This is a genomic window from Paenarthrobacter sp. NPDC058040 (assembly GCF_042885775.1).
In the GTDB taxonomy this organism is placed as follows: domain Bacteria; phylum Actinomycetota; class Actinomycetes; order Actinomycetales; family Micrococcaceae; genus Arthrobacter.
Map to the genome: position 1 here is coordinate 1 of NZ_JBHVRN010000025.1, position 40,602 is coordinate 40,602.

Here is a 40,602-nt window from a genome sequence, read left to right on the forward strand (position 1 = left end):
CCCCATCCCTCAAGGATCCCCGCCCCACCCATCCCGGAGCTTTTTCAATGAGGCAACGTATCCGGCTACGCGGAGGTTTTTTGTGAGTCAACGCGCACACTTGCGGCTCAACACCACGTTGCCTAGGCTAAAACAATAAGCTTGCTTACTAATATTCAGCGTGACAGCCCGTGTTCCACACCTAGTCAACAGGAGGACCACCATGACCGACCAGTACACCTTCCGAAACCCGGTCACTGCCTACGAGCACATCTCGCCGCCCAAGCAGCACCAGCCCGAACCTGGCCTGGACGCTGAACTGACGCCCAAAGCGGATCTGGGCGAGGAAACCTACCGGGGCACCGGCCGGCTGGAGGGCCGTAAAGCGATCATCACCGGGGCCGACTCCGGTATCGGCGCAGCGACGGCGATCGCGTTCGCCCGGGAAGGGGCCGACGTCGTCCTTTCCTACTTGCCCGAAGAAGAAGAGGACGCCGCCCGCATCGCCGGCATCATCGAAGCCGCGGGCCGCAAAGCCGTCAAGGTCCCCGGCGACCTCAAGGACTCCGATGCCTGCCGAACTGTGGTTGAAAGCGCGGTGACCGAGTTGGGCGGGATCGACATCCTGGTCAACAACGCCGGAAAGCAGGTGGCGCAGGAAGACCTCGCGGAAATCACCGACGAGCAGTTCGACCACACCATCAAGACCAACGTTTATGCAATGTTCTGGCTGACCAAGGCAGCCCTGCCGCGCATGCCGGAGGGTTCCACCATCATCAACACCACCTCCATCCAGGCGTACAACCCCTCGCCAACCCTCGTGGACTACGCAACCACCAAAGCCAGCATCAACAACTTCACCAAGGGCTTGGCCCAGCAACTTGCACCCAAGGGCATCCGGGTCAACGCCGTGGCCCCGGGCCCTATCTGGACTCCCCTCCAGGTCAGCAGCGGCCAACCCAAGGAAGCGCTGCCCGAGTTTGGCAAGGACACACCCTTGGGCCGCGCAGGGCAACCCGCGGAACTCGCCCCGGCGTACGTTTTCCTCGCCTCGCCCGAGTCCAGCTACGTGGTTGGCGAAACGCTGAACGTGAACGGCGGCAGCCCCACGCCTTAACCAACCGCATACGACGGCGGCGCTCTCCACGGTGGGGAGCGCCGCCGTCGTACTTTCAACTTAAAGGCCGGCCCGTTATGGCGCCCCTGCGAGCAGTGGCGGTAGCTTTGGAATACTCTTCCCCCAAGCGGCGGAGGTACCGCTGATGCAAGGCTTATCCACGTCACTGGTTGTGATCGCCTTGCTTGCTGTTGCCGCGCCACTGGCCGTCCGTTCACTGGATCGGGTGGTGAAGGTTCCCTTGGTGGTGTTCGAGATCGTACTCGGCATCCTCCTGGGTCCCAGCGTGCTGGGCTGGGTCCAGTCCGTCCAGTTCACCGATACCTTGGCCGACTTTGGCCTGGCCATGCTGTTTTTCGTCGCGGGCAACGAAATCGACTTCGCCCTGATCCGGGGCCGGCCGGCCTCGCGGGCCGGCCTGGGATGGCTGATCTCCCTGGCAGCCGGTGTCGGGGCAGGCCTGTTGTTGGGACCCAGCGTGGAAGCCGCGGTGATTATCGGCATCGCGCTCTGCTCAACCGCATTGGGCACCTTGTTGCCGATCCTTCGCGACGCCGGTGAGTCGCGCACGCCCATGGGGATCGCAGTGACCGCGCTCGGAGCAATTGGCGAGTTCGGCCCCCTGGTGGCAATTTCTCTGTTCTTCAGCGGAAAGCAGCTGGGTCCGGCCACGGCCGTGCTGTTGGGATTCGTCCTCCTGACAGGACTGGCAGTCTTCCTGGCAGCCCGGTCCCGCCACAAGTTCCTGCACGCCCAAGTGACCCGGACCCTGCACACCAGCAGCCAGTTCGCCGTGCGATCGATCATGTTCATCCTCACCGTCCTGGTAGTGCTGAGCATGATCCTTGGACTGGACATGCTGCTGGGCGCTTTCGCGGCCGGAATCCTCTGGAAGGTGGTGATCGCCCGCGCGTCGGAACAGGACCGCTCAGTCATCGAAGCCAAAGTGGACGCCATTGCCTTCGGGTTCCTGGTGCCAATCTTCTTCATCGATACCGGGATTGACTTCGATCTGGGAGCCCTCGCTTCCAGCCCCCTGACGCTGGCACTGGTTCCACTGTTCCTGGCGTTGCTGCTGCTGGTGCGGGGAATCCCTTCGATCCTCGCAGCTCCCCCGGGCTCAACGTTCGCGGAAAAACGTGCCGTGGCACTGTTTGGCGCAACGGGGCTGCCGATCATCGTGGCCGTTACGGGCATCGGTCAGGACGCTGGAATCATTTCGAACGGCATAGCGTCAGCCTTGGTCGGCGCGGGCATGCTTTCCGTGCTGCTGTTTCCGATGCTGGCGCTGCGGCAGCGGGAACGGAAGGCGGTGCGGGCCCGGGAAGCGGGGTGAGCCTTTGGGCCGCTCAGGGCTGGTAAAACGGGTGGACGCTTTGGCGGGTGGGTTCCGGCGTGGGGGGCACGGGCTTCATCCGGAGCAAACGGATGGCTTGGATGAGGAGGGCCACGTGGATGAAGAATGCGAACAGCGCCGGCATCCTTCCGGAGCTCATGACGGCATCCACGGAGTTGAGCACAGCAAACACGAGCGCCAACGAGGACACCACCAAGCCGACAATAAGTGGCGCGATCGATGTCCCCTTTCGAGCAAGGATGTTCCAGATTCCGCAACCGACCACGGATGCGAAGAAAATGACGTTGAGTACCAGGGCACCGACCTCAACCATCATGTCAACGTCCGTGAGTGTCGCCAGAAGGTGCCAATCCCTCGTATACATGCGGGTCAGGGCGAAACCGTTAATAGCTCCCATCACCAACAGACCGATTCCCAGGCTCCTCCGCCCCTTGCGGTACTTGTCGGCATCAAAGTCGGACGTCGCCCGGGGCAATTCATTCGGGCTCGGAATGTGGAGGCTCATGCATGGTTCCTTGGAGATCGCAGGGAGTACCCTGTGCGCCCCCAACGAGAACTATCTAGGACCTTCGGGCGAGCGTCAAGGGGCGCCCGCTATCGCCGCCGGGCGAAGGACTTGTCACGTTTCCACACCTTCCGTATTGACTGAAAATTCAGTCAGGATCTATAGCGAAGGCATTACATCGACGTGATGTAGTTCACGAAAGGCTCTGACATGTTCAGCACGCGCTTCCGCAAAGACGCGGATCCCGTCGGTGCCGTGTCCTCGCACAAGGACAGCTTCGGCCGCATCGAATCAGTCGGCATCGAGTACATTCCCGACGAACAACGCACCTCCCGCCCGCGCAACCTCTTCTCCGTCTTCTTCGGCGGAAACTTTGCTTTCTCGGTTATCGTCTTCGGTTGGCTACCCATCACCTTCGGACTCGATTTCGTCGGTGCCGCCACGGCCAGTCTCACGGGACTCGTTATCGGCACGATCCTCATCGCACCCATGGCCCTCCTCGCTCCCCGCACGGGCACCAACAACACTGTTTCCAGCGCCGCACACTTCGGCACAAGGGGAAGACTGATCGGTTCCGGACTGACACTCCTCTTCGCCCTGGCCTATGCGGCAATCGCTGTCTGGACCTCCGGTGACGCCCTGATGGCAGCTGCGGAACGGCTCCTGGGCATACCCTTGGACAGCACCACGCTTGCCATTGGCTACGCGGTTATCTCCATCGAGATCGTGCTCGTGGCCCTTTTCGGCCACGGGACGGTGGTCACCATGCAGAAGTTCGTAGCGCCCGTGGTCGGAATCCTTCTCATCGCAGGAGTCGTGGCGTTCGCTCCCACGTTCAGCCCTTCCACCGTGCACGCGGACTACCTTCTGGGCGATTTCTGGCCTACCTGGATTCTGTCCGTCGTGATCTCCATTGGTGGTCCGCTGTCCTATGCGCCCACGTTGGGTGACTACAGCCGGCGCATCTCCCGCAAAAAACACTCCGACCGTGCAGTCCTGGCCGCGACCTGCTCTGGGGTGTTCCTGGGCCTCTTTGTCACCGCACTCTTCGGCGCCTTCACCGCTTCCGCCATTCCCGAGCTGGGCGGATCGTACGTCGCGGACCTCGTCCGTGCTTCACCGGCGTGGTATCTGCTGCCCATACTCGTTATCGCCCTGGCTGGTGGGCTCGGCCAGGGAGTCCTTAACCTCTACGCAAGCGGCCTCGACCTGGAAGCCCTCTTCCCGCGGCTCCGCAGGATCCACACCACGCTCATCACTTCGGCAGTCGCCGTCGGACTTCTCTACCTCGGAGTCTTCGTGTTCAACGCCGTCGACTCCATCACGGCGATGACGCTGGTACTCAACGGCCTCGCAGGTCCATGGGTGGCCATCAACGTCCTCGGCTTCCTCGTTGCCCGCCGGGGCAAATACAGTCCGGGAGACCTCCAGTTATTCCGGGCGGACGGTCCCACAGGACATTACTGGTTCAGCAGGGGCTGGAACCTGAGGGCTGTCATTCCCTGGGCCGTCGGCTCGACGTTCGGTCTCCTCGCCACGGACACCTCCCTCTACACCGGTCCCCTCTCCCACTTGGCTGGCGGCGTGGACCTGAGTTTCGTGGGATCCACAGTGATCGGATCGCTCGGATATCTGGCGGCCCTACGACTCTGGCCGGAACCGCATGCTGTCCAGGCCGGCCCGGCAACGGAGCGGGGTGAGCACGTATTACTGTCAAACCATGACTGACAAACTAGCCAAGATCCTTACCGCCGCCACCACCTGCATCGCCAGGAACGGTGTTCGGGGACTGCGGGTCAACGATGTGGCGAAGGAAGCCGGTGTTTCGTCCGGACTGCTGTACTACCACTTCACGGACAGGGCCGGCCTGCTCGCCGCCACCCTCGAGCACATCAACAAACAGGTCAGCAAGGACGACGTTCCTTCCGCAAGAAAGAGCCAGGATGGCGGAAAGCACCTCCGGCATCTCCTCCTCGACGAAATCAAGGACGATGCCGACGTCCGCAGGAACTCGGTGGCGTGGAACGAGCTCAGGGCCTGCTCAATCTTCGAGCCGGAACTGACCGAACCGCTCTCCCGCACCACTTCCGCGTGGAACCGCGAAATCGCGACGGCCATCCAGGCCGTTCAAGCAGGCATCAGCGATCAGGAAGCAGCCACGACGGCGGAGATCCTCACCAGCCTGGTGGAGGGGATCTCAGGACGTTGGCTGAGCGGTTTCATCACCACGGAGCACGCACGTTCCCTGGTAGCCGGCGCGATCGATTCGCTGACCGCCACGGCTCCCCTGCAAAAGGCTTCCGGACGGGACCTTGGCTAGTGAACAACTTCAAGAAATTACCGGGTTCCACAAGAATCCCCCGAGACAAGGACCCCTAGGTCCAGTCAGGACAATCCATCATGGACATCATCAGCAACACCACGCCGCCCTGGTCGCCCGCACGGAGCCGCGAAACCACCCGCCAACCCCTCCGCGTAGCACTTGTCCAGCACCGCTGGCGGGACGACGCCGCAGAACTCCGGTCAGTGTTGACCGAAGCCATCGGCAGGGCCGCCGAAGCAGGGGCCGCGTCGGTCTTCCTGCCGGAACTGACCGTCTCCAAATACCCCGCCAACGTACGTGCGGGAACAAACCCTGCACAGGACGCAGAGGACTTGCTCAACGGCCCCACCTTCGAATTCGCGGCCAGCGCCGCCCGCGCCCACGGCGTCACAGTCCACGCCTCGCTCTACGAACGGGCCGACGGCGACGACGGACTGGGCTTCAACACCGCCATCCTTGTCTCGCCCGATGGTGAACTGCTCGCCCGCACCCGCAAGACACACATCCCCATCAGTGCCGGGTACTACGAGGACACGTATTTCCGGGCCGGCCCCGCGGAAGACGCCTACCCGGTGTACCGTCCAGCGGAACTGGACCACGCCGTCGTCGGACTTCCCACCTGCTGGGACGAATGGTTCCCTGAAGTCGCCCGGCTCTATTCGCTGGCCGGGGCGGAGATCCTGGTGTACCCCACCGCGATCGGTTCCGAGCCGACGTTCCCGGACTTTGACCACCAACCGCTGTGGCAACACGTCATCACCGGACACGGAATCACGAACGGCACCTTCATGGTGGTCCCCAACCGCACAGGCGACGAGGGCGACATCACCTTCTACGGTTCCTCGTTCATTTCAGACCCCTACGGCCGCGTCCTGGTCCAGGCCCCTCGGGACAAGGAGGCCGTGCTGGTCGCCGACCTCGACCTGGACCAGCGCAAGGACTGGCTGGACCTGTTCCCCTTCCTGACCACCCGCCGCCCGGACACCTATGCCGAACTCACCAGGGAGGTGGACATCGAACGCCCGTACGGCGCGGTGTCCGCGCTGCAGAATGCGGCACGGCCATGACGTGGCTCATGCCGAGCGAGACCGCTCCGCAGGAACGGGTCTGGATGGCCTTCCCTCCGGAACGCTCCTCGATCGGGCACTCGGACCAGGAAACCCACGAGGCACGGACTGCATGGGCCGCTGTGGCCCACGCAGTTCTCAGGTTCGAGCCGGTCACCATGATGGTCGATCCGCCGGACATGGAGGCCGCCCGCCGGTATCTGTCGCCTCACATCGAGTTGGTGCCCGCACCCCTTGATGACGCGTGGATGCGGGACATCGGGCCGACTTTCGTAATTGACGACGACGGCCGGCTGGGTGGCGTCGATTGGGTCTTCAACGGGTGGGGCCAGCAGGATTGGGCCACGTGGGGCAAGGACTCGGCCATCGGCGCCGAAGTGGTGCGCTTGGCTGGCGCCCAAATGGTGGAAACCCCGTTGGTCAACGAAGGCGGCGGAATCCAGGTGGACGGGCTCGGCACGGTTTTGGTCACCGAAACGGTGCAGCTGGACAAGTACCGGAATCCGTACCTCACCAAACCGGACGTCGAGGCGGAACTGCGGCGCACCATCGGCGCCACGCACGTCATCTGGCTCCCGCGTGGGCTGACCCGCGATTCGGAGGCTTTGGGAACCCGAGGCCACGTGGACATTATCGCGACCATTCCCTCGCCCGGCGTGCTGCTGGTCCATTCCCAGCGCAATCCCGACCACCCGGACTTCCACATCACGGCGGACATCATTTCGCTGCTGGCCAGTACGCACGACGCCGTCGGCCGTTCCTGGGACATCGTTGAAGTGCCCGCACCCGAAACACTGCGCGACGCGGAGGGTTGGGTGGACTACAGCTATATCAACCACCTGGTGGTCAACGGCGGCGTTATTGCCTGCAGTTTCGACGATCCCGCCGACGCCCAGGCCCGGCGGATCCTGGAGCAGGCGTATCCCGGCCGCGAGGTAGTCATGGTGGACGCCCGTGCCATCTTTGCCCGGGGCGGGGGAATTCACTGCATCACCCAGCACCAACCCGCCGTTTAGCCGGCGTCGGGAAGGGCTCGACGGCGGCACCTCCTTTGGTGCCGCCGTTTCAGTCCCCTGCGGCGAAGGCCGCGACAAGGAGTCCGAGTGGTGGCGGCGCCTCGCCGTGCGGTAACGCTTCGACCAACAGCTGCGCGTACCGGACCTTGTTGCCGCTGCGTCCGCCAAAGAACCTCCTCAGTTGAGCCGTCACCGGGCGGTCCCGCAAGGAGGGCTGCCGTTGCAGGAGCCGGAACGAGGCGAGCTCTCCTTGCTCATCAATAACCTGCAGGACGTTGTCCGTCCCCAGGGCGCGGATGAGCTCGTCCTCGAGGTCCTCATGGCAAACAAAGAAACCCAGTTCAGCCAACGTTCCCGGTCCGATCCCGGCACGGCTGAGGGCCCTGGTGATGCCCGGCGACTCCCCCGCATCACACAAACCCAACAAGCGATGATCGGCGCCGTTCGGCCCGTAACGGTCCAGGAAATGGATGATGCTCGTGGCGCCACCCATGGGGACCACGGTCACTCCTTCAGCAACGAGGTTGTGCCCGAGGCGGGCGGCAAGCACCTCCACGGCCACTTTGTCGCTCTCCCCTTCGACGAACACCGTTGTTGTCTGCATAAAGCAAGTATGTAGGACTAGACTCCTGGCACAGGACGGATTGGCGAGGTGCAGCAGCTCTGGTGACGATCCACCCTGTCAGAGGGCGGGACCTGCCACGACTGCGGTGTTCCGCCCTGCCGCTTTGGCCTCGTACAGCGCGGCATCGGCGGCATCGATCATGGCCGGCAGTCCGGGTCCGGAGGTGGAGTTGCAGGCGATTCCATAACTGGCAGTCGGCACGGTCGCCGTCCCGGGGGAACGGGACGAATCGGCAAGCTTCCGGCTGATCTCCGCAGTGATGCCGTGAGCACGCAGAGGGTCGGCCCCGGCCACCAGGAGGATGAACTCTTCGCCGCCGTAGCGGCCAACAAGATCGGTGCCGCGCACGGAGGCGGTGGCGGCTTGTGCAAAGGCCTGTAGGGCCGCATCACCAGCCGAGTGGCCATACGTGTCATTGATGGACTTGAAGTGGTCCAGGTCCGCCAGGATCACCGTGCAGACGGAGTCAGTGTCCCCGAGCCTTTGCAATTCCTTCTCCGCCAACTCCAGGAAAGCCTGCCGGTTCAAGAGACCCGTCAGCCCGTCGCGGCTCGCCTTCTCGGACAGCGACCTGATCAGCTGCCGGTTGCTGAGTTCATTCATGCTGAAGGAGACAATGATCAGCAGCCATATCAGAAGCAGGCATGTCAGTGCGGGACTGAAGTAGGCCAGGAAAACTTCACCCTGCGGCCCGTCTACGGAATAGACGACTCCCCGGGCGAGGAAATACAGCACCAAGGCCCCTGCGGCGAACAACGTTGGCCGCTGTGCCCGGGAACCGTTCCGCCCCAAAAGGGCCAGCTCCTTTGCCGCCAAGGCCATGCCCGTGGCCATCATCACCAGATAAGCCAAGCCACCGGACCAGGCATTCTGGGTGGGATTCTCGAGGGCGGATGCCACCGCCGTGACAGTCGGCCCGGCGGCCAACTGCCACCAATGCACGCTCAGGAGCCGGAGGGAACGGGCTCCGGCCCACAGACAGAAGGCTCCTCCCACTAACAGGGCGTTGCCGAAAGGGTTGGCCAAGGCCTGGTGATCCAAGCCGGTGAAGAAGAAGGATCCATTCCCTGCCAACCAGAAAGCCAACGCCAAGGACCACCAGCCTGTGTAGGCCGAACCTGACCTGCGGTATGAACTGTAGAAAAGGCAACAAAGCGTGAGCGTCACTACCACCAACGCCACTTTCAGACTGCCCGCATCAAACACTGTTTTCCCCTCGCCGGACAACCAGCGTAAGGCAGGCACCCCCCGCCAGCCGGCAACCCACCCACCAGCCGCGTCGGGTGCTGCAATGCAAAGAGAAAACCCCTCCCAACCAGCGTGTTCACTGGCATGGAGGGGTTTGGTGGAGCCCCCTGCCGGATTCGAACCGGCGACCCCCTGTTTACAAGACAGGTGCTCTGGCCAACTGAGCTAAGGAGGCGTGCGAAGAACGCTAGTCAAGGTTAGCCCAGACCGTCCTCCACAAGGAAATTCGTGGAACCAGGACCGGCCCGGAACAAACAACAACGGCCGGCCGCCTTCGAAGAGAAGGCGACCGGCCGTCGTCGTACTTACCGGAAATCAGCCCTTGGCGGTGATCGCGGTCTGGATCTCTGCGTTCAGGTCGGTTGAACCATCCCACTGCTTGCCGTCGATGAAGACGGTGGGGGTACCGGTGATCCCGATCGCCGCCGCTTCCTGCGTGGCCACCTTCACATAAGGCCGGTATTGCTTGCTGTCGATGCACGAGTCGATGTTGGCCGCACCCACCTCTGTGGCCATGGACTTGAGGTCCTTGTCCGAGATGCCTGCGCTGCCTTCGGCGGGCTGGCGCTCGAAGAGGAGGTTGAAGAAGTCCGCGTATTTCTCGGGCGAGGAGTTCACCACGCAGGCTGCCGCGTTCGCTGCGCGCGAGGAGTAGTTGGTGGTGGACTGCTGGTCCAGGAAACCGAGTGGACGGTATTCCAGGGAGATCTTGCCCTCGTTGCGGAGGCTGGTCAGCGAGTCACCGTAGGTGGTCTCGAAACGCTTGCAGATGGGGCAGATGAAGTCGATGTAGGCCACCACCTTCACAGGCTTGCCGGCCTCGGCCTCGGCACCGGGCGCCGTCACGGTGGCGGGTTTGGAAGCGGCGGGGGAAGGAACGTCGGCAACGTTGACGGTTGCCGCTGCGGACTTCACAACCTCGCTGTTTGCCAGAAGTGTTACGCCGCCGTGCACGTTGCCGTTGGCGGGGGTTGGGCCGCTGTCAGCGACGGGGGCGCTGTTCTGGATGTTCTGCACCACCACGAGGGCGATAATCACAAGAATCGCCACCACGGCAACCACGATGCCCCAGAGGACCAGCATCTTGTTGCGCTTGTCCTTTTTCAGCTGTTCTTCGCGGATCTTGCGCGCTTGTTCCCTGGCCTGGGCAGTGCGCTCGGCCTTTGACAGGCGTGGTTCGTTTGCGGGGCTCATCAGTTCCTCGTGGTTATTCGGCGTTGTGGGCAACGGGGTCAGTTTACGGGAGCAAACCTGAAGATTTGCCGTCTGCGCAGCGACCCGGTTGTTGAACGATCAAGTGCCGGCGATGATTCCGCCGGTAGGCTGGGAGGTGAGTCACAGCAACCCCAGGGAGCAGTAATGCAGGATTTGGCAAGCGAAAAACTCACGACGGAAGAGGGCATCAGGGCCTCGCCCACCAAGAAGCCGACGGCGGGCAAGTTCGATTTCATGGTTGTGTCCAACCGACTGCCGGTCGACAGGTGCGACGACGGCGGATGGCGCCGTTCGCCCGGCGGCCTGGTGACCGCCCTCGCACCTATGATGACCAAGTCCGACGGCGCGTGGGTGGGTTGGCATGGCGCTCCGGACGAGACGGTGCGTCCTTTCAGCCACGAAGCCATGGACCTTGTCCCGGTCCAGCTCAGCAGCCACGAAGTGGAGCTTTACTACGAAGGCTTCTCCAACGCCACCATTTGGCCGCTTTACCACGATGTGATCGCCCCGCCGGAGTTCCACAGGACGTGGTGGGATTCGTACCGCCAGGTGAACAAGAAGTTCGCCGACGCCGTCATCCGCCACGCCTCCGACGGCGCCACGGTGTGGGTCCAGGACTACCAACTGCAGTTGGTGCCGCGGATGCTGCGCACGGCCCGACCGGACCTGAAGATCGGCTTCTTCAATCACATTCCGTTCCCTCCGCCGGAGATTTTCGCGCAGCTTCCTTGGCGCCGCGAGATCATCGACGGGCTCCTGGGCGCTGACCTCCTCGGCTTCCAGCGGCCCAGCGATGCGGGCAACTTCATGCGCTCAGCACGGCGTTTCCTGGGCGCAAGCGTCAAGCAGCAACAGGTCCATGTGAAGGGTCCTGACGGCGAGGTGACCCACATTGCCCGGGCACAGGCTTTCCCAATTTCCATCGACGTCGACCAGATCCGGGAGCTGGCAGGTCGCCCGGACATCATTGAGCGCTCCAGGCAGATCCGCAAGGACCTCGGCAACCCCAAGACCATCCTCCTGGGCGTGGACCGGCTCGACTACACTAAGGGCATCGGCCACCGCCTCAAGGCTTTCGAGGAACTGCTCGCCGATGGCCGCATCAAGGTCGAAGACGCCACGCTGATCCAGGTCGCCAGCCCCAGCCGCGAGCGCGTTGAGCAGTACCGGCTGCTCCGCGAAGAGATCGAAGGTACGGTCGGCCGCATCAACGGCACTTACGACACCATCCAGAACACTGCAGTGCGCTACCTGCACCACAGCTACCCGGTGGAGGAGATGGTGGCGCTGTACCTTGCGGCCGACGTCATGCTTGTCACTGCGCTGCGGGACGGCATGAACCTGGTGGCCAAGGAGTATGTAACGGCACGTTCCAAGGATGACGGCGCACTGGTTTTGAGCGAGTTCGCCGGCGCTGCTGACCAGTTGAAGCAAGCGCTCCTGATCAATCCGCACGACATCGACGGCCTCAAATCGTCCATCCTCCGAGCGATCAACCTGGAACCGAAGGAAGCACGGCGCCGCATGAAGCTGATGCGCAAGCAGATCCTGGACCACGACGTTGACCACTGGTCGGCCGAATTCCTTGAGTCCCTCAAAGAGAAGGTAGTTCGCGATGACAGCTGAGCAAACGCCCCTGACACTCTCCCCGGAACTCCTGGACGCGATCCGCCGGATCGCCGGCACGGAACAGCTCCTGGTAGCCCTCGACTTCGACGGCACGCTCTCTCCCATCGTGGACCGCGCCGGGGACGCCCGCCCCCTCCCACGGTCCGCTGCTGCTTTGGAGGACCTCGCGCGACTGCCTCGCACGACGACGGCACTCATCTCGGGGCGCGCACTGGACAGTTTGCGATTGGTCGCCTCTCCCCCGGCCAACACGCTGCTGATCGGCAGCCATGGGGCTGAGGTTTGGTTGGGCGAAGGTTCTTTGGGCCTGGAACTGGACGACGAGCAGCGCGCACGTTTGGCTTCCGTGCGCGAGGTCCTGGCCGGAATAGTGAACGTCGCTCCGGGAACCCTGTTGGAGGACAAACCCGCAGGCGTGGTGCTCCACACGAGGCTTGCCGACGATGACGTGGCGGAAGACGCCGTCGAGGCCGCCCGGATGGAACTGCAGGACCGTCCGGGTGTGTATCTCAAAACCGGCAAGCGGGTGTTGGAGACGTCCGTTGTCCACGCTTCCAAGGGCGAAGCCGTGGAGTTCCTGCGCCAGGCGACAGGAGCCACGGCCATCCTGTTCGCAGGCGACGATGTGACCGACGAGGACGCACTCGGGCGGCTTCTGGGAGATGACGTGGGCATCAAGGTTGGATTGGACTTCACGCAGGCCGCGTTCCGGGTCGAAGCACCGGTGCACGTAGCGGAACTGCTGGAAGCCCTTCTGCGGGAGCGTCGCCGCGTCACCGCCGAAGCGTAGGTGTGACGAGAACAACATGTGATGTTCGCAACAATTCGACAGCGGGTCGAAGTCTCTGCCATACTCTTGCTTGTGACGTGACGCACATTATCGTGCGGCGCCGCGTATGACTCCTCGGCCTTGGCCGGGGAGTTTCAACTGAACAAAAAGAACCATTCACTACGGATCGTCCGGCACGTACCTGCCGGTGAAGGGATTGATAACTGTGGCTACAGTTACTTTTGATAACGCTACGCGTCTGTACCCGGGCACAGATAAGCCCGCCGTCGATAAGCTCAACATCGACATCGCCGATGGCGAATTCCTGGTCCTCGTTGGACCCTCCGGTTGCGGTAAGTCCACCTCCCTGCGCATGCTCGCAGGTCTCGAGGACGTGAACGCTGGCCGCATCCTGATCGGTGACCGCGACGTGACGGACGTTCCGCCGAAGGACCGCGACATCGCAATGGTCTTCCAGAACTACGCCCTGTACCCGCACATGACCGTTGCGGACAACATGGGCTTCGCCCTCAAGATCGCCGGCGTTTCCAAGGAAGAGCGCGCAGAGCGGGTCCGCGAAGCCGCCAAGCTCCTGGACCTCGAGCAGTACCTGGACCGCAAGCCGAAGGCTCTCTCCGGTGGTCAGCGCCAGCGTGTTGCCATGGGCCGTGCAATCGTCCGTAACCCGCAGGTCTTCCTCATGGACGAGCCGCTCTCCAACCTCGACGCCAAGCTCCGCGTGCAGACCCGTACGCAGATCGCATCCCTGACCCGCCGCCTCGGCGTCACCACGGTTTACGTGACGCACGACCAGGTTGAGGCCATGACCATGGGTGACCGCGTTGCAGTCCTCAAGGACGGCCTCCTCCAGCAGGTTGACACCCCGCGCAACCTCTACGACCGCCCGCAGAACGTCTTCGTTGCAGGCTTCATCGGCTCCCCCGCCATGAACCTTCTGGAACTGCCGGTTGTTGACGGCGGCGTCCAGTTCGGTGGCACCGTCTACCCCGTCAAGCACGACGTCCTTGAGGACGCCACGGGCAAGACCGTCACCGTTGGCTCCCGTCCGGAAGACCTCGAGACCGTTGGCCAGGGCGAAGGCCTCCAGGTTGAGGTGGACGTCGTCGAAGAACTCGGCGCCGACGCCTACGTCTACGGCCACACCACCCTCGATGGCAAGAGCCACGACATCGTCGCACGCGTCGATGGCCGCCGTCCCCCGATGAAGGGCGAGTCCATCTACGTTCGTCCGCAGTCCGGCCACGTGCACCTCTTCGACACCAAGACCGGCCTCCGCCTGGGCGACTAATCGCATAATGCAGTGCTGAGAGCGGCCCGACCCTCAACGGTCGGGCCGCTCTCTCGTTAACCCATCTCCGGCGAAAGAACGGCATGAACACGACGGACAACCTGATCCCCTTGCCCCAGCACGTCACGCCTCTGGACGGCCAGCCGTTCACTCTGACCGGCACCACCCGGATTGCCGCGTCCGGTGATGCCGAACCCGTCGCCGTGCAGCTCGCTGCCCTGCTTCGCCGGGGCACGGGTTTTGAACTGCCACTCACCACCGCGTTCCGCCCCGGGGACATCGCCTTGGAGTTGGGCGCAGCGCTCGAGGGCGGACCGGAGGCTTATGCGCTCACCGTCACCGACGCCGGCGCCCGCCTCAGGGCATCCACACCGGCCGGGCTGTTCAACGGAATCCAAACCCTCCGTCAGCTTTTCGCGCCTTCAATCGAACGCTCTCTCACCCAAGCCGTTGGCATTGCCGGTGACAGCGGCAGTTGGGCGATCCCCGCCGTCGAAATCCATGACGCACCGCGCTTCGCGTACCGCGGTCTGATGCTGGACGTCGCCCGCAGTTTCTTCACCGTGGAAGAGGTCAAGGAACAGATCGATGTCATGGCGCAGTTCAAGCTGAACGCCCTGCACCTCCATCTCACGGACGACCAAGCCTGGCGCATCGAAATCCACGCTCCGGAGAACAACCCGTCGGGGCTGGACTACGCCAACCTCACGGCCCTTGGCGGCGCAGTGGACCACCCCGGCGTCGGGCTGGCTCCGGGCCACACCGGTTTCTACACTCAGCAGGACTACCGGGACATCCAGGCGTACGCGGCCACGCGGAACATCCTGGTGGTACCGGAGATCGACCTTCCCGGCCACGTCAATGCCGCACTGGCCGCCATCCCGCAACTGAACCCGGACGGCGTCGCCAAACCCGGCAACACCACGGGCGATGTCGGCTACTCCACGCTGACGGCAGACCTGCCTGCTACCTACGAGTTCGTGACCGAGGTCCTGGGACAGATCGCCGCCATCACTGAAGGCCCCTACCTGCACATCGGCGGGGACGAGGCCCACGTCACCGGGCATGAGAACTACGTGACCATGGTGACCGAATTCGCCAGGATCGGCGCCGCAACCGGCAAGACGGTGGTGGGCTGGAACGAGTACGCGCAGGTCCAGCTTCCTGAGGGTTCCGTGGCGCAGTACTGGTGGGGCGACTTCGAACCGGTGGTCCGGCAGGCCGAACACGGCGGCTCGCAGGTCATCATGTCCCCGGCCGCCAACACGTACCTGGACCAGAAGTACGACTCCGCAAGCCCCATCGGCCTGTCCTGGGTGGAAGGCGGGCCATTTACCTGGTCGGAGTACTACGACTGGAACCCTGCCCAAGGTGGCCTCGAAGACCGCCACATCCTCGGCGTCGAAGGTCCGCTCTGGACCGAAACGGTCCGCGGAAACCAGCAGGCCTACTGGCTCCTGTACCCGAGGGCGGTTTCCCTGGCCGAAGTCGCGTGGACCGGCCAGGAGGCCCGCGACCTTGGTGACTTCCGACGTCGGCTGGGCGCCTTCGGTGAGCGGCTCGCCAACCAGGGTGTCGGCTTCCAGGCCGCACCCGACGTCGAATGGTCAGCCAAACCGGCAGATCCCTTCACTGAACTGAACAGCACCTCCGAGTACGGAACAATTGAGGCATGAGCGAGCAAAACGGAGCCCAGTGGCATGACGAACCTACCGACTACGGGCAGATAGGCAAGCTCCCCCGGAAAGAAGCGGCGAGTGCGCAGGACTCCGCACCGCCCGCCAGCGTCATCGGCTCGCTGAACATCACTGCTGCCGCCGCGGATCCGGAGCTGCTGGACCTGCCTTGGCACATCGCCCTGGAGGACTGGCCAACGGAATTCCTGGCTGCCCTTCCCCGCGGTATTTCCAGGCACATTGTGCGTTTCGCCCATTTGGGCGGTTCCGTGATCGCCATCAAGGAAACGTCCGAGCATGTGGCCCGGCACGAGTACCACATGCTCCGGAAGCTCGCGAGGCTTGACGTTCCTTGCGTGGAGCCCGTGGCCGTCATCACCGGCAGGACCACTGCCGATGGCAAGCCGCTGAATCCTGTGCTGGTCACACGGCACTTGAAGTTCTCCATGCCGTACCGCGCGTTGTTCTCGCAAATGCTGCGCAAGGACACGCTGACCCGCCTGATTGACGCCCAAGCCTTGCTCCTGGTCCGTCTGCACCTCATCGGTTTCTACTGGGGCGACGTCTCGCTGTCCAACACGTTGTTCCGTCGCGATGCCGGCGCCTTCGCCGCCTATCTGGTGGACGCGGAAACTGGCGAGCTGTACCCGGACCTGTCCCAAGGCCAGCGCGAGTACGATTTGGAAATCGCACGGGTGAACATTGCCGGCGAGCTCATGGACCTCCTGGACGGCGGGCTCATCGAAGAAAAGGTGGACCCCGTAGCCACCAGTGAGCTGATCATGGACAGCTACCGCCGGCTCTGGGCGGAGCTTACGGAGAAGGAATCCTTCGAACTCGGCGAACGCTGGCGCGTAGGCGCCCGCATCCGGCGCCTCAACGAGCTCGGCTTCGATGTCGAGGAATACGCCATCAAGACCACGGCGGACGGCTCCACCATCCAGCTCCAGCCCAAGGTGGTGGACGCCGGACACCACCAGCGCCGCTTGCTGCGCCTCACCGGACTGGACGCCCAGGAAAACCAGGCCCGCAGGCTCTTGAACGACATGGACCAGTTCCGGGCGGACAACAACCCGGACCTGGACGAGGAAATCAGCGCGCATGCTTGGGTCAGCCAGATCTTCGAGCCCATTGTGCGGTCCATCCCGCGGCACCTGGCCGGGAAGCTGGAGCCTGCCGAAGTGGTGCACGAGGTCCTGGAGCACCGCTGGTACATGAGCCAGAAGCAGGATCGCTACATCCCGCTGGCCGAGACCGTGCAGTCCTACATCGATACCGTCCTGCAGCACCGCCGTGACGAGGCCGCGATCATGCTCAACCCTGACACGGAGATGTTGAAGATCCTCGAGGTGGAGGTTGAGGAGTCCGGCCGTTACGACGACGACGAGGACGCCTACCCCGACGCCGACGACTGACTCGCGGCAAACGAGGCTCGACGCCGGCACTCACCTGAGTAGAGGCGTCGAGTTCGTTACCTGACAGTTCTGCCCATATCGTTGATTTTCCGGGCCGGGTGGCCCATCAGTAGACCGCATGGCAGGTCCTGGATGGCATGACTGGCACGCATTAGCTCCCGGCTCTGGGTAGCCCGTCGCAGTTTTCGTCGGGGCTTTCGTAGGGTTTATGGGGAGGCATAGGTTAGTTGACGGGTTCGATCGTCGGCATCTCTTTCGTCAGCCCAGATTCTACGTCAGAAAGCAACCGTCGACCCACCTCCGTTAGAGTGGAGAGCACGCGTTGGCCTTCCCCCTGTGTGCACGAGCCTAGACGCGACGTTTTCGATACTTTCGCCGCGCATCCGCAGGTTTGCGAGTTTCACACCCACGGTCCCGGACGGTGTCGGACTTCGGTTCGCTGCCGCCCTGGCAACACCCGTCGATGATGCGGCACAAGCTATCCCGCCTTCGGCCACGACTATGTTGAGCATCTCGGTTCCCAGTTGGTGTGGTGAACGCTCTGCCGCACAATGTGCCCACCATGTCAGGGGACGAGCCCAGTATCGACTCCTTCCTCCCGACGCCCTGGACCGGTGGCAAAGAACTCCAAGTGAGTCTCGCCGTGACGATCGCGGTTCCCTGCTGGCTACTGGCCGCGGTGCCTTCCTTGCCGAGCTGAACGCGGCAACACGCAGCACCTGACTCAATGTGGAGATTCTTTCACTCTCCCACTAGAGTGGGAGTAACCACCGGCGCGAGAGAGGAACCGTCATGGCGATTCATACACCCAAGACACGTGAGGATCTCGCGTACCATCTGTCACCAATGCGTCTCCAGGCGACCGTTTTCGAACGTGCCGTAGCGGTGGGTGCGGCTGAGAGTCGCGCTTACTCGAAGGGCGCACCGAAGTCGGCGCCCAACATGACTCGCTGGTACCGCACGGTCGAGGTCATTCACGAGCAACTTATGCTGCTGCAACTCGACTGGAGACGCTCGGACCCACAGAACTTGCCTTACTTCTCGCAGGCTGACCTCAATCTCGGACTGATCACCAGCAGCGGCGACCAGTTCACTGGCATCGACTGGGGCACGCCAAGTACTAAGAACCCGAAGGGCTCAGCCTTCGCGCGTCGCGTCGACGAGAATGGCCAGATGGCCTTGTTCGGCCAGCCGACCGACGACAGTGGCGAAATCGACGTCAAATACCTCTGGATTCTGCTCTACAACGAACGTGACGGCATGGTATTCCTTGAGCTATCCCGTCCAACCTCGATGGCCGGCAAACAGATCGACAGCTGGGCAGAACGGATCATCTTCCCACCGTTCGACCTCACGCTCGGTGCATTCTCGTTCGAGGAAGACACCGAAGAAGACGAGGGCTTCGGCTTCACCGTCGCACGGCGCTAAGGCACCGGTAGCCCCGCAATGAGCACCACCTTCATTCCCGCGCGCCTTGAGATGGCACGGGCCATCCGACAGATGACCGCCACCGCGCTCGCCACGGAAGCGGGCACCACGGCGCCCTGGATATCTCAAGCGGAAAACACTAAAAAGACACCGAGTCCCGAGCTTATCCGCGAGTTCGCGCGCGTCCTCAACTTCCCGGTCGATTTCTTCTATCGTCCAGTCAAAGCGCTCCCTCCGGCAGACGCTTTCCACTTTCGAGCAACATCGCGACTAGCAAAGAAGGATGAGGCTACCGCACGAAGCCTGTCAACACTGGCAATAGAACTGTCGGAATGGATAGAGGCGGCATACAGGGCACCAGCCCCCGACGTTCCGGAACTGCAGGACCTCCTCGACTCCGACGATGAACTTCCTCCCGAGCAAGCTGCCGAGGCTCTACGCGGGGCATGGGGTCTTGGCGTCGCACCAATCAAGAACCTTCTGCAGCTTCTCGAATTCAAGGGTGCGAAGGTCTACTCCGCTGGCGGGCCGTTGCAAGCCATCGACGCTTTCTCGTTCCGGCACGGGGCGACACCGGTAATCTTCTTGAACGTGCACAAGTCCGCCGAGAGACTACGTTTCGACCTCGCCCACGAACTTGGGCACCTTGTCATGCACGGCGGGTCATTGCACGTTGAACCAGGAAAGGAAAAAGAGCAAGCAGCAAACGACTTTGCCAGTTCCTTCCTAATGCCGCGGGCCGACGTCCTTGGCTCGATCCGCGGCAACTTGATGCTCGAGGACATCCTGATGCTCAAGAGGCGCTGGCGCGTGAGTGCAATGGCCCTCAACCTGCGTGCGCATCGACTAGGTGTCATCTCAGACTGGACCTACAGCACCCTAGCAAAGCAACTCTCAATGGCGGGCTTCCGAAGAAACGAGCCCGGCTCCAACCTACTCGCCGAAAGCTCCGGGCTCTTAACGCAGGTAATGAACGATATGCGAGGCCAAGGCGCCGGATTCATCGAGATTGCGCGAGCGCTCGACGTCCGCGCACAAGATGTCCGGGATCTCATGCTCGGGCTTGTGACCTTCTCCCTCGAAGGGGATGCACAAGCGCGGTCACGCAGCCAAGCGAACCTTAGGGTGGTCTGACCTTTGTACGGCGGGAATTTGAACGGGCAGTCCATTCTACCGACGGCCCCCTCGGGCGATCACGCCGCGGGCGACTCGTCTTGACCTGGCTAATTTTGGAGGATTGTACGGATGGCTCGGATTAGGACGTGGGTGACCACCACCCAGGAAGATGTTGGTCCTCACAAAGTCGTGCGGATGGTGCCGGCCGACGACGTAGCGGTTGATATTGGGGTGAAGTGGGCCGCTGCTGCTGTGCCTCGTCACTATGTCTCTGCGGATGAGATCGCGGTCGTTTTAAACGCACTCGGCAAACCGCAGGCGGCAGAGGTTCTCAGCGGAAAGCTGCCTTTGAGCAAACGGACTCGGTCGGGCGAACTCGGAGAGGTCCTCGCCACCCAGTATGTAGCGCGAGAACTCGGATACCGGATGATCGCACGCCTGCGGTGGAAGGACAGCCGCGAGATGCCCATGCGCGGCGACGATCTTCTCGGCATTCGCATGGCGGACGACAAGCTCGAGTTCCTGAAAGGCGAAGCGAAAAGTCGCACGAGCCTTTCGACTTCGACACTAGACGAGGCGGAAACAGCCTTGCTGAGTGAGCACGGCCTTCCGACGCCCCACGCGATGATGTTCGTCGCCGCGCGTCTGCGCGAAATGGGTGAAACGAACCTGTACGTCAAGATCCTCGCCGCCCAGCTTCATGGACGTATCAGATCCGGCGATGTCACACACCTGCTGTTCACGTTTTCTGGCAACAGCCCTCTCGTGTTGCTCCGCAATCACACCAATGCCTACAAAGGCGAAATCCGGCGACTCGGTGTGGGGCTGCAGGTCCCCGAGCATCAGTTGTTCATCCGTCGCGTCTTCGAGAAGGTGATCCGCGATGCCTACACGGCTTGAGGAACTCGAAACCGCCATCGGTCAAGCGACGACGTCAGGCTTTCGGGGACGGCTTCTTGCGCGCGGAGAGGCGCGCGCAATGATATGGCGTGAAGGTCGGCTCCCGGAGGACGCTCCCCCATTTGAGCCTCGACTGAGCCACGATCTCCTCTCCTACGGGTATGCGCTTCTGGAGCACGGTCTGGAGCTTAGCGACCTAGATGGATCTGCTGAGGCATCTCGGCGGGCGTTCGAGAACGCGGCGACAGCGATCGAGTCAGTCATCGCACGGGGAGAGGTGACAACGCAATTGGGCTTTCATCGGGTGGTGGCCGCAGCTAGCTTTCATCTCGCTCGATTCTCAGCGCGGGCTTTTTCCCTTCTGACGGCGACCCGCTACGATCAGAACATCTCCCCCACCGAGAAATGCCTGGTCCTACTCATGCTTCGGGATCTGGATGGCCTGACGATGCTCGTCTCCGAAAGTCGCGCGGACGGACGATCTGCGGACGCGAGTCTTGCCGAGGAGTTGCGTTCGACGCTTGCACCGGATGACGACAACAACGGGGACAGTGCCGATGTCTTGGATGTAGTCGATGCCGCATTGACCGATGCGTTCATGGGAGCGATCGGCGTGGCCATGCTGGCGTTCGAACGTGGCGAGCCGACTCTGCTCTCGGACGCCATTGCACGGCTCGAGGTGGGCATGCGCGGTGCGGCCACATTGAGTATGGTGCCGCACTGGTGGTGTCATCGGCTGGCGATTCACCTGCTGCGGGGCCTCTGGGATTCAAGCTTCCATGTAGTCCTACCGACGGGTCCGGAAAGCGGGAACACTGGCGACTGGAATCGCCTACGCGCTACATTCGTCGCCTCGCTCTTCCGCCGACGACGCTCAGAGATCGACCTCTGGCCCTCCCAAATGGAAGCCGCGTCACGAGTGCTCAATACGCAAGACAACCTCGTGCTCTCACTGCCCACGAGCGCCGGTAAGACCCGCATAGCAGAACTATGCATCCTCGCGACCTTGGCCGGAGGAAAGCGGGTGGTTTTCGTCACCCCCCTCCGCGCGCTCTCCGCGCAGACTGAGACCGCTCTGGAACGTACTTTTGTACCTCTCGGCAAGACCATCTCCTCCTTGTACGGCACCACCGGCGTCAGCGATGTCGACGAGAGCATCCTTCAGGACCGCGACATTGTGGTCTCGACTCCCGAGAAGCTCGACTTCGCCCTCCGCAACGATCCGGATCTACTCAATGACGTCGGACTGATCGTGCTCGACGAAGGACACATGATCGGAGCGAACGAGCGGGAAGTGCGGTACGAAGTCCAGATCCAGCGACTCCTTCGCCGCCCAGACGCGAAGACTCGGCGCATCATCTGTCTTTCAGCGATCCTGCCCGAGGGTGATGAAGTGAAGGACTTCGTCGATTGGCTGACAGACGACAAACCCGATGGGCTGATCAGCAGTGACTGGCGTCCCACCGTTCTCCGATACGGAGAAGTCGTATGGCGCGAAAACAACGCGAGGCTGAACATCACAGTCGGCGGTGAAGAACCGTATGTCCCCAGGTTCCTCACCGCGGAGAAAGTTCCCAGCAAGCAACGCAAGCTCCCATTCCCGAAAGACGCTCAAGAGCTCACGTTGGCCACCGCCTGGCGCCTCGTCGATGACGGCCAGACCGTCCTGGTGTTCTGCCCACTGAAGAGCTCGGTCAACGCATTTGCTAAATTGATCGTGAAGCTGACCCGGCAAGGCGCGCTCCGGGGCGTCTTTGACGGCGACCCGGCCCTTTTGAACACCGCCCTCAGCATCGGCCAGGAATGGTTCGGAACCGACCATCCTCTCCTCGCCTGTCTTCGCCTGGGCGTCGCTATCCATCATGGCTCTCTGCCCGGCCCCTTCAGGAAAGAAGTCGAGAAGCTCCTGCAACAGGGAGTGCTCAAAATTACAGTCTCCTCCCCCACGCTGGCACAGGGATTGAACCTGTCGGCGAGTTCGCTGGTGGTCCATAGTCTGTGGCGAAACCGGAAGCTCATCGACGCAGCCGAGTTCCGCAACATCGTAGGCCGAGCTGGACGAGCGTTCGTCGATTCGGCCGGACTCGTGGTGCATCCAATGTTCGAGCCCACCCGTCGGACACGTCAGAACTGGGAGCGGCTCGTCGAAGACTCGCAGCTGCGTGATATGCAGAGCGGGCTCGTCCGACTCCTCACCGCCATGCTCCAGAGAATTTCCGATAGTCTCGGCGAGGTGAACTGGGAAGACTTCACAGAGTACGTCACCGGACTTGCCGAATGGTCATTTCCGGTCATTGCTACGGAAGACGAAGAGACCGCAAACGAAGCCATGAAGTTATGGCCGGGCCAACTCGCGAGCCTGGACTGCGCGATCCTCGGACTGCTCAGCGACTCCTCTGTCTCGGAGCAGGATCTGGGCGCCGCGCTCGATGCAGTTCTCGCATCATCGCTTTGGGCACGCACAATCGCACGCTACCAGGAACCCGTGCGCAACGCCCTGCGAACCGGCCTCTTGGCACGAGCTGGGGTCATCTGGCGGAACACGACGCCAGATCAGCGGCGTGGCTATTACCTGGCCGGCGTTGGCGTCGCGACTGGGCGGGAACTCGACTCAAATGCTGAACAACTCAACCGTCAGCTCCACATTGCGGAAGCAGCCATCCAACTGGGCATGGACGACGAAGCGATCGACGCGATCACCCGTATCGCCAGGATCGTGCTCGATATCTTCCCCTTCACTCCTAAGACTCGACCAGATAACTGGGAGGAAATCTTGATCGGTTGGCTGCGAGGACGCCCAGTCGCGGAACTCGCAATCGACGACAGCCTCGAAACGGCTGAGGTCATCGAAGAAACCCTGGCATACCGACTCCCGTGGGCACTCGAAGCCGTTCGTGTCCGAGCCGCAGCGCACCCCAGCGCCGACGCTTTCCCTTTGGACGTATCCAATCCGGAGACTGGACTGAGCGTCGCTGCTGTAGAAGCCGGCACTCTCAACAGGGCAGCGGCAACGCTAATGCGAGCAGGCTTCGCCTCTCGATCGGGAGCGCTCGCCGCGGTGGAGTCAACGGAAGCCGAATTCACCACGCCAGCCGGACTGCACGAGTGGATGATCTCCAAGGCAACTCCAGTCGCGGCGAGGGACCCGTCTTGGCCGACACCGACCACCCGCGAGCTGTGGATGAGCTTCGCGACGCGCACGGTCGCCCTCCGACAGCGAACATGGATTCGTCAATTGCACGAATCCTCGGTGAGTTGGATTCCTGATCACCAGCCAATCTCCGGCGAACCATACAGAGCGATCTCCCACTCTGACGGTACGACCGTGCTCGAGACGGCAGATGCCCAGCGCGTCGGGGTGCTAACCGCCCGCCTTAAGTGGCGCCGTCAGGGGCTGCTGAAAGTCACCGGGATCGGAGCAGGAGACGTAGTCGAGCTCGACTATCTGGGGCCGTCCGACCTACTTGCGTAAGAACTCGCTTGGTGCTGACGTCTTAGGCTCATTGGGTAGTCATTTCAGCTGACCAAAGGTCGTTTTGGGACGTCCGACGAGCGCCTCCACGAAACCCTCACGTTGTGACTACTTAGACACTCCGAGGGAGCATCTGACCGGTCCGACACCCTCCGGGCAGAAGGGGTGGGCCGCCGAAAGTGGCCCCTCAACACAAGGCCTGTGACGCCGAAGATGGGATCGATGAAACGGCCACAAGCGGTTCTACTCCTCGGCAGCGAGTTCTGTTGTCCACAACGCCGCTTTGCTGAAAGCCCGAGGGCCAGAAATCCCACCTCCGAAAACAACAAAACGCGATGAAAGTTGCATATCGTCAAGGTTTTTCTGTCGTACTGACAGAATTTGAACCAAGGCAACGCTGCCCCAGTCAGGGGCGCTACCAGGCTGCGCACATCACGCGACGTGATTATTCAGTTATTCGGACGGCGCCTGAGGGGTCTAACCCATATCCCCCCCGGCTTCCAGGGTTTCCGCCAGCCCGGCCAGGACGGGCTGGCGGCCCAGTTCGATGTGCGAGTAGGCCAAGGAGTACGCCAACTCCGGACGGCCCGCGAGGATCGCATTGCACAGTTCTGTGTGCTCGTCGCGCTGCAGCTCGTTGCTGCGGTTATGCGCCAGCCCGAAGATCCAGCGCATGCGTCCAAACAGCGGCTTAACAGACTCGATCAGGAGCCGGTTCCCGGAGAGGCGCACGATTTCGGCGTGCAGTTCAGCACTGATGAGTACGACGTCGTCAGTTCGGTCCTCGTCGATGGCCGCCTTGGATGACTCCATCAGTTCCGCAAGGCGCCCGCCGTCGCCGCCTTCGGCAACGCGGGTGGCAGCCATGCGGGCGGCAAAGGTTTCCAGGCACAGCCGAACGTCGAAGAGTTCGTTGACGTCGGTGAGGGTCAGTTGCCGGACCACTGCGCCGCGGCGCGGGAACGTGGCAACGAATCCGTCCTGTTCCAGCCGTTGGATCGCCTCCCGGACCGGGATCCTGGAAACGCTGTACATCTCGGAAAGTTCGCGTTCGCGCAGCCGCGATCCCTGGGCAAAGGAACCGGAGACAATGCCTTCGAGGACCAGCTGATAAACGTACTCCGCACGTGCCTCGTCATCGCGGACATTGCCGGCTTCCGGGATCGCCTCTGCCACTCTCAAACTCCCCTTCATGCCAGCGTCCGCACGAGTTCGCCGGACGGTTCCGCTCACCGCTCCAACCGAGCATACACGGGTGGAAACAGCTCCTCCGCGGGACGGTTCAAGGCATCCCTTTCGGTGTAGGCCCGGCGCATCTTTGCGAAGAGGTCTTGGGCTGTGTTGCGCCAATAATCCATGTCCACACCGTGGATCATTCCGTCAGCCATGATGGTCCGGCCGGCCACAACGGAGAGGATGGCCTGACGGGCAGTTCCGTTGAGGGTCAGCGTCCGGAGCGGGTCCTCGTGGACGCCGTCGCGGATGTCTCCCAGGGCGAAGGCCACCATGTCTGCCTGGGCGCCGGGCTCCAGGCGGCCCAGGTCATCACGACGCAGCGCGCGGGCGCCGCCCAGGGTGACGGCGTCGAAGTATCCGGCGAGGTCACCGGCGTCGTTCCGGCCGGCGAGGATCTTCGCGAGCTGCACGCCGGCGTCGATGCCGCGGATGAGGTCCGGCGGGAAGGAGTCCGTTCCCAGGGAGATGTTCACGCCGGCGGCTTTGTAGGCGTTGAACGAGTCCAGGGTGCTGCCGTAGCGCATGGACGTGAGCGGGCAGTGGATGATGCTCGCTCCACTGGCCGCCAAGCGTGCCAGGTCTCCCCTGTCTTCCCCGTGGACGGCGGGGTTGCGGTCAATGTAGGTGGCGTGGGGAATGAGCAGCCTTTGATTGAGCAAACCAACCTGCTCAAGGAGTTCCAACGGCGTGACTCCATGCCATTCCAGGATCAGTTCACGCTCCACGAGCCCCTGGAGTGAGTGCAGTCGAACCAACACGTCGTGTTCCAGGGAGGCTGCTGCCGTGGCCTTGAGCAACTCGGCATCCAGAGTTTCAATGCGGCAGGGCAAGAGGACACCGGTGACCAGCGGATCGTCCAGTTCCCGCGCGTAGTCAATGAATCGCAAGGCGTCTGCGAACCCGTCATGGCCGCGGTCGGCGTCGAACATTACCGACCGTTCGCCGCTCTCCAGGACGACGTTCACGCCCGCGCGGTACGCCGGGCCCAAGTAGCCACGCAATCCGAGCCGCCGGCTGGTTTCGGCCATGCCCGCCAATTCCTCGAACGGCTCGGCCCATGCGGAATGAACCTCGGAAGCAATCGGCATGTAGGTGGTGACGCCGTGGAGGACCAGTTGAATCAGGGCGTATTCGCGGATTTGCTGGCGCTCTTCGGGCGTGAAGACGTCTACCCGACGGTTCCTGAAGTAGTCCTCCGACCACTGGTGTCCCTTGGCCTGCTCCGGCCCGGCCCAACTGTCCAGGATCAGGTGGTCGATGTCAGTGAGGGCATCGAGGTCGATCAGGCCGGGCATCAGCAGGGCATCGCCAAGGTGCCGTTCCTCATCAACGGGCCCCTGGTATTCATGACCGACGTAAACAATGGTGCTGCCGCTGTTGACCACGCAGGCGTCTTCCAGCAGGACATGCCGACCATCGTGGAAGCCCAGGACGTAGCGGGCGGTGGTCTTGACGTGCACGGGAGCTCCTTCGCTCGCTTCAAACAGGTATCTGGTATTCCAAACAGTACATTAATTGTGATTTACATCCCATCCATCCTGCTCTAGCATAATTTGGTATACAAGATTTTCCGGAGTCAGCTCCCAAACGAAACGAGCAATCGGTTGACCCAGTTACAATCCGTCGAACCCAACACCGGCAGCCCACCGCCTCTCCCGGCAACGACGCCGGACAGCACAGCAGCCACTCCTGCCGAGGCCAGATCACTGCTGGCCACGGCTTGGCTCAGGATCCGGCGCAGCAAGATCGCGCTCACCAGCCTGTGCGTGGTGGTGGCCATCGTGTTGTTCGCGATCCTCGCGCCGGTGCTGAGTACTATGTCAGGCAACGATCCCTTTACGTCCAACACCAGCCCGGAGGTCCTGGACGACTTCCAGACTCCCGGCCTTCCCCTGCCCGGCTACATGTACCCGTCGGCCGAGCACTGGCTCGGCGTTGAGCCAGGGCTGGGCCGCGACCTCTTCGCCAGGCTCGCCTTCGGCGGGCAGGTCTCAGTGACCATCGCTCTGCTGTCCACAGCCGTTTCGGTGGTGCTCGGAACCGTGTTGGGCGCCGCGGCAGGCTACTTCGGCGGCAAAACGGATGCCGTCATCAGCCGGATCATGGACCTGTTCCTCGCCTTCCCGCACCTCCTCCTGGTGCTGTCCTTGACGCCTATCCTGCAGTCCCGGCTTCGGGATACACCGTTGGGTGAAGGCAGCTTCCTCCCGATGGCCTCGCTGGTGATCATCCTCGGCTTCTTCGGCTGGGCCTACCTCGCCCGAATTGTCCGCGGCCAGGTGCTGAGCCTCCGCGAGCGCGAATTCGTGGAAGCAGCCCGTTCGTTCGGGGCTTCCCACCTCAGCGTGCTGTTCCGCCAAATCATCCCCAACGTCATGGGTGTGGTCCTGGTGTACGCCACCATGCTGATTCCCACCAACATCTCCGCTGAAGCAGCCCTGTCCTTCCTGGGCGTCGGCGTCAAGGACCCCACGCCGTCGTGGGGCCAGATGCTCAACGCCGCGCAGTCCGGCAACTGGTACCTCAGCGATCCCTGGTTCCTGGCCGTCCCTGGCGTGATGCTCATTGTCACTGTCCTGGCCTTCAACCTCCTTGGCGACGCCGTCCGCGACGCCTTGGACCCCAAAGCATCCCGTCACTAAATCCCCCGTTCCACCCACCCTTCACAGAGGAGCACCATGAAAACCCCACGAGAGCACTGGCGCTTTCCGTGCTGATCGCAATGTCGGCCGCAGGCTGCAGCGCCGGCCCCAACCAATCCACCGGATCCAAGCCCGAATCTGTCACCGAACTGGCACCCGTCGTGGTGAAGTCGGGGTTCAACGCCAAGGGCGGCAACCTCAACGTCCTGATGTCCTCGGATTTCCAGACCCTGGATCCCGGCAACAGCAACTATGTGCAGACGGCCAACGTGGGCCAGCTGTACTACCGGACGCTGACCATGGCCAAGGAAACCGCCGGCCAGCCGCCAACGGTAGTACCGGACCTCGCGACAGACACCGGCAAGGTCTCCGACGACGGCCTCAGCTGGACCTTCACCCTCAAGGAAGGCGTGAAGTTCGAGGACGGCACGCCCATCACGTCGGCAGACATCAAGTACGGCGTGGAGCGCACCTTCGCGCAGGACGTCTACACCCAGGCGCCGCAGGAGCTGAATGCAGCTCTCGACGCCGGCGGGTACAAAGGGCCTTACAAGGATCCTTCCGCTGTGCTCAAGGCAGTCGAAACACCTGACGATCGAACCATCGTCTTCCACCTGAAGAAGCCCTTCGCTGAGTTCCCGGCGCTGGCCTCCCGCTCAAATACGGCTCCTGTTCCGGCGGGCAAGGACACCAAACTGGACTACACCAACCACCCGGTTTCTTCCGGTCCTTACATGGTTGAGTCCTACAACCGCGGTAAGTCGTTGAAGCTGGTCCGCAATCCGCACTGGGATCCCGCGACGGACCCCAACCGCTCCGCCTTGCCTGACACGTTCAGCTTCTCCTTGTCCACGTCGCAGGCCACCATCAGCCAGCAACTCCTGGCAGACTCGGATCCCAACGCCATCACCCTCGATTCCAATGGCGCACTCCAGACCTCGGACTCCGCGAAACTGGCTGACGCGAAGGTGAAGGACCGTGTGGCCTCGGGGCTCCTGGGCTGCAACGACGTCCTGAGCCTCAACACCCAGAAAATCAAGGATCCGGACGTCCGGAAGGCCATCGCCCTGGCCCTGGACCGCCAGTCCATCCTGGTGCAGTACGGTGGACGCCGCTTCGGTGAGCTGACCCAAAGCCCGCTCAATGACAAGATGCGCGGCTACGTCGAAACCCAGCTGGACCTCGATCCGGCAGGCAAGCCCAAGCTGGAGGAAGCCAAGAAGCTCCTTGAAGGCAAGGATTACCCGAAGACCCTGACGTACGGCTACGCCAACAACCGCGATGCCTTCAAGAACACCGGCACCGTGGTCCAGCAGAACCTCAAGGCCCTGGGCATCGATGTTGAACTCGTGGCCATCCCTGCCCCGAACTACTACTCGATCATGGCCAGCGAGCAGCTCCCGGACCTCGGACGCTCCGGCTGGTGCGGCGGCGCCGACCCGGCATCCGTCCGTACGTCAGCCGATCCTTTGCTGGGCCCGAACAATGACGGCACCAGCTACGGATTCTCCAACACGTCGCGGTACTTCGATCCCGTGGTGTCCAAGACGATGTACGAGCTGCGCAACACGGACGGCACCTCGGAGGAACTGGGCAAGAAGTGGTCCGAAGCATTCGGCTCGGCCCTGAAGACCTACCCGATTGTTCCGCTCATCCGCACGCATACCAACTCCGTGGTGGGCTCGAATGTCCGCAATGCCCAGGTGGGCTACTTCTTCGGCGGCATCGACCTCTCGATCGTCGGCGTCGAGCACTAGCCCGCAATAGACCACCATGATGACTTTCATTCTTCGCCGGACCGGATCGTTGGTCCTGCTCCTCTTCGCGGTCAGTTTCATCACTTTCACCCTGTTCCAGCTGGGTCCGTCCGACCCTGCCGCCGCTGCGTGCGGGCAGGAATGCACCCCCGAACGGGTGGCGGAAGCCCGCGTCGCACTGGGCATGGACCAGCCGTTCTTTGTCCAGTACCTCGACTACATGCGCGGCTTGTTCTCGCCGCGCATGATCGGGGCTGCCGGTGCCCAGACGCTCTGCGAATGGCCGTGCCTGGGCAAGTCGTTCCAAACCAACGAGAACGTTGCGGACATCATCGCCCGCTCGCTTCCCTACACCTTCTCCATGGCCATCGGCGCGCTGGTGCTCTGGACCATCACGGGTGTGGGACTCGGCCTCCTCGCCGCCCTGCGCAAGGGCTCCCCGGTGGACAAGTTCATTGTTGGTGCCGCGTCCGTCGGAGTGTCCCTCCCCATCCCGGTCACGGGCCTGTTCCTGCTGCTCCTCTTCGTCAACCAGCTGCATCTGCTGCCCTTCACCACGAACGAGATCAACAGTCCGTTTGGTCCCCAGGGACCCGGAGCCTGGGTCACCAATTATTTGCTGCCCTGGATTGCGCTGGCCGTGCTCTTCAGCGCCTCCTATATCCGCGTCACCCGGACCAACATGATCGAGACTTTTGGTGAGGACTTCATACGGACGGCGCGGGCCAAGGGGCTCGCTCCACGGACCGTAACATTCAAGCATGGTGTCCGGGCCGGCATTACGCCCGTTGTCACCATGCTTGGAATGGACATCGGCCTCCTCCTGGGCGGCGCGGTGTTGACCGAGCAGATCTTCTCCGTTCCTGGCCTCGGCTTCACCGCAGTGCACGCCGCGATATCCGGCGATCTCCCCGTCACCATGGCCATCACCATGCTGGCTGCGTTCTTCGTGATCGTTGCCAATGTGCTGGTGGACCTCGCCTATGCAGCCATCGATCCCCGAGTGAGGCTTCAATGACCCGCACGCCACTGAGCTATGCCGCACCGGCGGTGGCTCCCGCAGACGCCCCAGCCTTCTTGGACGTCCGGAATCTCTCGGTGAAGTTCCCCACTGACGACGGCCTGGTGTCCGCCGTCAACGGCATGGACTTCACGCTGGAACGCGGCCAGACCCTGGGCATCGTTGGCGAGTCCGGCTCCGGTAAGTCCGTGACGAGCCAAGCCCTCATGGGCCTGCTGAAGGGCACCTCGGCGCAGGTCACCGGCCAGGCCTTGTTCCAAGGGAAGGACCTGGTCACGCTGCCGGAATCCGCTATGCGGCAACTCCGGGGACGCAACATCGGCATGATCTTCCAGGATCCCCTCTCGGCCCTGCACCCCTTTTACACGGTGGGCCACCAGATCGCCGAGGCCTACCTGGTCCACAACAAGGCGAGCAAAAAGCAGGCCCGGGCGGCCGCCGTCGACATGCTGGGAAGGGTGGGTATTCCGAGTCCGGAGCAGCGCTTCGACGAGTACCCGCACCACTTCTCCGGCGGCATGCGGCAGCGGGCCATGATCGCGATGGCACTCATTTGCGAGCCTGAGCTGCTGATCGCGGACGAGCCCACCACGGCGTTGGACGTCACCGTGCAGGCACAGATCCTGGACCTCATGTTGGAGCTGCAGGAGGAAACCAACTCCGCGCTCATCCTCATCACGCATGACCTGGGCGTTGTAGCAGAGGTGTGCCATAACGTCCTGGTCATGTACGGCGGGCAGTGCGTGGAATCCGGCCCCGTCGACGAAATCTTCTACGACACCCGTCATCCTTACACCCTTGGCCTGCTCAATTCGATGCCGACGCTGACCAGCGCCTCCGGCCAGCTCAATCCGATACCCGGCCAGCCGCCGTCGCTCCTGGACCTGCCCAAGGGGTGCATTTTCAGCGCGCGGTGCCAGTACGCCGAACTCGCCGGCGACGGCGTCTGCGCCAAGCAACGGCCCGAGCTCACGGTGGAAGACGGCCACGGCAAACGCTGCCACCTGAGCGGACCCCAGCTCCTCACCATCCGCAATGCGCGTTAGGACCGCCATGGACAACCAGCCCATTCTCCAGGTGGAGAACCTCCAAAAGCACTTCCCCCTCAAGGGCGGCCTCTTGCCGGGTGCCGCCAAGCGTTCGGTCAGAGCCGTCGACGGCGTCACCTTCAGTCTGGGGCGTGGCCAGACGCTGGGACTCGTGGGTGAGTCCGGGTGCGGTAAGTCGACCACGGGCCGGATGATCTCGCGGCTGATGGACCCCACCGGCGGCCGGATCATGATCGACGGCGTCGACATCAGTCAGTTGAAGGGACGCGAGCTCTACAATTTCCGGCGGAAAGTCCAGATGATTTTCCAGGACCCGTTCGCCTCGCTGAACCCGCGGCAGACCGTGGGGACAGCGATTGCGGCACCCATGGTGGCTCAGAAGATCAGTCCTCCCGGTGGATTGAAGAACCGTGTGAAGGAACTCCTGGACCAGGTTGGCCTCAAACCCGAGCACTACAACCGCTTCCCGCATGAATTCTCCGGCGGCCAGCGGCAACGCGTGGGCATCGCCAGGGCCATCTCACTGAACCCCTCGGTGATTGTGTGCGACGAACCGGTCTCCGCGCTGGACGTCTCCGTGCAGGCACAGGTAGTGAATCTGCTTCAGCAGATCCAGCGGGACACCGGGGTTTCGTACATTTTCATCGCGCATGACCTCTCGGTAGTCCGGCACATCTCACACGAAGTGGCCGTCATGTACCTGGGCAAAATCGTGGAACAGGGACCGCGCGATGACTTGTTCAACGATCCCCGGCATCCCTACACGCGCGCTTTGCTCTCCGCCGTGCCCCTCCCTGATCCGAGGGCTGCCCGCGAACAGGTCAAGATCCGGCTCCGGGGCGACCTGCCCTCGCCTGCGAATCCGCCGAGCGGCTGTGTGTTCCGGACCCGCTGTCCTCTCATCGCTACCCTTCCCGAAGAACAACGCCAGCGCTGCATCAACCAGATTCCAGCACCGGCCACGCCCGCCGCGCCGGCCTGCCACCACACCGGGGTGGCAGCCGCAGCGCTGGCGGGTGTGCAATAGACCCACAATCAAAGGAGAAACAGTGAATACCCTGATTCGTGCCGTCCGACCTTGGGGCCAGGCCCTGAGCGATGTCAGCGTTGCCGACGGCAAGATCACCGGAGTCGAACCCCATGACCCTGCGCGCCCGGTCCCGGATGGCACCACCATCGTGGAAGGGCGAAACCGCATCCTGGTTCCGTCCTTCTCCGACGTCCACGTGCACTTGGACTCCACCCGGATCGGCCTTCCCTTCCGGGAACACACAGGCGGCCCAGGCGTGTGGACCATGATGATGAACGACCGGCTCAATTGGCGCAACGCCGAGGTCCCCTTGCAAGACCGGGTCAATGACACCCTTGGCCGCATGATTGCCCGTGGCACCACCCGGGTGCGTTCCTACGCCCAAGTGGACGTGGACTGCCGGCTGGAACGCTTCGAAGCCGTGGCAGCCGCCAAAGAAAAGTTCGCCGGGCAGGCCTCCGTAGACATCATCGCGTTCCCCCAGGCCGGCCTTTTGCTGGAGGAAGGCACGGTTGAGCTGATGGAAGAGGCATTGAAAGCCGGTGCCAACGTGATGGGTGGCATCGACCCCTGCACCCTGGACCGGGACCCGGTGAAGCACCTGGACATCGTGTTCGGCCTGGCGGAGAAGTACCAAGTGCCCATCGACATCCACCTCCACGAGCCCGGCGAGCTGGGTGTCTTCAGCACTGACCTGGTGCTGGAACGTACCCGGGCCTTGGGCATGCAGGGCAAAGTCACCATGTCCCACGCCTACCAGCTGGGCAGTGTCAACGAGGCCACTACCCGACGGCTCATTGATTCCTTCGCCGAACTGGACGTCTCGTTGGCTTCCGTCGCGCCGGCCGCCTCGGGCCAGTTGCCCATCCCGCTGCTAACGGAAGCGGGCGTGCGGCTGGGCCTGGGCGAAGACGGCCAGCGGGATTACTGGTCTCCGTACGGCAACACTGACATGCTGGACCGTACCTGGCAGCTGGCGTTCACCCACGGTTTCCGCAAGGACGAACTGATCGAGCACTGCCTGGCCATTGCCACCATAGGTGGGGCCAGCATCCTGGACCCCAACGCCACGCGACTTAAGGACACCTCCCACCGTCCCGGCGTCGAAGTTGGCGAACCCGCCGAGTTGCTGCTGGTGGACGGCGAGACTGTAGCCTCCACGGTCATGGACCGGGGCAAGGACCGCACCGTGATCCACGCAGGCAAGGTAGTGGCCGACCAGCTGGAACTGGTTTAAGCCTAGGGGACTGTCGCCGGCACCGGGTTTCGTGAGCGGTTTCGTTTCCTCGACCTGGATGGTGGTCGGGTGCTCGCGTCTGCCGGCGACCAGTCCTGGTTCCCTATCGATATGTTTCCGTTGCCGGGGAGTGATGGTGCGGTGGATTGGTAGCGGTGACCGGTGGGGGTTGTGACTTCCAGAGCGGGGCTCTCTTGCCTGACGTTCCAGCCGGGGTTCTCTTTGGTGTGGTTGCACGCCTCACACAGCCCGGCACCGTTATCCGCGCTGGTCTGCCCACCCGCATGCCACGCGATCACATGGTCGTAGTGCCGGATCGGCGCATCACAAAACGGGGTACGGCACGTCTCATCACGGGTCTCGATAAACCTGCGCAAACCCTTCGGGAACAACCTCGCCCGCGAATCCATGGCCAACAACTCGCCAGTGCCCGGAGCTGTAAAAAGTCTTCGTATCCAGACGTCGAAGTGCGCGTGGTCATTGCCTGTCAGGCTGGGCGGCTCGCGCTTGACCAGCTCCCTCGCCCAGCCCGCCGGGACAATCCCGTAACCCTTCAACCTCGCCGGTTCCGAATCACCCTGCAACAGGGCCCGGTCGGTCATCACCAGCTCCACATGCACCCCAGCGATCCCACCCGGGGTGCCCGTGACCCGCTCCACCAACGTATCCGCCATCACCTGCCCCTTGGACCGGGCATCACCTTCGGACCGGGCGGTACCCGCCGCCCGGGTCAACGCCGCATAAACAGCCACACCCTGCGCCACGGGCAGCAACGCTGTCAGGTATGTCATGGTGTCCGGCGCCGGACGCAAACCCACGTTCCGCTCATTCACCGCGTACGCGGCCCGCCGCGTCACCGACCGCGGATCCCGCCGATACGCCGCCGCCTTCACCGCCGCAACAATCGCCCTATCACCCTTGCCCTCAAACGTGCCCGTATCCGCAGCCAACTCCTCATCCACCGCACACCGGTCCTCCACCGACAAGCACGCCGTCTCCTTCACGAACAAGGTCGCACGCCACTCATTCAACAAACCCGATTCCAACGCCGCCAACGTCCGCGGCATCTCCGTCACCAGGGCCTTCGCCAACCCCAGCAACCGCGAACCCTTGCTCGGCGACTCCCGACGCGCCAACGCCACCTGCGCCGCCACACCCTTCCCCCGCTCAGAGTCCGGCACACCAGCAGCAGCCTGCTCACGACGCTGCGCAAGATCAAACGCCACAGCCACCCTTGCCTGCACCGCCGCCACCGCCGACTTCAAATCCTCCAAACCACGCAACTGATCAACCAACCCAGCACTATCACCAGCCGGATCGAGCACACCAACAGCGGCAATCAACTCCCGAATCAAGGGCCCCTCTTGCCGAACAGGCAGGACAGAACCACCCGCGGCGCCACCACCGCCACCACCCTGCTGCCCCGAAATCCCGTCCATGACACCACTCTTCCAGCCCACACCCGGCAGCAGCAGCCCCACGAAACCCTATGTGGAAACACCCCCAAAGCGCCCAACCACCCCTCCTCCACAAACGTTGGCCCGAGAGCCAGAGGAACGTTTCGCAGCAGGTTAGCGCCCCGGCAGACAGCTGGCGGCGAAGGCGGCGGTCGCGTCCAGCGGATCGTTGTTTCGCGGCCTACGTGCCCTACTCAGGGCTTGCGGTGGGAGCGCCGTCCAAGGGCGTCCACCACGTCAACGGCGGCGCGACCTTGAAGCGGCGTCCGGACACCGTATTGGGCGTGATCCGGATGAACTGGTCCTTTTGGCCGGCCTCCCATGGAAAGAGCAGGAGACCAATGGTATCCAGCACGTCCTGGGTGAGTTTCACGGCCGTTGCCTGCCCTTTGGCCACCACGCTCCACGCGATGCCAGTGTCCGCGTCGACGCCATCTGCTTCGATGGCAACGGGCGTATCGCTGAGTGCCGCGTGGAGTTTGGTGCCCTCCCCCGTGCGGAATACCAGCGTTCCGTGATCCACCTTGTAGTTCACGGGGAAGATATCCGGGTGGTCGTCCACCCAGACCGCCAAGCGGCCCACGGATACCCCGCGGAGGAGTTCCCAGCATTCATTGGCCTGCAGAATTTCCGTGCCGCTACCGGGCGCTGAGTTCGTCATAACGCCGAGGATACGCCGGACCGGACGCGCCGACCAGGGCGCATCGACAGCTCAAAATCAGCGGACCAACTCGGGTTTGGTGTGGGTTTCCGCCGAGGGTTCAACGCTTTCGATGCTTGCCACAGGACCGCGGATGGCGAAGAATCCCGCACCCGCGAGAACCAACGCCTCGGCCGCCAATGCAAGGAACGTGGCTTCCCATCGTCCGGTCCAGGTGTGCAACAGACCGGCCGCCAGTGGACCAAGGGACGCCAGCGCGAATCCAAAACCCTGGCTCATGGCAGAAAGTTTTCCGGCCGATTGGGGTCCCGCAGAACGAATCACCACGAGTGCCATCCCCAGCCCAAACCCAGCGCTCTGGACCACACCCAGCACTCCAACCATGGGGAACTGCAGGGCAGCCGGTGCCAGCAACACGCCGATCAGGGCCACCGCCACGGAGATTCCCAGGCCCGGAGCCAGGACGCGAAGGACCCTCGGGCGCGAGGCAAGGACAGGGGCCAAAAGGCTCGCGGGAAGGCCGGCCAAGCTGAACCAGGCAAGAAGGGCGGCAGCGTCGGCGGGTGAGAGCCCCTTGGACATCAGGTACACGGCCAACCAGGAGGTGATGGCGAAATAGAGCATGGCCTGCAGCCCGAAGAACGCCGTCACCGCCCAGGCAGTGCGCTGCTTCCGTAGCGGGGTCACCTTTCCGGTAGCGTCCGACGCCGGTGCGCCGCCGCCTGCCGCCCAGCTCCGTGCCGCGGTGGCGAGGTCCGGCACCCCGGCGCCCGCCGCCGTCGTACGGCGTGTGCCAAGGATGAGGATCGCGCCAGCGACGGCCGGCAGCGCCCAGACGGCAAGGGCCCACGCGAGGCTGCCGCCAAAGGCCTGCTCCAACGGCTGGACCAGCCCGGCCCCGAGCGCCGCGCCAAGTCCGAAGCCCATGGTGCACAGCCCAGTCCACCACCCGGTGCCGTGGTTTGCCTTGACGATCTGCGGGACCAAAACGCTCGCCGTCATGATGGCTGTGCCGGCCAGGAAGGTTCCGGGAAGCAGAAGAGCGGGAAGCACGACGCGAAGCACCAAGGCACCCGCCAACACCATCAACGCGAGGCCGATGGCAGGAGCGGCGCCTACCTTCCTGGCAAGCCAAGGGGCGATCGGCCCGGAGACACCAAAAGCCAGGACAGGCAGGGTACCCAGCAGCGGAAGGAGCGATGGATCCAGCCCGAAAGCACCGTTGACCTGATTCATGACGCCAGCCACGGTGGTGATGGTGGGCCGAAGATTCACGGACACCACCACCAGCGCGAGCAGCACCAACCAGGCGCCCGTCCGCGCCGCATTCGAAGACCGCACCATTGCGCCCAACACCCACTCTCAATTTACTTTGGTATACCAAGATAGGATATGGGTAGAGGCGATCAATGTAAATCGCGATCAGGATTGCGGCGCTTGGATGCTATCGGCCTGCTTGGAATACCAAAGTGGGCTAAATGGCTTTCCCGGGGTTCAGAATGCCGGACGGGTCGAACAGCTCCTTGATCCGCCGCTGCAGCTCCCTCACAGGCTCAGGCTGTTCCAAGCCGAGCCAGCGCAGCTTGTACTGCCCAACGCCATGCTCGCCGGTGATGGTTCCACCCATCTCCAGCCCCACGCGGATGGACTCGTCCAATGCGGCGTTGAGCCGGACCAAGGCGTCAGCGTCGGTGGCAGGGTCCACCCGGTCCAGCCAGAAGGTGGGGTGCAGGTTGCCGTCGCCAGCGTGTGCCACCACCTTGAGGCGGACCTGGTGGCGATCGGCCATGGCTTCGAGCTGGGCCACGAAGTCCACCAACCTGGAACGAGGCACCGCAATGTCCTCGCCAACCCGGAACTCGTCGTCCACTTCCACGCCCCGGCTGTTGCGCCGCAGCTCCACCAGCATCTCGGCTTCCTCGCTGGCCTCCATGGTGACTGTTGCGCCGCCGTCGGACAGCACCTGGCGAACGACGGCGGCTTCAGCCGCTGCGCCGAAACCGTCGGTCTGGATCAGCAGCAGGGACTTGCCCCTGGTCTGCAGGTCAGAGCCGTTGAGTTCGTCCAGTTGGACCAGGGTGCCGTTATCGAGGAGCTCCATGATGGCCGGCTGCACACGGGCTTTGCCCACAGCAAGCACGCCTGCGGCAGCGCTGCGGAAGTCCTTATAGAACGCGGCAATGGTGTGGATCTCGCGGGGCAGGTATTTGAGCCGCACGGTCACGCCAACCACAATCCCCAAGGTCCCCTCGGAACCTACCAGCAACGCCGTCAGGTCGTAACCCGCCACGCCCTTGAACGTCTGGTGCCCGGTGTGGAGCAGCGAACCGTCCGCCAGCACCACATCCAAAGCGAGGACGGAATCCCGGGTCACGCCGTATTTAGCGCACCGCAGCCCACCGGCATTGGTGGCCACGTTGCCTCCGATGGTGGACATCTTGTAGCTCGCGGGATCCGGAGCGTACATGAGGCCGTGTTCGGCGGCAGCAGCGTTCAGCTCGGCGTTGATGACGCCAGGTTCGACGACGGCGGTTTCGTCGTCCGCGTTCACGGCGAGGATGCGATTCATCCGTTCGAGACTCAGCACGATGCACCCCTGTGTTGCGTGTGCACCACCGGAAACGCCGGTGCCGGCACCGCGGGCGACGATGGGAACCTTGTGGGCGGCGCATGCGCGCACGATGTTCTGGACGTCGTCCACAGATTCGGCCCAGACGACGGCGAGAGGCAGGTGCCGCTCCAATAGCGGCCCTTGGTCCGCCGAATAGACGGCGCGGGTTTCTTCGTCCTCGGCCACCTGGCCGGTCTGAAGGTTCGCTTTCAGTTCGTTCAGGAACGATTGGTTTTGCCTGGCCTGGGAAAGATCCTGGTACTGACCGATCGTGCGGTCTTCGATGCTTTCCTTGGTTGTTCCGGCCATGACCGTTTCATCCGACAAGGGATTCCTCCACACATGAGCACCGCGGACTTGCCAAATCGGCAGTCTTCGCAGTGTTTTCAGTGCTCACCAGTCTAATCAGTGCTGACCGCGTCCATCGCCGATTCGGAGACGCCCACGTGCGTCGGAGGAAGTTGCCGCTCCATGAAGAGTTCTTGCTTGGTGACGTCCAGGGGGTAGGGTTTGCTTTCCCCTGTCAGCTCAAAACCGTGGCGTTTGTAGAAGGCGAGTGCTCGGCGATTGTCCTGGTGGACACCAAGCTCCAACCACGCAGCACCCAGGTCGCCAAGTGCTGCTTGGCACGCTTCGCGCAAAAGCTGGTCAGCCAGACCCAGTCCCCTGTACTCCGGTGCAACATAGACGCTGATCAGCATGGCCTGCAGTGCTCGGCCGGGATCCTGCGGATGCTTGACCACCACCCGCATCAGGGCCCGGATCCTGCTGCCTCGTCCGCCCTCATCCGCAATGAGCGTGACGCTGTCATCCGCTGACATCGCCGAGGCACGTTCATGCCACTGCGCGTCGGTTTGCCTGCGCGCAGCCTGCAGACTCTCTACGTAGGCCATGGGAGTGTCAGCCAGCATCTCCAGGCGCACGGCTTTGAGCAGGGGCCAGTCTTCGGGCACCAGACGCCTGATGCTAGGCAACGGCTCCGCCCATGAACCGTGAATAGTTCCCAAGCACCCCGGGCCAACCTTCAGCATATGAGGCCCGTGTTGCCTCAGGCTCCTTGGCGCCTTCCCATCCGTCATGCACCAGGCGCACCTCCGTGCCCTCTTCGACTGCCCTGAAGGCGACCCTCAACTCCGTGGACCACAGCGGCGTGCTTGCGGGGTACCAGCTGGCGTGGAAGGACAGCGGTGGCTGCCAATCGTCAATGGTGCCCCAGACCGACGTCTCGCCGTCCTGAGACGTTTCCAGGATCAGGTTCTCTTCGAATTCCACGTGGGAGCCTGCGCCGTAGACGCTGTGCTCCTCCAGGGGCCACCAAAGATGCGGGTGGTCCGTGAAACCCATGAACGCATGCTGGATGGTGGTGGGTACAACAACGGTAAAGACCAAAGGTTCGAGCTGGTCCGCCCCCGCCTGCGACTCTCCACTGTCGGGTTCAGGGTGGCTGAAAAGACTGTCCATGGTCATCAACTTTACCCGCGCCGCCAGGCTGTCCCAATGGTTGTTTGTGGGGCCTGTACTGCGTTCTATGTCGTGGTTTTGGGGCGTTGTGCAGGCCTCGCAACGGTGCGTTGGCCGACGTTTGGTGTGGTTTGTGGTGTTAAATGGCGGGAGCCCCGACCGTCGTGGTCGGGGCTCCCGTTAATGGTTGTCCGGCGGTGTCCTACTCTCCCACACCCTCCCGGGTGCAGTACCATCGGCGCTGTGGGTCTTAGCTTCCGGGTTCGGAATGGGA

Annotated in this window: 33 protein-coding genes, 1 tRNA gene and 1 rRNA gene; 21 read left to right on the forward strand and 14 right to left on the reverse strand. The window is 63.0% G+C overall.

Going from position 1 to position 40,602, the window contains the following annotated elements; translation table 11 throughout:
* Nucleotides 1-202 precede the first annotated feature (202 nt).
* Both ACFVSJ_RS23625 and ACFVSJ_RS23630 read left to right on the forward strand, forming a co-directional pair.
* Entirely contained in the window at nt 203-1,096 is an 894-nt protein-coding gene (locus tag ACFVSJ_RS23625) for a glucose 1-dehydrogenase (RefSeq protein WP_387439555.1), read from the forward strand.
* 145 nt (nt 1,097-1,241) lie between these two features.
* Nucleotides 1,242-2,432 carry a cation:proton antiporter gene (locus ACFVSJ_RS23630; protein WP_387439556.1) on the forward strand — a complete coding sequence of 397 codons (1,191 nt, stop codon included), beginning with the start codon at nt 1,242-1,244 and terminating at the stop codon, nt 2,430-2,432.
* A gap of 13 nt (nt 2,433-2,445) precedes the next feature.
* On the opposite strand, the gene ACFVSJ_RS23635 is transcribed toward ACFVSJ_RS23630, so the two are convergent.
* Nucleotides 2,446-2,958 (reverse strand): hypothetical protein, encoded by a 513-nt coding sequence (locus tag ACFVSJ_RS23635; RefSeq protein ID WP_387439557.1) that lies wholly within the window; start codon nt 2,956-2,958, stop codon nt 2,446-2,448.
* A gap of 210 nt (nt 2,959-3,168) precedes the next feature.
* On the opposite strand from ACFVSJ_RS23635, the gene ACFVSJ_RS23640 reads away from it, so the two are divergent.
* The 4 genes from ACFVSJ_RS23640 to ACFVSJ_RS23655 all read left to right on the forward strand — a co-directional run bounded on the left by ACFVSJ_RS23640 (nt 3,169) and on the right by ACFVSJ_RS23655 (nt 7,364).
* Nucleotides 3,169-4,686 (forward strand): purine-cytosine permease family protein, encoded by a 1,518-nt coding sequence (locus ACFVSJ_RS23640; protein WP_387439558.1) that lies wholly within the window; start codon nt 3,169-3,171, stop codon nt 4,684-4,686.
* Nucleotides 4,679-5,278: a TetR/AcrR family transcriptional regulator gene (locus tag ACFVSJ_RS23645; protein WP_387439559.1), complete on the forward strand. Its 600-nt coding sequence runs from the start codon at nt 4,679-4,681 to the stop codon at nt 5,276-5,278. The genes ACFVSJ_RS23640 and ACFVSJ_RS23645 overlap by 8 nt, the downstream gene beginning before the upstream one ends.
* Nucleotides 5,279-5,358: 80 nt before the next feature.
* Nucleotides 5,359-6,348: a nitrilase-related carbon-nitrogen hydrolase gene (locus ACFVSJ_RS23650; protein ID WP_387439560.1), complete on the forward strand. Its 990-nt coding sequence runs from the start codon at nt 5,359-5,361 to the stop codon at nt 6,346-6,348.
* Nucleotides 6,345-7,364, forward strand: a complete 1,020-nt coding sequence (locus ACFVSJ_RS23655; RefSeq protein ID WP_387439561.1) for an agmatine/peptidylarginine deiminase — start codon at nt 6,345-6,347, stop codon at nt 7,362-7,364. Before ACFVSJ_RS23650 ends, ACFVSJ_RS23655 begins: the two co-directional genes overlap by 4 nt.
* Before the next feature lie 49 nt (nt 7,365-7,413).
* Here ACFVSJ_RS23655 and ACFVSJ_RS23660 read toward each other — a convergent pair whose 3' ends face one another.
* From ACFVSJ_RS23660 to ACFVSJ_RS23675, 4 genes are all read right to left on the reverse strand, one after another.
* Nucleotides 7,414-7,968, reverse strand: a complete 555-nt coding sequence (locus ACFVSJ_RS23660; RefSeq protein WP_387439562.1) for a TOPRIM nucleotidyl transferase/hydrolase domain-containing protein — start codon at nt 7,966-7,968, stop codon at nt 7,414-7,416.
* Between the two features lie 78 nt (nt 7,969-8,046).
* Nucleotides 8,047-9,063, reverse strand: coding sequence for a GGDEF domain-containing protein (locus ACFVSJ_RS23665; RefSeq protein ID WP_387439563.1), 1,017 nt, complete (start codon nt 9,061-9,063; stop codon nt 8,047-8,049).
* Nucleotides 9,064-9,335: 272 nt separating this feature from the next.
* Nucleotides 9,336-9,412, reverse strand: a tRNA-Thr gene (locus tag ACFVSJ_RS23670).
* Between the two features lie 140 nt (nt 9,413-9,552).
* The gene (locus tag ACFVSJ_RS23675) at nt 9,553-10,431 is read right to left on the reverse strand and encodes a DsbA family protein (RefSeq protein ID WP_387439564.1); all 879 of its coding nucleotides are present in this window, start codon (nt 10,429-10,431) and stop codon (nt 9,553-9,555) included.
* A gap of 165 nt (nt 10,432-10,596) precedes the next feature.
* Between ACFVSJ_RS23675 and ACFVSJ_RS23680 the strand changes: the two genes are divergently transcribed.
* The 9 genes from ACFVSJ_RS23680 to ACFVSJ_RS23720 all read left to right on the forward strand — a co-directional run bounded on the left by ACFVSJ_RS23680 (nt 10,597) and on the right by ACFVSJ_RS23720 (nt 24,166).
* Complete coding sequence (locus ACFVSJ_RS23680; protein WP_387439565.1) at nt 10,597-12,078, forward strand: trehalose-6-phosphate synthase; 1,482 nt, start codon at nt 10,597-10,599, stop codon at nt 12,076-12,078.
* The gene (gene otsB / locus ACFVSJ_RS23685; RefSeq protein WP_387439566.1) at nt 12,068-12,871 is read left to right on the forward strand and encodes a trehalose-phosphatase; all 804 of its coding nucleotides are present in this window, start codon (nt 12,068-12,070) and stop codon (nt 12,869-12,871) included. Before ACFVSJ_RS23680 ends, otsB begins: the two co-directional genes overlap by 11 nt.
* 205 nt (nt 12,872-13,076) lie before the next feature.
* Nucleotides 13,077-14,159 (forward strand): ABC transporter ATP-binding protein, encoded by a 1,083-nt coding sequence (locus ACFVSJ_RS23690; protein WP_387439567.1) that lies wholly within the window; start codon nt 13,077-13,079, stop codon nt 14,157-14,159.
* A gap of 83 nt (nt 14,160-14,242) precedes the next feature.
* On the forward strand, nt 14,243-15,835 hold the full coding sequence (locus tag ACFVSJ_RS23695; RefSeq protein WP_387439568.1) for a beta-N-acetylhexosaminidase: 1,593 nt from the start codon (nt 14,243-14,245) through the stop codon (nt 15,833-15,835).
* The gene (locus tag ACFVSJ_RS23700; protein ID WP_387439569.1) at nt 15,832-17,250 is read left to right on the forward strand and encodes a DUF4032 domain-containing protein; all 1,419 of its coding nucleotides are present in this window, start codon (nt 15,832-15,834) and stop codon (nt 17,248-17,250) included. Before ACFVSJ_RS23695 ends, ACFVSJ_RS23700 begins: the two co-directional genes overlap by 4 nt.
* 792 nt (nt 17,251-18,042) lie before the next feature.
* A complete protein-coding gene (locus tag ACFVSJ_RS23705) occupies nt 18,043-18,678 on the forward strand; it encodes a hypothetical protein (protein WP_387439570.1) in 636 nt (211 codons plus the stop codon).
* Nucleotides 18,679-18,696: 18 nt separating this feature from the next.
* Entirely contained in the window at nt 18,697-19,812 is a 1,116-nt protein-coding gene (locus tag ACFVSJ_RS23710) for an ImmA/IrrE family metallo-endopeptidase (protein ID WP_387439571.1), read from the forward strand.
* 132 nt (nt 19,813-19,944) lie between these two features.
* Nucleotides 19,945-20,694, forward strand: a complete 750-nt coding sequence (locus tag ACFVSJ_RS23715) for a Hachiman antiphage defense system protein HamA (RefSeq protein ID WP_387439572.1) — start codon at nt 19,945-19,947, stop codon at nt 20,692-20,694.
* Entirely contained in the window at nt 20,678-24,166 is a 3,489-nt protein-coding gene (locus tag ACFVSJ_RS23720; protein WP_387439573.1) for a DEAD/DEAH box helicase, read from the forward strand. Before ACFVSJ_RS23715 ends, ACFVSJ_RS23720 begins: the two co-directional genes overlap by 17 nt.
* A gap of 477 nt (nt 24,167-24,643) precedes the next feature.
* On the opposite strand, the gene ACFVSJ_RS23725 is transcribed toward ACFVSJ_RS23720, so the two are convergent.
* Both ACFVSJ_RS23725 and ACFVSJ_RS23730 read right to left on the reverse strand, forming a co-directional pair.
* Nucleotides 24,644-25,342: a GntR family transcriptional regulator gene (locus ACFVSJ_RS23725; RefSeq protein ID WP_387439574.1), complete on the reverse strand. Its 699-nt coding sequence runs from the start codon at nt 25,340-25,342 to the stop codon at nt 24,644-24,646.
* A 53-nt stretch (nt 25,343-25,395) separates the two neighbouring features.
* Nucleotides 25,396-26,862 carry a chlorohydrolase family protein gene (locus ACFVSJ_RS23730; protein ID WP_387439575.1) on the reverse strand — a complete coding sequence of 489 codons (1,467 nt, stop codon included), beginning with the start codon at nt 26,860-26,862 and terminating at the stop codon, nt 25,396-25,398.
* 144 nt (nt 26,863-27,006) lie between these two features.
* Here ACFVSJ_RS23730 and ACFVSJ_RS23735 point away from each other — a divergent pair, with 144 nt between their 5' ends.
* The 6 genes from ACFVSJ_RS23735 (at nt 27,007) to ACFVSJ_RS23760 (ending at nt 34,138) form a co-directional block, all read left to right on the forward strand.
* Nucleotides 27,007-28,044, forward strand: a complete 1,038-nt coding sequence (locus ACFVSJ_RS23735; protein ID WP_387439576.1) for an ABC transporter permease — start codon at nt 27,007-27,009, stop codon at nt 28,042-28,044.
* 68 nt (nt 28,045-28,112) lie between these two features.
* Nucleotides 28,113-29,801 carry an ABC transporter substrate-binding protein gene (locus tag ACFVSJ_RS23740; protein ID WP_387439577.1) on the forward strand — a complete coding sequence of 563 codons (1,689 nt, stop codon included), beginning with the start codon at nt 28,113-28,115 and terminating at the stop codon, nt 29,799-29,801.
* 19 nt (nt 29,802-29,820) lie between these two features.
* On the forward strand, nt 29,821-30,819 hold the full coding sequence (locus ACFVSJ_RS23745; protein ID WP_387439578.1) for an ABC transporter permease: 999 nt from the start codon (nt 29,821-29,823) through the stop codon (nt 30,817-30,819).
* A complete protein-coding gene (locus ACFVSJ_RS23750) occupies nt 30,816-31,868 on the forward strand; it encodes an ABC transporter ATP-binding protein (protein ID WP_387439579.1) in 1,053 nt (350 codons plus the stop codon). The genes ACFVSJ_RS23745 and ACFVSJ_RS23750 overlap by 4 nt, the downstream gene beginning before the upstream one ends.
* A 7-nt stretch (nt 31,869-31,875) precedes the next feature.
* Nucleotides 31,876-32,898: an ABC transporter ATP-binding protein gene (locus ACFVSJ_RS23755; protein WP_387439580.1), complete on the forward strand. Its 1,023-nt coding sequence runs from the start codon at nt 31,876-31,878 to the stop codon at nt 32,896-32,898.
* Nucleotides 32,899-32,920: 22 nt separating this feature from the next.
* Entirely contained in the window at nt 32,921-34,138 is a 1,218-nt protein-coding gene (locus tag ACFVSJ_RS23760; protein ID WP_387439581.1) for an amidohydrolase family protein, read from the forward strand.
* A gap of 2 nt (nt 34,139-34,140) precedes the next feature.
* Here the strand turns inward: ACFVSJ_RS23760 and ACFVSJ_RS23765 are convergent, their stop codons facing one another.
* From ACFVSJ_RS23765 to rrf, 7 genes are all read right to left on the reverse strand, one after another.
* Nucleotides 34,141-35,577: a DUF222 domain-containing protein gene (locus tag ACFVSJ_RS23765; protein WP_387439582.1), complete on the reverse strand. Its 1,437-nt coding sequence runs from the start codon at nt 35,575-35,577 to the stop codon at nt 34,141-34,143.
* Nucleotides 35,578-35,785: 208 nt separating this feature from the next.
* Nucleotides 35,786-36,256, reverse strand: coding sequence for a pyridoxamine 5'-phosphate oxidase family protein (locus ACFVSJ_RS23770; protein WP_387439583.1), 471 nt, complete (start codon nt 36,254-36,256; stop codon nt 35,786-35,788).
* 57 nt (nt 36,257-36,313) lie between these two features.
* Nucleotides 36,314-37,597: an MFS transporter gene (locus tag ACFVSJ_RS23775; RefSeq protein ID WP_387439584.1), complete on the reverse strand. Its 1,284-nt coding sequence runs from the start codon at nt 37,595-37,597 to the stop codon at nt 36,314-36,316.
* Nucleotides 37,598-37,730: 133 nt separating this feature from the next.
* Complete coding sequence (locus tag ACFVSJ_RS23780) at nt 37,731-39,176, reverse strand: FAD-binding oxidoreductase (protein ID WP_387439587.1); 1,446 nt, start codon at nt 39,174-39,176, stop codon at nt 37,731-37,733.
* A gap of 92 nt (nt 39,177-39,268) precedes the next feature.
* Nucleotides 39,269-39,820, reverse strand: coding sequence for a GNAT family N-acetyltransferase (locus tag ACFVSJ_RS23785; RefSeq protein WP_387439585.1), 552 nt, complete (start codon nt 39,818-39,820; stop codon nt 39,269-39,271).
* A gap of 13 nt (nt 39,821-39,833) precedes the next feature.
* Nucleotides 39,834-40,328 (reverse strand): SRPBCC domain-containing protein, encoded by a 495-nt coding sequence (locus tag ACFVSJ_RS23790; RefSeq protein ID WP_387439586.1) that lies wholly within the window; start codon nt 40,326-40,328, stop codon nt 39,834-39,836.
* A 189-nt stretch (nt 40,329-40,517) separates the two neighbouring features.
* Nucleotides 40,518-40,602: ribosomal RNA gene (rrf, locus tag ACFVSJ_RS23795) — 5S ribosomal RNA — on the reverse strand; the annotation flags it as partial.

Bases quoted from the DNA above. Each gene is read 5' to 3' on its own strand.
- ACFVSJ_RS23750 (WP_387439579.1), top strand. From the start codon at position 30,816: ATGACCCGCACGCCACTGAGCTATGCCGCACCGGCGGTGGCTCCCGCA.
- ACFVSJ_RS23790 (WP_387439586.1), bottom strand. From the start codon at position 40,328: ATGGACAGTCTTTTCAGCCACCCTGAACCCGACAGTGGAGAGTCGCAG.
- ACFVSJ_RS23755 (WP_387439580.1), top strand. From the start codon at position 31,876: ATGGACAACCAGCCCATTCTCCAGGTGGAGAACCTCCAAAAGCACTTC.
- ACFVSJ_RS23680 (WP_387439565.1), top strand. From the start codon at position 10,597: ATGCAGGATTTGGCAAGCGAAAAACTCACGACGGAAGAGGGCATCAGG.
- ACFVSJ_RS23660 (WP_387439562.1), bottom strand. From the start codon at position 7,968: ATGCAGACAACAACGGTGTTCGTCGAAGGGGAGAGCGACAAAGTGGCC.
- ACFVSJ_RS23720 (WP_387439573.1), top strand. From the start codon at position 20,678: ATGCCTACACGGCTTGAGGAACTCGAAACCGCCATCGGTCAAGCGACG.
- otsB (WP_387439566.1), top strand. From the start codon at position 12,068: ATGACAGCTGAGCAAACGCCCCTGACACTCTCCCCGGAACTCCTGGAC.
- ACFVSJ_RS23675 (WP_387439564.1), bottom strand. From the start codon at position 10,431: ATGAGCCCCGCAAACGAACCACGCCTGTCAAAGGCCGAGCGCACTGCC.
- ACFVSJ_RS23765 (WP_387439582.1), bottom strand. From the start codon at position 35,577: ATGGACGGGATTTCGGGGCAGCAGGGTGGTGGCGGTGGTGGCGCCGCG.
- ACFVSJ_RS23710 (WP_387439571.1), top strand. From the start codon at position 18,697: ATGAGCACCACCTTCATTCCCGCGCGCCTTGAGATGGCACGGGCCATC.
- ACFVSJ_RS23630 (WP_387439556.1), top strand. From the start codon at position 1,242: ATGCAAGGCTTATCCACGTCACTGGTTGTGATCGCCTTGCTTGCTGTT.
- ACFVSJ_RS23745 (WP_387439578.1), top strand. From the start codon at position 29,821: ATGACTTTCATTCTTCGCCGGACCGGATCGTTGGTCCTGCTCCTCTTC.
- ACFVSJ_RS23655 (WP_387439561.1), top strand. From the start codon at position 6,345: ATGACGTGGCTCATGCCGAGCGAGACCGCTCCGCAGGAACGGGTCTGG.
- ACFVSJ_RS23645 (WP_387439559.1), top strand. From the start codon at position 4,679: ATGACTGACAAACTAGCCAAGATCCTTACCGCCGCCACCACCTGCATC.
- ACFVSJ_RS23700 (WP_387439569.1), top strand. From the start codon at position 15,832: ATGAGCGAGCAAAACGGAGCCCAGTGGCATGACGAACCTACCGACTAC.
- ACFVSJ_RS23695 (WP_387439568.1), top strand. From the start codon at position 14,243: ATGAACACGACGGACAACCTGATCCCCTTGCCCCAGCACGTCACGCCT.
- ACFVSJ_RS23770 (WP_387439583.1), bottom strand. From the start codon at position 36,256: ATGACGAACTCAGCGCCCGGTAGCGGCACGGAAATTCTGCAGGCCAAT.
- ACFVSJ_RS23635 (WP_387439557.1), bottom strand. From the start codon at position 2,958: ATGAGCCTCCACATTCCGAGCCCGAATGAATTGCCCCGGGCGACGTCC.
- ACFVSJ_RS23705 (WP_387439570.1), top strand. From the start codon at position 18,043: ATGGCGATTCATACACCCAAGACACGTGAGGATCTCGCGTACCATCTG.
- ACFVSJ_RS23650 (WP_387439560.1), top strand. From the start codon at position 5,359: ATGGACATCATCAGCAACACCACGCCGCCCTGGTCGCCCGCACGGAGC.
- ACFVSJ_RS23625 (WP_387439555.1), top strand. From the start codon at position 203: ATGACCGACCAGTACACCTTCCGAAACCCGGTCACTGCCTACGAGCAC.
- ACFVSJ_RS23780 (WP_387439587.1), bottom strand. From the start codon at position 39,176: ATGGCCGGAACAACCAAGGAAAGCATCGAAGACCGCACGATCGGTCAG.
- ACFVSJ_RS23640 (WP_387439558.1), top strand. From the start codon at position 3,169: ATGTTCAGCACGCGCTTCCGCAAAGACGCGGATCCCGTCGGTGCCGTG.